Raw genomic sequence first — 45,637 nt, 5'->3', positions numbered from 1 at the left:
GGCGGGAGGCGGGCGGCTGAAGGTCAGGCGTCGGTCAGGTCACGCAGGACGTCGGGTTTGTTGGTGATGATGCCGTCCACCCCGTAGGAGATCATCCGGCGCATGTCGTCCGGGTCGTCTACCGTGTAGGTGAGGACCTCCATGCCGAGCCCGTGCACGCGCCGCACGTACGTCGCCGTGAGCGTCGTGTACGGCGGGTTGATCTGGTCGGCGAACCTGGCCAGTGAGGGCAGTTCCGCGGTCGCCGGCGTGCCGAGCAGCCCGATCGGCACGCCGGGCATGAGCCGGTGGAACTTCCGCATCGAATCCCAGTCGAACGACTGCACGACCAGCCGCCCCGGCGCCAGCCAGTGGGGGTTGCGCCGCAGTTCGGCGGCGATGCGGGCCTCGATGCCGGGGTACCGGTCGGGGGCCTTGACCTCCAGGAGGAGGCCCATGCCGGAGCCGCTCATCGTGCGCAGCGCCTCGCCGAGTGTGGGCACCGGCTCGCCCGCGTACTCGCCGGAGAGCCACGAGCCGGCGTCGAGTTCGCGGATCTGGGAGAGGGTGAGGTCGCCCACGTTCCACGGCGACAGGCCGGGGAAGACCTCCTCGGCGTCGGTGGTGCGGGTCAGGGTGGTGTCGTGCATGAGGACCAGCCGGTGGTCCTTGGTCTCCTGGACGTCCAGCTCGAACATGTCGGCCCGCTGGTCGTCCGCGAGCTCGAAGGCGACGATCGTGTTCTCGGGGGCGTACGCGGAGGCGCCCCGGTGGGCGACGTTGACGACCGGCCGGTCGGCATACGCGGAGGCGTTCCGGTGGGCCACGTCGATGGCCGGCCGGCCGCCGGCCGCGGTGGCGGTTCCGGTGAGCGCGGTCAGGGCGGCGAGGGTGGTCGCGATGATGAGGGCGAGTCGTCTGGACATGGGTCTCCTCTGCTGGGGAGAGGCCTACGACTCGACGGTCACAAGATCGCATGACTTGCAGTTGAGTGCAGAGTAGCCCCGCGGTGCCCTGGCGGTGAGCATCCGACACGCGGGCCTGCCGCAGGGTAGAAGTTCAGGACCCTTTAACCTGAAATGTGCACTATCGCGGGGCGTTGGCCGTTCTTCTGTCGGCTTGGTTCATGGCGCAGTTCGACTTCTTCGTGGTGAACGTGGCCGCCCCTTCCTTCGAACGTGACCTGCACGCCGGGCCAGCGGCCCTGGAGCTGATCGTGGCCGGCTACGCCTTCACGTACGCGGCCGGGATGATCACCGGCGGGCGGCTCGGCGACCGCTACGGCTACCGGCGCGTGTTCGTCTGGGGAGTGGCCGCGTTCACGGTGGCGTCGCTGCTGGCCGGGATCGCGCAGACCCCGGCCCAGCTCGTCGCCGCCCGCCTGCTGCAGGGGCTGGCGGGCGCCGCCATGGTGCCGCAGGTGCTGGCCACGATCTCCGCCGTCTATCCGCCGGGCGAGCGGGCACGCGCCATCGGCTGGTACGGCGCGACCGGCGGCCTCGGCTCGATCGCCGGCCAGGTGCTGGGCGGCCTGCTGCTGACGGCCGACGTGCTCGGGCTCGGCTGGCGGGCGGTCTTCCTCATCAACCTGCCCGTCGGCCTGGTCGTCGTGCCGCTGGCCTGGCGGCTGCTCCCCGAGGTGGAGACGGCACGTCGATCCCGGCTCGACGTGCCGGGCGCGGCCGGGCTGGCGGCCGGGGTGGCGTTGCTGCTGGTGCCGCTGGGCCTCGGCAACAGCCTGGGCTGGCCCCTCTGGACCTGGGCGTGCATGGTGGCGAGCGTCCCGGTGTTCGTGCTGACCTGGCGCTGGCTGCGGGCGATCGGGGCGCGCGGCGGGCAGCCGGTGCTCGACCTGGCGCTGCTCAGGGTCCACTCCTACCTGGCGGGCGTCGGGTCGATCGTCGCCTTCATGGCGTACTTCGCCTCGTTCATGTTCACGCTGACGCTGCTGCTCCAGACCGGGCTGGGGCTCACGGCGTTCCAGGCGGGCCTGGCATTCGCGCCGATGGGCGCGATGTTCACGCTCACCTCGTTGCTCGGGGTCCGGCTGGTCAGGAGGCGCGGGCTGATCGTCGTCATCGCGGGCGGCCTGGTGGTCGCGCTCGGGCTGGGGCTGCTCCTGGTGGCGGTCGGTCAGGGGCTGCCGTACGTCCTGGTCGCGCTCATGCTCGTCGGCGCCGGCAACGGCCTGGTGCTGCCGCAACTCATCGGGGCGGCGCTGGTCGAGGTCGAGCCGCATCAGGCCGGCATCGGGTCGGGCGTGCTGAGCACCGCCCAGCAGTTCGCGGGCGCGGGTGGCGTGGCCGTGATCGGCGCGGTCTTCTTCGCCGTCGCGGAGGGCGGGGGCCACGTCACGGCCATGCGCTGGTCGGCGGCCGTCGACCTGGCGCTCGTCCTGGTCGTGATCGCATCGGTGGCCTACAACCGGCGCCGCGCTATCCGGCGGGCTTGGAAAGAACGGTCCCGTACAGTTGCGACACCCTGAGCCTGATCACCAGCCGCCGGTCGTCGGCCATCTGGCGCAGGAAGGCGGTGGGGTCGCCGACGTGCTGCTGCATGGCCAGGAGTTCCAGGCCCACCTCGTCGCCCGGATCGGTGGTCACCGGCGACAGCTCGGCCTCGCCCTCGGCCACGGCGTAGGAGGCGAAGTCGTCGCTGGCCACGTAGAGGGCGCCGCGCGGGTCCTCGTGCAGCTGCCTGACCTTGAGCCGCTCGGCCATGGTGGAGATGCGCACGACGCGCTGCCGGGGGTCCCACGTGTACTGGACGGTGGACATGTGCGGGTGGCCGCTGCTCTTGTTGGTGGCCAGCGCCCCGAACCGCTGCCCGCTCAGCAGCTGGGACAGCTCGCCGTCACTCAGGGAGCGGGGTGGCGGGCCCGCCTCGGGCGCGTACTCCTGTGACATGCACCATCCTGTACGTACCGCGTGCACCGATATGAAGTGCACCGAAATAAAGAGATATGTCAGCCTATCCCCAGTTCCCTGCTGAAGGTCTGGGCATCCGAGATCACCCAGTACTCCGCGAACCTGCCGCCCTCGGCCCGCAGGATGTCGTGCCCGCTGAAGGCCACCCTGGTCCCCTCGGCCACGGTCGCGCCGGGGAGGCCGCCCCGGTAGGCGCCGGCGAACGTCCACCTGGCCGCCACCAGGTCGCCGTACGGGATCGGGCCGACGTCGAGCGTGACCTCGACGTCGGCGAAGGGGGCGTACCCCTGCTTGAGCACCTCGACCAGCTCGCCCGGCCCCGACACCTCCATGCCTGGCCAGTGGCCGGTGAAGCCGGGGGTGACCAGTTCGTGCGCGAGCTCGAAGTCGCCGTTCCACATCTCGAGCAGCCATCGCCTGTACAGGTCGGAGATCGTCATTCCGGGCCCCTACCCGCTCACCTGTAAGTTACGGGTCATGAAACTTGCGATCACCAGCGGATATGTCGTTCCGGTCGACGGCGACCCCATCGACGGCGGCACCGTGCTCATCGAGGACGGGAAGATCACCGCGGTCGGCCGGGACGTGGCCGTGCCGGAGGGGACTCCCGTCGTGGACGCGGGCGGCGGCTGGGTGCTGCCCGGCTTCGTCGAGGCCCATGGCCACCTCGGCGTGTACGAGGAGGCGGAGGGCTGGGCCGGTCAGGACACCAACGAGATGACCGACCCGAACGGCGCCCGCCTGCGTGCCCTCGACGCCATCAACCCCGCCGACCTGGGCTTCGCCGACGCGCTGTCGGGCGGCGTGACCACGGCGGTGATCAAGCCGGGCTCCGGCAACCCGATCGGCGGGCAGACGGTCGCCGTGAAGTGCTGGGGCAGGAGCGTGGACGAGATGCTGATCAGGGAGCCGGTGAGCGTCAAGAGCGCCCTCGGCGAGAACCCCAAGCGCGTCTACGGCGACCAGAAGAAGCTGCCCTCCACCCGGCAGGGCGTGGCCGCGGTGATCCGCGACGCGTTCATGAAGGCGCAGGACTACCGGGCCAGGCGGGCGGCCGCGGAGGCGGAGGGCAAGCCGTTCGACCGCGACGGCACGCTGGAGGTCCTCGTCCGCGTGCTGGACGGCGAGCTGCCGTGGTGCCAGCACACGCACCGGGCCGACGACATCGCCACGGCGCTCAGGCTGGCGGCGGAGTTCGGCTACCGGCTCGTGATCAATCACGGCACCGAAGGTCACCTGCTGGCCGACACCCTGGCCGCCAGGAACGTTCCGGTCATCATCGGCCCGCTGTTCACCAGCCGGTCGAAGGTCGAGCTGCGGCAGCGCTCGCTGCGCAATCCCGGCATCCTGGCACGGGCGGGCGTCGAGCTGGCCATCACCACGGACCACCCCGTCGTGCCCATCCACTTCCTCGTCCATCAGGCCACGCTCGCGGTCAAGGAGGGGATGGACCCGGCCGAGGCGCTGCGGTCGATCACCCTGAACCCGGCCAGGATCATGGGCCTCGACGACCGGGTGGGCTCCCTGCGCCCCGGGCTCGACGGCGACGTGGTCATCTGGTCCGGTGACCCGCTGGACGTCATGAGCCGGGCGCGGAGGGTGTTCATTTCCGGCCGGGAGGTGTATTCGTACACCGACGGCGAGCCCGTCGTGGCCGACCCCTATTACCGCGAATCAAGTGACCGTTAAGCGCCTGTAGATGCGTGGCCCGCATAGTGGGCGGACCGGACGGGAAGTGAGGCACCACGATGACAGCTCCGCCCCAGCGCGTCCTCTCCCAGCGCCCGAGCAAGGCCCTGCTGATCGGCCTGGTGGTCTCCGGCGTGCTGGCGCTGCTCGTGCTGGCGGTCATGCTGGTGTCCGGCGGTCCCGTCGGCTTCGGACTGGCCGCGCTGCTGGCCGTGGCGCCGCTGCCGGTGCTGCTCGCCGCGGTGCTCTCCCTCGACCGGCTGGAGCCCGAGCCCAAGCTCAGCCTCGCCTTCGCGTTCGCGTGGGGCGCCGGGCTGGCGATCGTGCTGGGCATCGCGCTGACGCTCGTGGGGCAACAGTTGTTCGTCCGGGCCGGGTTCGGCGCCGCGGTCGTCGACGACGTGGGCGCGGTCGTGCTCGCCCCGGTGATCGAGGAGGCGCTCAAGGGCTCGGCCCTGCTCCTGCTCCTGCGCAGGCGCAGGGAGATCGACGGCCTGACCGACGGCATCGTGTACGCCTCCATGGCCGGCCTCGGCTTCGCCGCCGTGGAGAACGTCGGCTACTACCTGCTGGCGTTCGCGGAACAGGGCGCCGGCGGTGCGGTGCAGTTGTTCGTCGTGCGGGGCCTGATCGACCCGCTCGGCCACCCGGTCTACACCTCCCTGATCGGTGTGGGGGTCGCGTACGCGCTCACCCGGCGCACCGCGGGAAGGTACGCCGCGATCCCGCTGGGTTACGTCGGCGCCGTCTTCCTGCACGGCCTCTGGAACGGCGCCGCCACCACGGGATCGCTGGCCTGGCTGGGCCTGGCCTACCTGGTGATCATGGTCGCGCTGGTCGCGCTGATCGCCGTGACCGTCGCCGAGCGCCGCCACCTCGTCGCCAAGATGGGCGCCTACCTGCCCGGCTACGCGCCGACCGGGCTGGTCACGGAGGCCGACGTCAGCATGCTCAGCACGCTGCCCGGCCGTAAGGAGGCGCGCAAGTGGGCCAGGAAGGTGGGGCTCGGCCGGGCCATGAGCGACTACCAGCAGGCGGCGACCGAGCTGACCATGCTGCACCTGCGGGCCGAGCGGCAGGGCGTCGATCCCGCCCGGTTCGCGGCCGAGCGCGATGCGTACCTGGCGGCGATGGCGCACGCCCGGCGCTGGTAGCGGTGGGGTGGTGTGGCCCGCGGGGTTCGGAACTCTGGCAGACACGCCAGCGTACGTGTCCGTCACTCCGGGTACGACACCTCATCCGGCAAGGCGAGGAAAGGACCGGAAATGATCCCTGGCTGCGGCAATTGCAACTGCAACGACGCGATGTACGAGGGTAAGCCGTCCCACTGGACAACGTTGCGCGTCGAGTAACAGCACCGCGCCGGGGTCGCCCGTATCCCGCCATGGCCGGCCCCGGCCCAGTGGCGCGGCCGCCCGGCTCGAGCCCCGGCCGCGCGGAGCTCATTCTGCGGGAAAGGTCACAGGCTGCTCAGCTCGATTCCCTGACAAAATTGGGGAAACCCCGAAGGGAGATCAGATGAGCTGGGCGGAGATCGGGTCAGAGGACGAGCTGCGCGAGCTCCTCGGCGAGGTGATGCCGAGGGCCGTGACCAAGGAGCGCGTACGCCTCCACCGGCGCGACCGCGACTGGCTGGCGGCCTCGCCGTTCTGCCTGATCGCCACATCGGACGACAAGGGCGCCTGTGACGTCTCGCCCAAGGGCGACCCCGCCGGTTTCGTCCATGTCATCGACGACACCACGATCGCCATCCCGGACCGCCCGGGGAATCGCCGGGCGGACGGATTCCTCAACGTCCTGAAAAATCCGCAGGTGGGGCTGATCTTCCTCATTCCCGGCCGCAACGAGACCCTGCGCATCAACGGCCGGGCCAGGCTCGTACGCGATGCCCCGTTCTTCGACGAGCTGATCGTCAAGGGCCACCGGCCGCACCTCGCGCTCGTGGTGGAGATCGAGCAGATCTTCTTCCACTGCGCCAAGTCGTTCCTGCGCTCCGCGCTGTGGAAGCCCGACACCTGGCACCCCGACGTGCTGCCCTCGCACGCCAGGCTGGTCAAGGAGGTGCAGGTGGTCGAGGAAAGTGTGGAAGAGCTGGAGACGTACTACGGCAAGGCCTACGCCGAGAAGTTGTACGGCTGACACCGGATGCCGCGGCCCTGCCCCGGGAGGCCGCTAGGCGGCGGAGGTGGGGCCGCCGGGGAAACGGATCACGTTTCTGCCGGTGTAGGCCCGCAGGTCGATCACCTTGGGGTCGGCGGGTGGCTTGCGGCGGTCTGCCTTGCGGATATAGCGGACCTTGTGCCTGGCGATGTGTGGCGGCACCACCACAAGCCTCGTCATCGTGAGCCCCCCGTGATGTCCTTGTTATCTCTGTATCTACAGAAACCCCCGTAAATTCGGCGTAAGGAGCAGGTCAGTAGGGAAGCGTGCGACCCGAAGGCGAGCGCAGATCCAGCCCCACGGCCGGCCGTGGGCGCCGCTTGGCGGATGACTTCATGATTTTCACGCGTTTCATGGTCTTCCCCCTTTCTCAACGCGTGTCCTGTCTCCTGCGACGATGCGCCGCGCCGCTTGACAACGGCATGCCGGGCGCTTGTCACCCGCCATGCGCGCCAACCTAACCGGGGCTCACTGATCGGCTCAATGCATTTCCGCACAGAGAATGAGTCTCAGGTGCCGGGTGTGAACCGCGCGGATATCGCCAACCGGCTCAGGCGTCGGTCATGGCCTGCGCCGGGACGAGGAGTGCGAGCTGCCTCTCGTTGTAGTGCTCGGCCGCCTGCTCCCACACCGCGTCCGGCACGGCCGTACGATCGGCCGGCCTGGTGGCCACTTCCACCGGCTCGAGCGCGGTGCGCTCTGCCGGGATGTGGGCGGTGACCTCGCGCCCGGCCGCCACCGGCCATGGACGCTCGTCGCTCTCGCCGGCCTTCTTCAGGTCGCGGCTGTGCATGTCCACACAGTACCCGCAGCCGTCGACCTGCCAAGCAAGCGTCTAACCCTTGCAGTTGCCCCAAGCCCTGCGTCCGCCCCAGGCTTCGACGCGATTGCCGGGGTCGCGGGTCCAGCCGGAGTACCGCACACACTTCCAGGCCCCGTCGATGTGGCCGGTCTCGGCGTAGTAGCGGTATTTCTGCACGTCCTCGCTCCGGCCGCCGCCCCGGACCTCGAGGTGGGCGCCGGTCACCGTGCGGGCGCCCTTGTACGCCGTCTTGATCGCGGCGACGCAGTTCTTACCGCTGCGCTTGCTATACATCAGGTACACGTGCCCGAACACCGCTCCCGCGCGGGTCCTCATCGCGCGGTGGCCGTCCTTGACCCGGTGGAAGCCGGGGCCGCAGACGCGCTCGGGGGTGTAGGCGGCCGATCCGGCGTACGCGGCGGAGGGGATGGCGGCGATTCCGGCGGCGGCCAGGGCGGTCGCGATGACCGTGCGGAGGAGCACGTGTGTCCCTTCGGCAGGCGGCAATAAGGACTTCGTCGATCTTTACTGTGATTTGACCAAAGTTTCAAGGGGTGCTGGTGGGATTGCCGCTGATCGCGGTCTGCGCGGTGTGGGGTGTGTTCTGGGGCTCGTGGTCGGCCCTGCTGCCCGCCGTCAAGCTTGAGCTGGGCCTGTCGGCGAGCGACCTGGGGCTGGCGCTGAGCGCCGTACCCGTGGGGGCGCTGCCCGCGATGGCGCTGGCCGGGAGGCTCGCGCGCGGGCGCGAGCGGGCGGCCCTGCTGGGGTTCACCGTGCTGTTCGCGCTGAGCGTGGCCGGCATCGGGCTGGCGGGCACGGCCTGGCAACTCGCGCTCGCGCTCCTGCTGGTCGGCGCGTCGAGCGGGGCGCTCGACATCGCGCTCAACCTGGCCACGGGGCGGGCCGAGCGCGAGAGCGGGCGCCGGCTCTTCCAGCCCGTGCACGCAGCCTTCCCCGTAGCGGTCATCGCCGCCGCGCCGGCCACCGGGCTGGCCCGCTCGCTCGGCCTGGGCGCCGGCACGGTGCTCGTGGCGATCGGGCTGATCGTGATCGCCGCGTCGTTGACGCTGCTCGCGCTGCCGATGGGGCGCGGCCTGCCGGCCACCTCCTCCCCGATCGACCGGCGCAGCCTCGTGGGGGCCGCGCTGCTGCTCGGAACGCTGGCCGCCTGCGTGCTGACCATCGAGAACGCGGTCGAGCAGTGGTCGGTCCTGCTGCTGGAGGAGCACCGCGGGGCGACCCCGCTGACGGCCAGCGCCGCGCCCGCGGTCTACATGGCGGCTTTGACGGTCGGGCGGCTCACCGTGCAGGCGCTGCCCAGGATGCCGCTCAGGACGCTGCACCTGGTGGCGGGGGTGGGTGGCGGCGCGGGCATCGCGCTGGCCGGCCTGGGCGGCAGCGTGCCGCTCTCCATGGCCGGGTTCGCCATGACCGGGCTGGCGCTCGGCCCGATGGTGCCCGCCCTGCTCAGCCGCGCCGCCGCCGACGACGCCGGCGGGACGCTGGTGTGGTCGGTGTCGACGATCTCGTACACCGGGTTCGTGGTCAGCCCGCTGCTGGTCGCCGGGCTCAGCGGCTGGCTCGGCCTGCCCGTCGCGCTGGCGGCTCTCGGGCTGCTCGGCCTGCCGCTGGTGGGCCGCTTCATGCTGCGCGGGCCGTGAAGGACGGCCGGAACACGGCCGCCGTCCGGGGACAGCGGGCTGTGAAGGACGGCCGGAATACGGCCGCTGTTTGGGGAAAGGGGACCCTCGAACTGCGGATTCAGTGCAAAGGGGATCACCATGGCTGTCTGCGAGACCTGCGGCAACGACTACGACATGGCGTTCGAGGTGCGCGCGCAGGGGGCCGTGCACACCTTCGACTGCTTCCAGTGCGCGATCGAGGCGATGGCGCCCATCTGCGAGCACTGCGGTACGAAGGTCATCGGGCATGGCGTCCAGTCAGGCGAACACTGGTACTGCTGCGCCCATTGCGCGCGCGAGGAGGGCACCAAGGGCCTCGTCGACCGCGTGACGGCCGGCGCGCCCACCTGACGGACCCGCGGCCGCGGGACGAGGTGAGGCGGCCGGCCGGCCGCGTCAGCGCATGAAACCGATGTCCTCGTAGCGGAGGTCGTAGAAGCCGCGCGCCCCCACGTTGGCCAGCGTCTCCCGGGTCGCGACGGTCTGCGGCCGCTGGTAGAGCGGCAGCACGGTCACCAGGTCCCAGATCAGCCGGTCAGCCTTGTTGGTCTCCTTGCGGGCCTGCACCGGGTCCAGGCTCTGGGCCGCCCGGCTCATGGCCTCGTCGACCGCCGCCGACCCGACGCGCCCGAAGTTCGCGTTCCAGGTCTTCCCGTCGGGCGCGTTCGCGTAGATGCCGTAGCTGCTCGAGACCGGGAACGGTGTGCCGATGTAGGCGAACGGCGTGATGTCGAAGTTCCCGGGGATCACGTACTTGCTGAAGAAGTCGTCGCTGGGCACGGCCTTGATGGTCAGTTTCACGCCGATCTGCGCCAGCATGCTCTGCGCCAGCTCGCCTTCCGACTTGCTGATCTGCACCCCCGACGGCACCACGAAGCGCAGGTCGAGGGGCTTGCCGTCCTTCTGCCTGACCGTGCCGCCCGCGCCCGCGAGTTTCCAGCCGGCCGCGTCCAGCAGCTTCTTGGCCCGTTCCGGGTTGTACGCGCCCAGACCGCCGGCGTTGTCCCGGTAGCCCTCCTGCGTGTTCATGAAGAAGTGGTTGTTCAGCAGCGCGATCGGCCAGTCCAGCCCCTGCAGGTCGGACCGGGCGATGGCCTGCCGGTCGATGCCGAGCTGCACGGCCAGCCGCACGTCGCGGTCCTTCAGCAGCTCGCTCGACCCGTTGAAGGTGAAGTGCCGGAAGTCGGGGCCGGCCGCCTGCCGCACCTGCGCGCCCCGGGCGGCCCTGGCGCGGGCGATATCGGGGGCGGACGGGCCCAGGTCGACGATGTCGAGCTCGCCGTTGCCGAACGCCCCGATCAGCGCGTCCTGCTCCGACGCCCGGTAGATGATCTTGTCGAGCTTGGCCCGGTCACCCCACCAGGCCTCGTCCCGCACCAGCGTGATCGTCTTGGCCGTCTGGTCGAACCCGCCGAACTTGAACGGACCCGCCGACACCGGGATCTTGTTCAGCCAGGCGTTGTTGAAGGACTCGGGCGTGCGGTTGGTGGCGGCGGGCAGCAGCGGCGAGAAGAGCGACTGCCAGTCGCCGAAGGGCCGGTCGAACGTCACCACCACCTCGAAGTCGTCCTTGCCCCGCGCCACCTGCCCGATGTCCTGATAGCCGGTGGACGAGGCGATGCGGAAGCCGGGGTCGCGCCCGTTCAGCGCCCGCCACTGCGCCCGGTAGTCGGCCCACGTGATCGGCCGCCCGTCGGACCACCTGGCCTTGGGGTTCAGCCTGTACGTGACCACCTGCTCCGGCCGCCGCTCGGTCACCCTCGCGTCGATCACGTAGTTGTCGTTCACCGTGATCTCGGCCTTCTCGTCGGACAGGAACGGCGAGGGCAGCAGCGCGTTGCTGACCACGGCGGCCATCGCCAGGTTGCCGTCGACGTGGTTCCTGTTCCACTGCGCGGGGAACTCGTTGATGCCCCACCGCAGCGTGCCGCCGTCCTTGACCTTGTCGCGCGGCTGCGGGTTGACGTCGTAGGCCTTCGGCGCACGGTCGTCCCCCGCCGTGCCGCCGCTGCCCGAGCCGCCCCCGCCGCCGCCGCAGGCCGCCAGCAGGAGCGAGCCCGTCACGGTGACGGCCACGACAAGACGTGATGCTTTCATCGAGCAATTACCTCCTGGTTATACGACGTCGCGCCGCTCGGCGTAGTGGCAGGCCGCGCCCTGGTCCGCGCCCAGCGGGCGTACCTCGGGCTCGACGTCCACGCAGAGCCTGCGCTCGTCCCCGGTGAGTTCCGCGCGGAACTTCGGGCATCTGGTGCGGAAGCGGCAGCCCGTCGGAGGGTCGGCCGGGCTGGGCAGGTCGCCTTCGAGCAGGATCCGGTCCCGCGCGCGCTCACGCACCGGATCGGGCAGCGGGATCGCCGACAGCAGGGCCTGCGTGTACGGGTGCATCGGAGCCCGGTAGACGGCGTCGACCTGCCCGATCTCGGCGATCCTGCCGAGGTACATCACGGCCACCCGGTCGGCGATGTGGCGCACCACGGCCAGGTCGTGCGCCACGAACAGGTAGGACAGTCCGAGCCTGTCCCTGAGCGAGCCGAGCAGGTTGATCACCCCGGCCTGGATCGACACGTCGAGGGCCGAGACCGGCTCGTCCAGCACCAGCAGCCGGGGCTCCAGCGCGAGCGCGCGGGCGATGGCGATGCGCTGCCGCTGCCCGCCGGAGAAGTCCTGCGGGTAGCGGGCGGCGTGCGAGGGGTCGAGGCCGACCAGCGAGAGCAACTCGGCGATCCGCCGTCCGGGACGCCGCTGCCCGTGGGTGTGCAGCGGCTCGGCCAGGATGTCGTGCACCGTCATGCGCGGGTCGAGCGAGGCCAGCGGATCCTGGAAGACGACCTGCATGTCGCGCCGGATCCCGGTGCGCCGCGCGGCGTCGAGCCGCGCGGTGTCGTGGCCGAGGACGGTGATGCTGCCCTGCTGCGGCGGCGCCAGTTCGAGGATCTGCGTCAACGTGGTGGTCTTGCCGCTGCCCGACTCGCCGACCAGCCCCAGCGTCTCGCCCTGGCGCAGGTCGAAGTCGACCCCGGCCACCGCGTGCACGGTGCCGATCCTGCGCCTGAACAGCGCCCCCTTGAACAGCGGATAGTCCTTGACCAGGCCGCGCACCTCCAGCACCGCGCGCGGCGGGCGCTCCCGCCGCGCGGAGCCGGAGACCTCGGGCGCGCCCGCGTCGTACGGGGCCACCTCCTTCCAGCGGATGCACGCGGCGCGGTGCCCCTCGCCCACCTCGAACAGCGGCGGCTCGCGCTCCTCGCACGCGTCGATGCGCATCGGGCAGCGCGGCGCGAACGGGCACCCGGGCGGCAGCGCGGCCGGCGACGGCGGGTTGCCCTCGATCGGCGTCAGCGGCCGCCGCCCGCCCTTGTCGGCACGCGGGATCGAGCCGAGCAGCCCCACCGTGTACGGCATCCGCGTCCGGTAGTAGACGTCGTCCACGCCGCCCACCTCGACAGGGCGGCCGGCGTACATGACCAGCACCCGGTCGGCGAAGCCGGCCACCACTCCGAGATCGTGGGTGATCATGATGATGGCGGCGCCGGTCTTCTGCTGCGCCTTCTTGAGCACCTCCAGCACCTGCGCCTGGACGGTCACGTCGAGCGCGGTGGTCGGCTCGTCGCAGATGATCACATCGGGGTCGTTGGCGATGGCCATCGCGATCATCACCCGCTGCCGCATCCCGCCGGAGAACTCGTGCGGGAAGGCCAGCGCCCGCTCCGAGGGGCGCGGGATGCCGACGAGGTCGAGCAACTGCACGGCCCTGACCAGGGCGGCCTCCTTGTCGACCCGCTGGTGCACGCGCACGGCCTCGGCGATCTGGTCGCCCACCCGGTAGACGGGCGTCAGCGCCGACAGCGGGTCCTGGAACACCATCGACATGGCCTTGCCGCGGCAGGAGGTCAGCTCCCGCGCGGATGCGCCGATCAGCTCCCTGCCGTGCAGGCGTACGGACCCGGTGACGCGCGCGCCCGGGGGCAGCAGCCCCATGACGGCCGCCGAGGTGACCGACTTGCCCGACCCCGATTCGCCGACGATGCCGAGGACCTCGCCACGGCGTACGGCACAGCTCACCTCGCGCACGGCGGGCACGCCGCCGAACGACACGCTGAGGTCGCGCACGTCGAGCACCGGGCTCATCGCGCCCTCTTCGACGAGGGGTCGAACGCGTCGCGCAGGGCATCGCCGACGAGGTTGACCGCGAGCACGGTGACCACCAGCAGCCCCGCGACGAACCAGAACGTCCACGGCGCGTAGACGGCCGTGCGCGAGCCGTCGGCGATGAGCGTCCCGAGCGACACGTCCGGCGGCTGGATGCCGAACCCGAAGTACGACAGCGAGGTCTCGGTGAGGATCGCGGTGCTGACGTTGAGCGTGGCGTCCACGATGAGCAGGGACGACAGGTTGGGGATCACGTGGCGGAAGATGATCCGCACAGGGGGCACGCCCATGTAGCGGGCGGCCTGGATGAACTCCCGCTCTTTCGTCGAGATCGTCATCCCCCGCACGACCTTCGAGGTCACCATCCACAGGAACAGCGCCAGCGTGATCACGAACAGCGGCCACTGACCCGACCCGAACAGCGGCGACATGATCGCCAGGACCAGGAACGCGGGCAGCACCAGCAGCAGGTCGCTCACCCAGGTCACCGTCCGGTCGGTCCACCCCAGGAAATAGCCCGCGAACGCCCCCGCCACGGCCGCCAGCGCCGTGGACACCAGCGCCGCGAGCAGCCCCACGACCAGCGACTTCTGCATGCCGCGCAGCGTCACCGCGAAGACGTCGGCGCCCGTCTGGAGCGTTCCGAACCAGTGACCGGGCGACGGCGGCTGCAGGAACGCGGTGAAGTCCTTGTCGAGGTAGCTCCAGGGGCTGACCAGCGGACCCGCGAAGGCCAGCAGGAACATCAGCGCGAGCACCGCGAACCCGAGCCGCCCCTGCCCCGAGCGGAAGAACCGCCCGGCGATCAGGCGCGTCCTGGACGGCGCGCCCGCCATGACGCCGTCGCGGAGTTCCTCGGCCAGCTCCTCCTCGGAGAGCGTCATCGTGCCCGCACCCTCGGATCGAGCGCGGCGTGCAGCAGGTCGGCGGCCAGCGAGGCGCACAACACGGCGATGGCCGCCAGGAGGGAGATGGCGGCGACGGTGTTGACGTCGTTGCGGAAGATCGAGTTGATCAGCTGCTCGCCCAGGCCGTGCCAGCCGAAGATCTTCTCGGTGAACGTGGCCCCCGTCAGCAGCGTCCCGAACGTGAACGCGAAGTAGGTCGCCACGGGGATCAGCGCGGTCCGCAGCGCGTGGCGGATGAGCGCCTTGCCCCTGCTCAGCCCCTTGGCCATGGCGGTGCGTACGTAGTCGGCGCCCAGCACGTCGAGCATCATGTTGCGCTGGTAGCGGCTGAAGACGGCGATGAGCCCCACCGACAGCGAGACGGTCGGCAGGACCAGGTGTTGCAGCCGGTCGAGCGCGTGCCCCCAGAACCCGGTGTCGAGGCCGTCGCTGTGCTCGCCGCTGACGAGGAACACCTGGCGGCCGAAGACGTGCTCGTTGGCCCACGTGGCCGCCAGGATCAGCATGTTGGCCAGCACCACCACCGGTACGGCGAGCACCACGAACGACAGGCCGGTCGAGAGGCGGTCGAACCATCCGTACTGCCGGGCGGCGGCCAGCGCGCCGGCCAGCACGCCGAGCAGGCTCCCGCACACCAGCCCCAGCACGACCAGCCGGAAGGTCACGCCCACGCGGCGCCTGAGGTCGTCGTTGACCGGCGTGCCTCCGACGGACCTGCCGAAGTCGCCGTGCAGCACGCCCGCCGCCCAGGTGGCGTAGCGCTGCAGCAGGGGAGTCCTGTCGTTGAGGTTGAGCGCGGTCAGCTGGGCGTCGACCACGGCGGCCGGCGGCTTCGGCGTGCGGTCGGCGTAGTTGGAGCGGGGGTCGAGGGCCGTGGCCGCCAGAAGGTAGGCGAGACTGGCGGCCACCACGACGAGCACGGCGTAGTTGAGCAACCTGCGGGCCAGGAACCCCGCCATCGCTCCCCCTTCGACGCCGAGCCACCCATCGTGCTCATCTTGCTACACAGGGTGAGCGTCGTGGTGGATTACCGGCCGGAAAGTTCGTCCACGGCGGTGCGGACGTCCTCGCTCGTGATCGTCGTCAGGTCGGCGGAGCTGGCCGAGCCGCCACGCGAGGCGTGCGCGGCCAGCCGGACGTCGCGGCGCATGGCGGCGCGCTCGAACAGCGACCTGGCGAAGCGGCCGTTGCCGAGCCCGTCGATGAGCCGCTCCTCGCACACCCAGGCGAACACCTCGTCGAGCCGGCGCAGCGCCTCCTCGTCGAACGAGTCGCCGGACCGCTCCGCGAGCAGCACCGCGATCTCGGACAGCTCGGTGGGGGAGTAGCTGGGGAAGGCCACCCGCTGGTTGAACCGGCTGGCCAGGCCGGGGTTGGTGGCCAGGAAGGTGTCCATCTCGCGCTGGTAGCCGGCCAGCACGATCACGAGCCGGTCGCGGTCGTCCTCGGCGCGCTTGAGCAGGGTCTGCACCGCCTCGGCGCCGAACGCGTCGCCGCCCTGGTAGCCGGGGTTGACCAGGCTGTAGGCCTCGTCGATGAAGAGCACCCCGCCCAGTGCCCGGTCGACCAGCTCGTTGGTCTTGATGGCGGTGGCGCCGAGGTGCTGGCCGACCAGGTCGGCCCGATGCGCCTCGACGACGTCGGGCCTGGCCAGCAGGCCGAGCGCGGCGAACACCCGGCCCAGCACCCTGGCGACCGTGGTCTTGCCGGTGCCGGGCGGGCCGGCGAACACGAAGTGCCGCATCTGCGGCGGGGTGGGCAGCCCGCGCTCCTGCCGCATCCTGGCCACCTGGAGCTGGGCGGCGATGGCGTGCACCTGCCGTTTGACCGGCTCCAGGCCGGCCATCCTGTCGAGGTCGGCCAGCGCCTCCTCCAGCGTGGGCGTGGCCACGTAGCCGCGGAAGCGCGCGGTCAGCTCCTCGAACGCCTTGGTGACGTCGGGCGTCGTGGTGGTGACGAGGTCGTGCGTGGTCGGCGTGCCGCCCGCGCCCACCACGCGCACGTCGCGGGCCTGCGCGGCGGCCTCCACCAGGCTGCGCGCGAACCTGGCGTTGCCCAGCTCGTCGACCAGGCCGCGCCGGTGCACGTCGTCGAAGAGGCCGAGCAGCACCCGCTTGGTGTCGTCGCCCATCGTGTCGCCCCTGCGCTTCTGCAGCAGCTCGGTGACCTCGACGAGCTCGGCGGGGGAGTAGCCGGGGAAGCGCACACGCGTGGCGAACCTGCTGGCCAGGCCGGGGTTGCTGGACAGGAACGAGCCCATCTCCTGCTCGTAGCCGGCCAGGATGATGATCAGCCGGTCGCGGTCGTCCTCCGCCCGCTTGAGCAGGGTCTGCACCGCCTCCGCGCCGAACCTGTCGGGCTGCCCGTCGGAGGAGTTGACCAGCCCGTACGCCTCGTCGATGAACAGCACGCCGCCCAGCGCACGGTCGACCAGCTCGTTGGTCTTGATCGCGGTGGCGCCCAGGAACTCGCCCACCAGGTCGGCCCGCTGCGCCTCGACGACGTAGGGGGTCTCCAGCAGGCCGAACGCGTAGAAGATCTTGGCCAGCGCGCGGGCCACGCTGGTCTTGCCGGTGCCGGGCGGGCCGACGAAGACGAAGTGCCTGGTGGGCCGGTCGGTCGTGTAGCCGGCCTCGGCCCGCAGCCTGGACGCCTCGATGGAGGCGGCGATCGAGCGCACCTGCTCCTTGACCGGCGCCAGGCCGACCATGCTCTCCAGCTCGCCGAGCGCCTCTTCTACGGAGATCTGCGGCGGGGCGGCGGATCTGTCCTGTGGCGACTCCGGCCTGCCCTCGCGCACCCTGACCCGGACCTGCTGCTCCTCGGCCGCCGCGCGTTCGGCCTTGGTCCTGCGGGCCAGCACGAAGCGGTGGATCAGCACCGCGAGGGCGGTGGCGTACGCGGCCCAGACGGAGACGTTCTCGGCGGCGAAGGAGAGCGGTACGGCGAGCAGGCCGGCGGGGGCGAGCGCCACCAGCGTGGTCACCCACGGCGTCACCCAGCGGATCAGATGGGCGCCGGCCGCCACGGGCAGCGCGAGCCCGACCATGAGGTGCACCGAGCCCGAGCCGGGCGGGAACAGCCCGGAGAAGAGGGGCAGCGCCAGCACCACCCAGCCCGCGACCACCAGGGCGGTGGCGGCGGCGCGTGGGAAGCGCATGGTCAGCGCGACGAACGCGAGCGCCAGGAGGACGAGCGGGAAGGTCCGCAGCAGATCCCATCCGAGTGCGGCGCCCACGCCCATGGCGGCGACCAGCACGACCACATAGAGCACCCGGCGCGCGGCGGGGGGAATCTGGTAGTAACGCTGCCGCACCTTCTCGAACAGATCCCGCGCCGCGGCCCGCCCCGCCGCCTGGGCCCTGTCGGACTCACGCATCACGCCTCCCCGGTCCGCCCCCGGTTATACCGCACCGGACGGGCGATTGGGCGGTCCTGACACGCTAGGTGGAGGTCACGAAAGCGGCGATGTGGCGGCCGAGTTCGGGGCCCGCGTCCTCCTGGAGGAAGTGGCCGGCGCCCTCGATCACGGGATGCCGCAGGCCGGAGGTGCCGGAGATCGATTTGAGCAGAATGGGCGCCATGCCGCCGGTGATCGGATCGCCGTCCGAGAACGCCACCAGGAACGGCCGGTCGAGGGTGGTGAGAACCTGCCAGGCAGCGCGGTTGGCGGGCGCGGCGGGGTCGTCGGGCGTGATCGGCACGAGACCGGGCATGGCCCGCGGCCCCGTTTTGTACGCCTCGCCGGGGAACGGCGCGTCGTAGGCCGCGCGGACGTCCTCGGCCAGCCGCGTCCTGCAGCCCGACTGCACGAGCCGGGGGACGTCCAGGACCGGGGCTTTGAGCACGGTGGCCTTGAACTGGTGCCACACCTCGGGCAGGGGAATGTCACCCGTCGGCAAGCCCGTGTTGGCGGCCACGATCCTGGCGACGCGGTCGGGGTGCTCGGCGGCGACGCGCAGTCCGATCAGCCCGCCCCAGTCCTGGCCGACGACGGTGACGCCGCTCAGGCCGAGCGCGTCGAACAGCAGGGCGCGGGTCCACTCCACGTGCCTGGCGTACGTGTGGGCGGCGAGGTCGGCCGGCTTGTCGGAGCGGCCGAACCCGACGAGGTCGACGGCGATCGCGCGCAGCCCGGCCGCGGCCAGCTCGCGCATGACGTGCCGGTAGAGGAACGACCAGGTCGGCTCGCCGTGCAGCAGCACGACGGGCTCGCCGTCGGCGGGGCCCGCCTCGACGTAGGCCATGCGCAGGCCGTCCGGCACGTCGGCGTAGCGGGGTTCGTAGGGGAAGCCGGGCAGGCCGGCGAAGCGCTCTTCAGGCGTGCGCAGGACGTCCATAGAACATTATTCTACGCCGGATCGCCGGGCCGCGCCCTGTCCCGTCGGCGTTCCGCCGGCGCCGGGGCGCGCTCAGGTCCGGCGTCGCTGGTGGCGGCCGGGGAACTCGCCCAGAGACACCTGCTTGGGCGTGATGCGAAGGACGTCCGAGTCGGCCTGGGCGATGCCGCGCACCTCCACCCAGAAGCGCCGCTGCAACGGGTCCGTGGCGAACACCGCCACCCTGGGGTCGGCCTCGATGGCGTCCCAGGCCTCCGTCTCCGCGATCAGCCGCAGCTCGCCCGACGAGGTGACGGACGCCACCGCGCCCGCGACCCGGGGGCCGAGGGAGTCGGCGTACGACAGGACGATGCTGCGGGCGTACGAGAAGGTCTGGCGCACCTCCGGGCCGAGCGGGACGGACGGCTCGGCGCCCATGGGCAGGTCGCACATGAGAAGGGAGGCCCGCCACGGGCCGGCGCCGCCGCGCCACCACGCGCCCGCCGCGCGGGCCAGGAACACGGCCATCGCCACGCCCAGGCTGCCGAGCCCGGCCCGCCACGCCCAGGCCGACCCGAGCAGCCCGCCCGCCGCGCTCGCCACGGCGGACAGCACGACGAGGCCCGTCGCGGCGAGCAGCCACCAGTCCCCGCGGTGCCGGGCGCGCAGGTATCCGCGCACCATCGGGTACGGCACCGCGACCGCCGCCAGGGCCGCCCTCGGCTCCACGGCGAGGGCCCCGCCGAGCAGCGGAACGAGCACCGACCAGGTCCTGCCCAGCAGGATCCAGAGCGTCACGCCGGTGTTCCGCCTGGCGGTGCGCTCGCTGTCCTGGACCCGCGCCGACTCGGCCAGCGCCCGCAGCGGGCGGCCCCGCCACGCCTCGGTCAGGGCGCGCACGGTGGCCAGCGCCGGCCAGCCCAGCACCGCGATGCCCGCCAGACCGGCCCAGACGGGGTCGAACGCGGCCGGCAGCGCCGGCACGGCCGCCAGCAGCAGCCAGGCGGCGAACGCCGCGACCGACACCGCGGCCGACACGAGGTGCGCGCCGAGCCAGGGATCCCGGCGCAGCATCGGCCGCACGTACCGCCACAGACCCACCCGCCTGGCCTGCCTGGCCGTGAGCGGTACCAGCAGGGCCAGCACCGCGAAACCGCCGAGCTCGGCCTGCGCGCCCCAGCCGGACAGCAGCGCGGCCGCGGCGATCGCGACCGTGGCGACGGCGACCAGCAGGCGCGCCTGGCGGGACCAGACCTCCAGGGCGCGCCTCGCCCTGCCGGTGTCGCGCGGGTTCACCGGCCATGCGGGGTCGTGGTGCGGGCGGGGGCGGTCCCAGCGCAACAATGACAGGCCGAGGTTCACGCGGGCCTGCGGATGGCCGGGCTCGGAGGCGAGCGCGGCGCGGTAGGACCGCTCGGCGGCGGCGTGATCGCCGCGCAGCAGGGCCAGGTCACCCAGCAGGACCCTGGGGCCGGCCTCCTCGGGCGCGAACTTCGCTGCCAGCGTGGCGTGCCCGACCGCGTCGCTCCAGCGGCCGGGCACGCGGCGCAGGATCGAGGCCAGGCGCAGGCGGGCCGGCCAGGAGCCGCGGGCCAGCTCGACGGCCCGCTCCGCGGCGGGCACGGCGTCGGCGTCGCGGCCCAGCCGCTCGTGGGCGAGGCTGATGAGCCGGTACGCCCACTCGGCGGACGGGTCAAGGTCGGCCGCCCTGCGGGCGGCGTCGAGCGCGGACTCGGGGCGGCCGGCGTCCAGCCTGGCCAGGGCCTCGGCACACCACTCGCGGGAGGACCGGTCGGGAAGATCGCCTTCTCTGCCATGTTGATCGGTCCCCACGGTCCCATGATCGCTTCGCGAATGATCGTTGGATAGATACCGACATATGGCTGTATCTCTCTAGAGAGGTTCGTGTGTGACCCTGGATCAGGCGATACCGCTATGACAAGTGCCTGACATGGCCTAAGCTGCCACGCAAGCCGGAGCGGATGAGCCGGGCGCGAGGCCTCGGGAGGAGCGAGTGCCGAGCCGAGGTCCCCGCGCCGACCCGAGAGCACGTGCGGGCCCTGGACACGGATCGGCCTGCAAGGAGGCCCATGACCGTCACACAGGCCGCACCTTTCGTACGGACTGCGGATCGGGAGCACCGGGACCACCGCTGGTCCATCCTCGTGCTCCTGTGCCTGAGCCTGCTGCTGATCACCGTCGACGCCACGGTCCTGCACATCGCGGTGCCCGCGCTCACGGCCGCGCTCGAACCCTCCGCCGTGCAGCTGCTGTGGATCATCGACATCTACTCGCTGGTGGTCGCCCCCCTGCTGATCATGTTCGGCACGCTGGGCGACAAGTACGGGCGCAAACGCATGGTCCTGTGCGGCTTCGTGCTGTTCGGCCTGGCCTCGGCGGGCGCGGCGTTCGCCCCGACCCCGCTGACCCTCATCCTGGCCAGGGCGCTGCTCGGCGTCGGCGGCGCCATGATCATGCCGGCCACGTTGTCGCTGATCCGTCAGGTGTTCACCGACCGGCGCGAGCGGGCCATCGCGCTGGGCGTCTGGAGCGCGGTCGCCGCCGCGGGCGCGGCCCTCGGGCCGCTCGTCGGCGGCGTGCTCGTCGGCGTCTGGTGGGGCGCGGTCTTCCTGATCAACGTGCCGATCCTGCTGGTGCTGCTGCCCGCCGCCGTCCGGCTGCTGCCGGAGTCGCGCGAGCGCAAGGACCGGCCATGGGACGCGATGAGCGCCGTGCTCTCCGTGCTGGGGATCCTGGCGCTGGCGTTCGGGCTGAAGGAGGCGGGCTCGGGCAGCCTGATGCCGCTGTGGGCGTCCGTGCTGGTGTTCCTGGCCGGGCTCGGGCTGCTGGCCGCCTTCGTCCGGCGGCAGACGCGGCTGCCCACGCCGCTGCTGGAGATCGGGTTGTTCCGCCGGCGCGAGTTCGCCACCGGGGTCGCGGGCGTGCTGCTCGGCGTGTTCGCGCTGGTCGGGCTCCAGCTCATGCTCGCCCAATACCTTCAGCTCGTCCTCGGCGACAGCCCCCTGCGCGCCGCCGTCCGGATGTTGCCGCTGGTCATCTCCGCCATCTCCGGCGGGCTCGCCGCCGCCCACATCCTGCCGAGGATCGGCATGCGGGCCACCATGAGCGGCGGTCTCGGCCTCGTCGCGCTGGCGCTGACGCCCACGCTGGGCTGGGGTGTCGAAGGCCACCCCGTGATGCTGGCGATCTGTTTCGTCGGCATCGGCTTCGGGGTGCAGGTGGCGCTGCTGGCCGCCTCCGACACGATCATGTCGTCGGCGACCGAGTCGCAGGCGGGTGGGGCCGCGGCCATCGAGGAGACCGCCTACGAACTGGGGGCCGGGCTGGGCGTGGCCGTGCTCGGGACGATCACCGCGATCGTCTACGCCCCCGGGTTGCCCGCCGTGCCAGGGGTGTCCGCGGGCGGCATGGACAAGGCCCGGCAGTCGCTCGCCTCGGCCGCGCACGTCGCGGACGAGGTCGGCGGCCGCGCCGGTGGCGCGCTGCTCGACGCCGCCCGGTGGGCCTTCGTCAACGCCCTGCACACGACCGTGGTCGTGAGCGTCGTTCTGCTGAGCCTGACCGCCGTCGCGGTGGCTACGTTGCTCAGCCGTGATTGAGGTGTGCCATGTCCCGATTAGGGCAGACAACTACCGTGAAACAGGCCCTAAGCGATCTTGCCGCTTTAGTCGCCCGCATCGGCGTGGGCGGTATCTTCTTCGCCAACGGCTGGACCAAGCTGGAGGACGGGCTGAAGATCACCGGGGAGAAGTTCCTGGAACAGGGCGCCCCCGCCCCCGGCGCCTGGGCCCCGATCACGATGCTGGCCGAGCTCATCGGCGGCGCGTTGCTGATCGCCGGGCTGGCGGTCTCCGTCACCGGGCTGATCCTCTTCGCCGAGGCGCTCGCCGTCTTCCTGGTCGCGCCGCCGCTCAACCCCATCAGCCTCAACGAGCTGATCCTCCTCGGCGCGGCGTCCCTGCTGCTGGCCGTGGTGGGGGCGGGCCGGGCCTCGGTGGACCACATGGTGGTGATCCGGCGGCGGGAGTCGGAGGCGGCGGACGAGTTCGCCGCCGACCGGGAGGCGGACAACGTCATCGCCTCCCTGCGCGAGCCCGACACACCCTCCAAGGCCGACAAGCCGGACAATCGGGAAAAGCCAGCCAAGACGGGTAAATCCGAAGCCGCGCCCGAGACGCCGGCCACGGAGGACACGGCGCCGCACCCGCGTCCGCGCTCCGGGGAGCAGAAGAGCGGAGAGGACCCCGCGCCGGCGCCGGGCGACACGCTGGTGGCCGGCCGCAAGAAACCCCCGGCCCGCAACCGCCGCACCACCACCCCCGACTGACCCGGCTCGGCCCTGCGGGGGCGGACCGGCCGCCGCCGCGCGGGCGGCGGGCGGTCAGGCGGGGGCGACCGGGGAGGAGACGAGAGCGGCGCAGGCCTCGGTGGCCATGACGGCGCTCAGCTGCGCCGACAGGGGCACCTTGCCGTCCGCCGCGCGCGTCCACACCGGCCCGGCCAGGATCGTGCCGTCGCGGGCGCACGACCGCCACAGCCGCTCGGTGCTGGCCAGCATGAAGTCCCGCAGGTCCGGCACGTCCGCCGCGTCCACCAGGAGGCGGGCGTACCGGTAGAAGACGCCCTTGAAGAGCCCTTCGTCACCGCCGCCGCCCTCGTCGGCGAAGACCCCGCCGGTGGTCAGCTCCGCGAGGGCCGTACGCGCCGTCCTGGAGGCCCGCCGCAGATAGTCGTCATCCCCGAGAGCGCCGGCCAGTTCCACGCAGGCCCCGATGTACAGACCCTGGTTGTACGTGAAACGCCACTGCTCGTCGATGACGTGGTCCTGCTGCCGGTTGATCCCGTCGTGGACGAACCCGTCGGCCCGCACCAGCACGCGCTCGAGCCACTCCATCGCCCGCCGCCCCCAGGCCAGCTGCGCGGGGTCTCCCGTGTGCCGGTGCAGGCGGGCGGAGAGCACCACGAAAGGGCCGTTGGCAGGGGTGTTCTTGTAGTACGGCTGGGGGACCCGCCAGGCGATCCCGCCGCCCTCGTGCTCGTTCCAGCCGTTCTCCAGCACGTGCCGCCAGATCGCGGCCGCCTCCGCGCGCAGCTCGTCGTCGCCGCGGGCGTCGGCCAGCCGCAGGATCGCCAGGCCGAACCAGAGCATGTCGTCGAAGTAGTCGTTGAACAGCGACCCGTCGTTGCGGGCGAGGATGTTGGCGTGGATCTCCCCGGCCCGGTCCAGCCACGACGGGTCCGAGGTCCGCTCGTACGCGTCGATCCGCGCGTCCATGGCGTGCGCCAGCCACCAGTAGTTGAAGACGTCGTTGTCGCCGGGCCCCAGCGGGTGCCAGTTGTCGTACAGCTGGCGGCCGGGGGCGGCGAAATAGTGATCCAGGCTGCGCTGCGCCACGTCGGCGCGGTCGTTCCAGAGCGTGCGAGGATCGGGCTCGGGCAACACCAGGCGTTCTCCGTTCGTCATTGCGTGGTCCGTGGTCCGTGGGGCGTGGCCGTGGTCCGGGGCCGCTCCTAGCGCGGCTCGTGCTGGTCGTGGGCCTCGACGATCGTGAAGGGGACGATGGACCGCGAGGGGACGGGTTCGCCGCGCGTCTGGGCGAGCAGCAGGTCGACCGCGCGCCTGCCCATCTCGCGCTGGTCCTGGCGCACGTGCAGGAAGGCGGGCCCGGCGACGGGGTCGCCGGCGGAGTCGAAGCAGGCGATGAGGGGCCTGTCCCGGCCGGGCGGGGCCTCCACGGCACGGTCCATCACGCGCGCCAGGTTGTACTCGCAGACCACGAACGCGGTGACCTCAGGCTCGCGCTTCTGGAAGGCGCGGACCCGCTCCACGTCGGCCCGCACGTTCTCAGCGCTGAAGGCGCCGGGCAGGGTGCTGGACAGGCCGGTCAGCAGGTGCTGGTGGCCGAGCGGCAGGCCGCGCCCCGCCAGGGCGGTGCGGAAGCCCTCCAGCCGCTCCTCGATGCTCGAGGTGTTCTCCGGCGGGGGCGAGACGAACGCGATGTGCCGGTGCCCCAGGTCGAGCAGGCGGTCGGTGAGGGTGCGGCCGGCCGCCACGTTGTCGGTGTGCACGGCGCAGGCCTGGATGCCCGCCAGGTAGCGGTCGACCAGCACCAGCGGGTAGCCGGCGAGGATGGTCCGCAGCAGGCGGGCGTTGTAGTACTCGCCGTGGACGGGGAAGACGATCAGGCCGTCGACGAGGCCGCCGTCCACCATGGACGCGATCGCGCGCTCCTCCTCCGCCTGGTCGCCGCGGGTGCGTTTGATCACGAGGGCGATTCCGTGCTCGGCGCAGCGCTCCTCCACGGCGGCGAGCAGTTCGAGACCGTACGCCTCCGACGCGTCGGGATAGATCATCGCGATCGCTCCAGGAGCCCGCTCGCCCTGTGCCGCGCGCTCGGCCGCGGCTCCCGGGGCGGGGATCGCGAGCTGGTCGAGGTCGGGCAGCTCATCGGCGACGAACGAACCCTTGCCGCGGATCCGCTCCACGACGCCCGCCTGCCGCAGGAGCTCCAGGGCGCGTTTCGAGGTGATACGGCTGACCTCGAACTGCTCGGCCAGCTCCATCTCGGAGGAGACGCGGTCCCCCGGGACCAGGGCGCCCCGCCTGATCTCGTCCAGCACGTACTCGATGATCCGCTCGTAGAGCAGCGGGCCTCTTGCGACCACTCTTCCCCTTAGGCAACGAAGTTGGTATGTAAGCGAAAGCTAGGTATATACCATCTTACTCGCCTGTCTTCCTGGTTCCTGTTGCGAAGATATTTCGTCCTGGTATCTCCAGCATATTGACTTATATCAACATGCTTTCTACCTTTCCCACAAGTGACATCTCCGGGAAGTCCCGAAGGAGACCGCGTGACCAGGACGCTCGCCACAGGGCCGGACATCCGCGGGCCCGCCGCCGGCCCGGCTCCCCACCGACGGCCCCCCGAACGTTCGGCACTGGGCCGCCACCAGGCACGCGCCGGGATGTTGTTCACCGCGCCGGCGATGGTGCTGTTCCTCGTCTTCACCGTGCTGCCCGTGGCCGGCGCCTTCGGCCTCAGCTTCACCGCGTACGACGTGCTCACGCCTCCGTCCTGGGCCGGGCTGGCCAACTACGGCCGCCTCCTGGAGGACGACACGTTCCTCACCACGCTGAAGAACATCCTCTACTACTGCGCGATGTTCGTGCCCGCCATGATCGCCATCTCGCTGGTGCTGGCGCTGGCGCTCAGCCGGCGGCTCCCCGGCATGGCGATCTTCCGCACCGTCTACTTCATCCCGGTCGTCACCTCGCCCGTCGCCGCCGCGACCGTGTGGGCGTGGATGCTGAACAGCCACTACGGCCCCGTCAACGAGATCCTCGGCTATTTCGGCATACCCGGCCCCGCCTGGGTGGGCGACGGCAGCACGGCCATGGTGTCCATCGTGATCGTCACGCTGTGGCAGGGGGTGGGCTCGAACATGCTCATCTACCTGGCCGGCCTGCAGAACGTCCCCGCCCACCTGTACGAGGCCGCCGCCCTGGACGGGGCGGGTCGCTGGCGGTCGTTCCTGCACATCACCTGGCCCTCGCTGCGCACGACGACGTTCTTCGTCACGACCCTGTCGCTGATCGGCGCGTTCCAGCTCTTCGACCAGGCGTACGTGATGACCAAAGGCGGTCCGGGCAACACGACGCTGACGCCCGTCTACCAGATCTACGAGACCGGCTTCAACCGGCTGCAGATGGGCTACGCCTCGGCCCAGGCCTTCACCCTCTTCATCATCATCGTCGCCGTCACGGTGATCAACATGCGGGTCAACCGCGACCAGGTGCCGGAGTGATGCCCATGAAGACCAGCATGACCACCGGCATGACCACCGGCATGACCACCGGCACGGCCACCGGCACGACCGCCAGGACGATCCGCCTCGTGCTCGGCCGCACCGCCTTCTACGGCGTCCTGAGCGTGGTGGGGTTGTTCATGCTGCTGCCGTTCCTGTGGTCGCTGAGCACGTCGCTCAAGCCGGACGAGGACATCATCGCGCTGCCCATCAGGTGGCTGCCCGGCTCGATCACCTTCGAGCACTACTGGTCGGCGTTCACCACCGTCCCGTTCGCCCGGCACTTCGCCAACTCCATGCTGCTGGCCGTGGCGGGCGTGGCGACCAACGTGCTGCTCGGCGCGCTGGCGGGCTACGCCTTCGCCCGGCTGGCGTTCCGGGGCAACCGGCTGCTGTTCCGGCTGCTGCTGGCGTCGATGATGGTGCCGCCCGTCGTGACGCTGGTGCCGTCGTTCGTCATCGTCAGGAGCATGCCGCTGGTGGGCGGCAACGACATCGCCGGCCAGGGCGGGGCCGGGCTGCTCAACACGTACTGGGCGGTCATCCTGCCCGGGGCGGTCGGGGCGTTCGCGGTGTTCATGATGCGGCAGTTCTTCCTGGCGCTGCCCAAGGACCTGGGCGAGGCCGCCCGCGTCGACGGGTGCCGCGAGTTCCGCATCTTCTGGAGCATCTACCTGCCGCTGTGCCGTCCCGCGCTGGCCACGCTGTCGGTGTTCACGTTCGTCGCCGGCTGGAACGGCTTCCTGTGGCCGCTGATCGTGCTCAACGACCCCGACATGATGACGATCCAGATGAGCCTGGCCGCCTTCTCCTTCAACCAGAAGACCGACTACGGGCCGCTCATGGCCGGATCCATCGTCGCCATGGTGCCCACGCTCCTGCTGTTCGCCTTCGGACAGCGCTACCTCACCCGCGGCCTGGCCTTCACCGGCACGGGCTCGAAGTGACCCCCTGTGATCTCCGAGAAAGGAACGAGCCGCCGATGCGCTGGACTCTGCCCGGGCGGCTGGCCGTCACCACCGTCGCCCTCCTGACCGTGATCTCCACCGGCTGCGCGCCGTCCGACGACTCCTCCGGCTCCGGCGGGGTGGTCGAGCTGACCTTCTGGGGCGACTGGTCGGGCGAGGGCGAACAGCAGTTCAGAACGATGACCGACGCCTTCAACAAGACCCACCCCGGCATCCGGGTCGAGTACGTCGTGCAGGAGGACATGCTCACCAAGTTCCTCACCGCATCCACCTCCGGCCAGGCGCCCGACGTCATGTTCTGGGACCGCTGGCGCACGGCCACGTACGCGCCCAAGAACGTGCTGGAGCCGCTCGACGAGCGGATGAAGAAGGACGGCGTCGAGCGCGAGCGGTTCTACGGCGAGGCGGTGCGCGAGCTGACCCACGACGGCAAGGTGTACGGCCTGCCGCTGACCGTCGACGCGCGGGCCCTGTTCTACAACAAGGCCCACCTGAAGGAGGCCGGGGTGGAGCCGCCGCGCACCTGGGCCGAACTGGAGCAGGCGGCGATCAAGCTGACCAAGCGGGAGGGCGGCAAGCTCGTCCGCGCCGGGCTGTCGATGGACGACGCGGGCCTGTTCAGCATGTACCTGCGCCAGGCCGGCGGCCAGATGGTCACCGACGACTGCTCCCGCACGACCTTCAACAGCCCGCAGGGCGCGCAGACGCTCGACCTGTGGAGCCGCATGATCAAGGGCGGCGTCTACCAGACCGGGTTCGAGACCGGCCTGGGCGAGGGCACCGACGCGTTCGCCACCGGCAAGGTGTCCATGATCTTCACGGGCCCGTGGAACATCACCACCTACCGCAAGTACGGCAAGGACCTCGACTTCGGCATCGTGCCGCCGCCGGCGGGGCCGCAGGGTGACAGGGCCAGCCTCATGGGCGGGTTCGGCCTGGTGATCCCGCGCGCCGCCAAGCAGAAGGACGCGGCCTGGGAGTTCGTCAAGTGGTGGACGGCCGAGAAGGACAACGCGCTGAAGTGGGCCAGGACCAGCCTGAACATCCCCGGCAACGTGGCGGCCGCGAAGGACCCCTTCTTCACCGACGACCCGTTCTGGAAGCCGATCCTCGACACGCTCGAGTACGCCAAGGTCCGGCCGGCCTGCGCCGGCTACCCGCCGATGGAGGACGACGCCCTCATCCCCAACCTGCAGTTGTTCCTCGGGGGCAAGGCCACCGCGCAGCAGGCCCTGGCCAAGGCCCAGGAGCAGGGTGACCGCGTCCTGACCCAGAACAACCTCGACTGAGAACCCCTGAGGAGACCATCATGAGAGCGCGCATCGCGGCGGCCTGCGTCGCGTTATTCGCCCTGCTGCAGGCAGGCCCGGCCGTCCAGCCGGCGCACGCCACCGTCCCCGGGGACGCCGACGCCGCCATGTCGGCCTTCGTCGACGCCTTCTGGGACCCGGAGAAGAAGTACTTCTACACCAACAGCGACCACCGCGTCCACGAGCACGCCCACGGGCCGGAAGGCGGGCTCTACACCGACTTCTGGTGGGAGGCGCAGCTGTGGGAGCTGGTGATGGACGCCTACGAGCGCACCCGCAGCCCGGAATACCGCCGGATGCTCGACGACGTGTACGCCGGCTTCGTCGCCTACTACCCGGACTTCGAGAACGACTTCAACGACGATCTCGGGTGGTGGGCGCTGGCGAGCGCGCGGGCGTACGAGCTGACCGGGGATGACACGTACCTGGACCGGTCGAAGCAGTTGTTCGACCGGATCTGGGCCGAGCGCGACGACACCCACGGCGGCGGCATCTGGTGGCGCAGGGACGTGCGCGACCAGAAGAACGTCGCCACCAACGCCCCCGCGGCGATCACCGCCACCAAGCTGCACGCCGCGACGGGCGAGGCCTCCTACCTGTCGCGGGCGCGGAGCCTGTTCGCCTGGGTCAAGGAGAACCTGCAGGAGGACGGGCACGTCTACGACCACTTCGAAGCCGACGGCACGCTCGTCAAGTGGGACTTCACCTACAATTTCGGCACCTACATCGGTGCCGCCGCCGCGCTCTACGAGGCGACGGGCACGGCCTCCTACCTCGCCGACGCCCGTGCCGCCGCCGACTGGGCCACCGCCAACCTCACCAACGGCGGCACCCTGCTGCACGAGGGCGTCAACGACGGCGGCGGCTTCAAGGCGCTGCTGGTCCGCCATCTCAACGTGCTGGTCACCCGGCACGGCCAGACGAAGTATCTGCCGTTCCTGCAGCGCAACGCCACCCAGGCGTGGCAGCACCGGCGCCCTTCCGACGACCTGATGGGCCCCGACTGGTCCGCGCCCGCGCCCGGCACGTTCCTGCAGAGCCTGACCGCGGCGGCCCCCGTCAGCATGCTCCAGATCGTCGAGCCCGACGGCAACGGCGGGCTCCAGCCGGAGAACGGCGTCTACGAGGCCGAGAACGCGCGGTCCGAGGGCATCGGAGGGGAGAGCAGCCAGCCGGGCTTCACCGGCAGGGGCTATCTCGCCGGCTGGAACGCCGCGGACCAGGCGCTGACCATCCACGTGAACGTCGGCCGCGCCGGGCCCCACCAGCTGCGCTTCCGCTACGCCGCCGGCGCGGGCGACGCCGGGCGCCGCGTCCTGGTGAACGGCGCCCAGGCCACGGACCTGCGGTTCCCCGCCACAGACGGCTGGGGCCAGTGGGGCACCGCCGTGCTCGACGGGGTCAGGCTGGCGCTCGGGCACAACACGATCCGGTTGGAGCTGGGCGGCGGCAACTACCTCAACCTCGACGCGGTGACCGTACGCCACCAGGACACGTGAGACGCACTCATGTTTGGGTCTTGCCGGGCCCGTGACGGCGGCGGATGCTGGGGTGGCCCCCGAACCCCCAGCCTGGCGAGGTGTGATGTCCCCCCGCTCAGCCCTCGCAGCAGTCGCCGTGCTGCTCCTCGTAACCGGCACGCTGACGATCCCGCGGATCGGCCCCGCCACGGCGGCGGCCGAGGTCCGCGGGTTCGTCGACGCCCACAGCCACCTGTTCTCCTACGAGGCGTTCGGCGGCCTGCTGATGTGCGGGCGGCCGTTCCACGCGCAGGGCGTCGAGAAGGCCCTGACCGACTGCGCCGACCACCACCCCAACGGAGAGCTGGCCTGGTACGAGAACTTCACCCGGACCGGCTCGCCCGTGGGCACCCACGACCCGGTGGGCTGGCCGACGTTTCACGACTGGCCGGCCCACGACTCCCTGACCCACCAGCAGGCGTACTACACGTGGGTGGAACGCGCCTGGCGGGGCGGGTTGCGCGTCATGGTCAACCACCTGGTCGCCAACCGGCAGCTCTGCGCGATCTACCCGCTGAAGCGGTACGCCTGCGACGAGATGGCCTCGATCAGGCGGCAGGCCGAGCGGGCCCGCGAGCTGCAGGACCACATCGACGCCGAGCACGGAGGCCCCGGGCAGGGCTGGTTCCGCATCGTGCGCGACCCGGCCGAGGCCAGGCAGGTCGTCGAGGCCGGCAAGCTCGCCGTCGTCCTGGGCATCGAGACCTCCGAGCCGTTCGGCTGCCGCACGCTGCTCGGCATCCCGCGCTGCACCAGGGCGCAGATCGACCGGGGGCTCGACGAGGTGCACGCGCTCGGCGTGCGCAGCATGTTCGTCTGCCACAAGTACGACAACGCGCTGTGCGGCGTGCGCTTCGACTCCGGCACCCAGGGCGCGATCGTCAACCTGGGCAACCTGCTCAGCGGCGGCTCGTTCTGGCAGGCCCGCACCTGCACCGGCCCGGCGCACGACAACCCGATCGACCCGGGCGGCGTCCTGCCCGACCCGATCGCCGGCCTGCTCCCGCCCGGCGTCTCGCTCCCGCTCTATCCGCCGGCGCCGCACTGCAACACGAGGGGCCTGACCGCGCTCGGCGAGCACATGGTCCAGGGCATGATCGAACGCGGCATGCTGGTCGAGATCGACCACATGAGCGTGAAGGCCGCGGAACGCACGCTCGACCTGCTCGAAGCCGCCCGGTACCCGGGCGTCATCTCCTCCCACAGCTGGACCGACCCGCACTTCTTCGAGCGCGTCTACGCGCTCGGCGGCATGATCACCCAGTACGGGCACGACGCCGAGCACTTCGTCGCCGAGTGGGCCCGCACCGAGCCGCTCCGGCAGGAGCACCAGATCTCCGGCTACGGCTACGGCCTGGACGTCAACGGGATGGGGCAGCTGCCCGGGCCGAGGGCCGGCAACGCCGGCAACCCCGTGACGTACCCGTTCACCACCTTCGACGGCTCCGAGCGCCTTGACCGGCTGAGCACCGGCGAGCGGGTCTGGGACGTCAACACCGACGGGGTCGCCAACTACGGCCTGGTGCCCGACTGGATCGAGGACATGCGGATCATCGCCGGCGACGAGATCGTGCGGGACATGGCGGCGGGCGCCGAAGCGTACCTGCGGATGTGGGAGGCCGCCGAGAGCTCCCCGAGCTCCCCGACCTCGCCCTGAAATATCAGTACAGAGAACCGCGGGGTGGAGACCGGCTTCACCCCCTGACCCCGGCTCACATCCCCGCCGTGAGCCGGGCCACCACCCGCATCTTGTTCATCGCGTCCAGCGCCGCCACCTTGTACGACTCGGCCAGCGTCGGATAGTTGAACACCGCGTTGACCAGGTAGTCGACCGTGCCGCCGCAGCCCATGACCGTCTGCCCGATGTGCACCAGCTCCGTCGCCCCCGTGCCGAACACGTGCACGCCGAGCAGCCGCCGGTCCTCCGGCGACACGAGCAGCTTGAGCATGCCGTACGAGTCGCCGATGATCTGGCCCCTGGCCAGCTCGCGGTAGCGGGAGATGCCCACCTCGAACGGCACCTTGTCGCGCGTCAGCTCGTCCTCCGACTTCCCGACGAAACTGATCTCGGGGATGGTGTAGATGCCGATGGGCGGCAGGTCGTCCATGTCGCCGACCGGCTCGCCGCACGCGTGCTGGGCGGCCAGCCGGCCCTGCTCCATGGACGTGGCCGCGAGCGCGGGGAAGCCGATCACGTCGCCGACCGCGTAGATGTGCGGCACCTCCGTGGCGTAGTCGGCGTCCACGGAGATCCGGCCCCGGTCGTCGGCGGTCAGGCCCGCGGCCTCCAGGCACAGCTCGGCCGTCTTGCCCTGGCGGCCCGCGGAGTACATGACGCAGTCGGCCGGGATCTTCTTGCCGCTCTCCAGCAGGGTCAGCGCGCCGCCTGGGCGGCGTTCGACGGCCGCGACGTTCTCCCCGAACCTGAAGGTGACCGCCAGGTCGCGCAGATGGTATTTCAGCGCCTCCACGATCTCCAGGTCGCAGAACTCCAGCATGCGGTCGCGCCGCTCGATCACCGTCACCTTCGTGCCGAGCGCGGCGAACATGGAGGCGTACTCGATGCCGATCACCCCGGCGCCCACCACGACTAGCGTCTCCGGCACCCGGTCGAGGTGCAGGATGGCATCGGAGTCGATGACCGTCCTGTCGTCGAACTCGACGCTCGCCGGCCGCGCGGGCGACGTGCCCGTGGCGATCACGATCTTCTCGGCGGTGACCTTCGTCTCCTTGCCCTCCTCGTGGACGACGCCGATCGTGTGCGCGTCCAGGAACCGGCCCGTGCCCTGCAGCACCGCCACCTTGTTACGGGCGAGCTGGCTGCGGATGACCTGGATCTCCCTGCCGATCACGTGCTGCGTGCGCATGCCGAGGTCGGCTACGGTGATCTCCTCCTTGACGCGGTAGCTGGCGCCGTACAACTCCCGCTGGTTGAGGCCCGTGAGATAGAGCACGGCCTCGCGCAGGGTCTTCGACGGGATCGTGCCGGTGTTGATGCACACGCCGCCGATCATGTGCCGCTTCTCGACTATCGCTACGTTCTTGCCTAGTTTCGCCGCTGCGATCGCGGCCTTCTGCCCACCCGGCCCGGAACCCAGTACCACCACATCGAAATCCGCCACACCGACCAGTCTGGGGGTGGCACGGCGACGGGAAAAGCCCTTCCTGGAAGACTCCGTCGTATGATGCGCGCATTCAGCCAGGTGGACGTCTTCACCGCCGTCCCCTATCGCGGCAACCCGCTGGCCGTGGTGCTCGACGGCGAAGGTCTGAGCACCGAGGAGATGCAGCGGTTCGCCGCGTGGACCAACCTGTCGGAGACCACGTTCCTGCTGCCGCCGGCCACGCCGGAGGCCGACTACCGGGTGCGGATCTTCACCCCGGTCACCGAGCTGCCCTTCGCCGGGCACCCGACTCTGGGCACCTGCCACGCCTGGCTCGAGGCCGGCGGAGCGCCACGCGATGGCGGCGAGATCACGCAGGAGTGCGGGGCCGGGCTCATCCGGTTGCGCAGGACGGACGCCGGGCTCGCGTTCCAGGCGCCGCCGCTGCTGCGCTCGGGACCCGTGGAGGACGAGCTCGTCGAGCGGATCGCCGAGGGCCTGCGGATCTCCCGGGACGACATGGTCGACGTCGAGTGGGCCGACAACGGCCCCGGCTGGGTGGCAGTGCTGCTCGCCGACGCCGACGCGGTGCTCGCGCTCCGACCCGGCCCCGTCCCGCACGACGTGGGCGTGGTGGGACCGTACCCTGAGGGCTCGCCGTGCGCCTTCGAGGTGCGGGCCTTCACCCCGGCCCAGGGCACCACCGTCGAGGATCCCGTGACGGGCAGCCTGAACGCGTCGCTGGCACAGTGGCTGCTGCGGACCGGCCGGGCCACGGCGCCGTACGTGGCGAGCCAGGGCACCGCGCTCGGGCGTGCGGGACGGGTGCACGTTTCCACCGGCGAGCAGGGAGAGGTCTGGGTGGGCGGCTCCGTCGTCACCTGCGTCAGCGGGCGGGTCGTCCTGTGAACCTGACCTCGTCACCCGGCCTCAGCTGGGCGGCCACGGCGAGGTCCGCGGCCGTCACGACGGCGATCACCGGGTAGCCGCCCGTCGGCGGATGGTCGGCGAGGAAGACGATCGGCTGCCCGCTCGGAGGCACCTGCACGGCCCCGGCCACCATGCCCTCGCTCGGCAGCTCGCCCTCCTTGGCCCGCACCAGCTCGGGCCCGCTCAGGCGCACGCCGACCCGGTTGCTGTCCTGGCTCACCACGTACGGGCCCGCGCACAGCGCGTCCTGCGCGCCCGGCGCGAACCAGTCGTCGCGCGGCCCCGGCAGGACGCGCAGCACGGCGGGCCGGGGCCCGGGCAGGGGCGCGAGGTCGGCGACGATGTCAGTCACGGCGTCTGCCACGGCGTCGGCCACGGCGTCGGCCGAGGTGTCACCCCGCGGCGGGCCGACCGGCAGCAGCGCTCCCGCCCGCAGCGGCTCGGGGCCGAGCCCCGACAGCGAGTCGGTCGATCGGCTGCCGAGCACCGGTGCCACCGTGATCCCTCCGCGCACGGCCAGATAGGTGCGCAAGCCCCAGGCGGGCGTCCCCAGACGCAGCTCCGCCCCCGCCGGCACCCAGAACGGCACCCCCATGCCGGCCCGCGCGGCCGCCCAGCCGACGGTCTCGTGCGGACCCGTGCCTTCCCCGCCGGGGGCGACCGTCACGGCCACCGGGGCGCCGGCCAGCGCCGCCCACCCTCCGTCGTGGAAGCGCAACCAGGCCCCGCCGAACGTCAGCTCGATCCCCGCCAGCCCCTCCGCGTTGCCCACGAGCCGGTTGGCCAGCCGCAGGCTCGGCGCGTCGGCCGCCCCCGAACGGGGCACGCCGAGGTGGGCGTAACCGGGCCGCCCGAGATCCTGCACGGTCGCGTACGGACCGGGCGCCAGCACCTCGATCATCACGTGCCCGTGGCCTCACTCCGTCCGGCGGGCTCGGTCGCCATCTGCCACCCTCTTCCTCGGTACCCCTGGTCGCTGCGCTCCCGCCGCCCCTGTCAGGACGGCGGGGCTCCCTCGCGGACGAACCGCACGCGCATGCCCGGCCTGAACAGCGACGGAGGGTCGGCCGTGACGTCCCACACCCGCACGGACGTGCGGCCGAGCAGCCGCCACCCGCCGGGCGAGGCGGTCGGATAGACCGCGGAGTAGGGGCCCGCGATCGCCACGGACCCGGCCGGCACCGACGTGCGCGGCGTGTCCAGCCTGGGCGACTCCAGCACCGGATCGAGCCCGGTGAGGTAGGCGAACCCGGGGGCGAACCCCAGCCACCCCACGACCAGCTCGCGCCCGGAATGCCGGGCGACCACCTCGTCGGCGGAGATGCCGGCCAGCTCCGCCACCGAATCGAGATCCGCGCCGTCATAGACCACCGGAATCGTCACGACGGGCCCCTCGGCCGCCCCGGCGCCGTCCTTGCCCCGCTCCTCGGCGACGACCGCCGCCAGCCGGTCGCGCAACCACGTCTGATCCACCCCGGGCGCCACCACGAGCACGGTCGCGGGCCCCGGCACGATCTCCGCCACCCCGGCGGGCCGGTCCGCCCGCAGCGCTGCGTCCAGCCGGTGGGACAGCTCGAGCGAGCCCGTCTCCACGAGCAGCCCGTGCTCCCCGGCCCTGCGGATCACGTGAACGCCTGCAGGACGACCCCGGCCGCCAGCAGCGCGTCGCGGACCCCCTGCGCCAGCAGGACCGCGTCAGGCGTGTCCCCGTGGACGCAGATGGAACGGGCGGTCAGCGGGACGGAACTCCCGTCGGAGGCCGTCACGGAGCCCTCCACGGCCATCTGGCGGGCCCGGGCCGCCACCGCGGCGACGTCGTGGATGACCGCGCCCGGCTCCCTGCGCGGGACCAGCATCCCCGCCGGGGTGTAGGCGCGGTCGGCGAACGCCTCGTTCACCGTCGGAACGCCGGCGGCCGCCGCCGCCTCGTGCACGACCGAGCCGGGCAGCGTGAGCACCGGCAGCGAGGGATCGTAGTCGGCCACCGCGTCGATCACCGCTGCCGCCTGCACCTCGTCGCGGCAGATCCGGTTGTAGAGGGCGCCGTGGGGCTTGACGTAGGACACCCGGCCGCCCATCGCCCTGGCGATGCCGTCGACGGCCGCGAGCTGGTAGAGCACTTCGGCGCAGAGCTCCTCCGGCTCGAGCTCCATCTCCCTGCGCCCGAAATGCGCCAGGTCGCGGTAGGACACCTGAGCGCCGATCGCCACGCCGCGGTCGACGGCCGCCGCGCACGTGCGCCGGATCGTCACCGGGTCGCCGGCGTGGAAACCGCAGGCCACGTTGGCGCTCGTGACGATGTCGAGCAGCGCCGTGTCGTCGCCGAGCCGCCAGATGCCGTAGCCCTCGCCGAGATCCGCGTTGAGGTCGATCACCATGGCACCATCATGGCGCTTCATGGCCTGCGCGGTGCGACGAACAAGGTCTGAGTGGCCGTCCCCACCTCGCCATTCTCGTCATACAGGGTCGAACGGGTCAGCCCGCGCCCGGCCGGGCCGAGCACGGTCGCCGCCTCCATGCAGATCCACTCCGTTTCGGGCGACCGGAACAAGGAGATCGTCAGGTCCACGTTCACGAAGAGATGCGTGGCGAAGTCGACGGCGAGGCTGACGCCGTTGCCGCTGTCGGCGAACACCGCCAGGCGCTCCAGCGGGGTGATCTCCTCGCCCTCGACCAGCGGCATGCCGAGCCTGCCCCAGACCGTGGCCGGGCCGGGGGTCAAAGGGCTGCCGGTGACGAAACGCCAGTCGAGCGCCCTGCCGTACCCGATGCCCGAGCCCAGCCACGAGCGCGCGTGCTCCTCGGAACGGGGCGGGACCGGCGCGGGCGGGTCCTGAGCCGGGGTGGCGGATGTGCCGGCCTCGCGGATGCGCCAGGCACTCGCCCTGGCGAACTCGCGGCCGCCGGAGTGGACGCTCGCCGACAGGCACTGCACGCGCTTGCCGTCACGGGCGACGTCGGTCTCGACCCGCAACTCGGCCACGGGCACGGGCGCGAACACGTCGACCACCAGCCTGGACAACTGCAGGCCGGGCCGTGGCGCCGTGCGGGCAAGCTCGTGCACGAGCAGGGCGGTGACGGGGCCCATGTGCTGCGAGCCGGGGTCCCACGGGCCCTGGGTGTGCTCCGACGCGCGGTAGCGGCCTTCGCCGACGCGGCTGTACATCGCCATAGAACGAAATTCTATGGCGCGCTAGATCTCGTCGGGAATGTCGGCGATGTCGTCGAGAGCCGCCGCGAGCTCTTCCGGGTCGCCGCCTATCCGCTCGGCGATCTCGATCAGCACGTGGAGCACGTCGTGGCGGTCGTGCCCGAGGTCGAGCAGGCGCTGCGCGGCCTCCCACAACTGCGGAGGGTCGCCCTCCCACAGCCGCGTGGCGATCTCCTCGTGCCAGGCCAGGTGCTCCTGATCGATCGCGCCGCCGTGGTCGATCTCGAGCAGCGTGCGGCGGTCGGCCTCGTCGGCGGGATTGAGGTGGTCGAGGTCGACGCCGTTGTGCGTGCCCTGCAGGAAGGGGAAGGCGAAGACCCGCCTGGCCAGCGCCGACAGGTCGCCGTCCGGCAGCAGGCGCTCCAGCAGCGGCCGGTCGAGGCCGAACGAGGTCGGATCCCGGTAGGCCTCGGGGAACTTGCCGATGGCCTCCCACACCGCGTCGAGCGTGGCCTTCAGCCCCTGCTCGGGCAGGCCCGTGCGGTGGGCGGCGAAGCGCACCCACGCCGCCAGCACGTGCGGCATCGCCTCCTGCTCCGCCACGCTCAGCATCACCTTGCGCGGCAGCCAGTCGAGCAGGAACGTCTCGCACTTGGTGGGGCTGACCCGCAGCGGCCGGTTGAAGTCCTGCTCGCAGCCGTAGTCGATGATGTGGTCGGCGCAGCGGGAGGCGGCCGAGGGGTCGGACAGGTGCTCGGCCGCGTCGGAGGCCAGGAACTCCGCCGCCAGCATGGCCCGCCGCTCCCTGCTGTAGGGCGCCTCGATGTGCAGGGGCGCCGGCCGCTTGCGCCCGGGCGGCAGCGCCTTCAGCCTGGCCCTGGCGAACGCGTGGTAGGCGCTGTAGCTGTCGCTCACCGGCGGCGGGGTCTTGGGCTCCTTCGTGGCCTTCATCGCCGACTCCAGCAGCGCCCTGGCCTGCTCCGGCTGGATCTCCTCGAACAGCAGCATCGGGTTGCCCGCCGCCTCGGCCCTGGCCTGCTCGAGCAGCTTGTCGACCTGGGAGGAGACCCAGGCGTCGCGGGTCATGCCGCTCATGTTGTAGTCGACGACCATGACGAGCGCGTGGCGGTCGGCCGGGGGCTCGCCGTCGTTCCACCGGTAGGAGAACGTGCAGATCACCGTGTCCTGGTCGCCGTAGGCGTCGCGGGAGACGTAGCAGCCGGCCGGTTTCACCGCGCCCACCCGGTCGGCCCAGCCCGGCCTGGCCACCCCCGACTCCATCATCGCGAGCGCCGCGCCCTCGGCCTTGGCGCCCTGGCGTGCCGTGCCGAGGTAGGCCAGGCACATCAGGAGGGTCAGCGAGGCCGGCGTGCCGGCCTTGGCCGCGTAGTCGACCAGCCCCTCACCGAGCACCTGCTCCACGTCGCCGCCGCGGACCCGCCGGCCCCACCAGGCCCCGATCATGTCGGAGACCATCAGCTCCGCGTCCAGGGGAGTGCGTACGGCGAGCAGCTCTCGAGCCGCCTGCACCATCTCCTTGAACACGTCGTCGGGCGGAGTGCTCTCCCGGGGATCTCGTCGGTGTCGGCGCACACCCTCACTCTCTCGTATTCCAGGCGCGAACGGTGCGGAGAACACGGCCCGGTGACCCCGATGTTATCGGAGGGTCATGCCGGTGACCCGCGTCCCGCGCCCTGCGGGAACACGCCGCAGGACGCTTGCGACGTCACGTCAACGGGAGCTCCGCGGCGGAGGCGCGGAGTTCACGATCGCGAGCAGGTGCTCGCGGGCGATGCGTTCCACGATCTCCGGGGTCGCGGTGACGCCCAGATGCTGCGCACACGCGCACACGTCGGCCACGCAGCGGTCGATCGTGTCCACGGGTACGGTCAGGAACTCTTCGGCCAGCCTGAGACTGACCGGTTCGCGCAGGAACCGTGTGGCCAGAGCGAGCATAGGAGTGAGATTCCTCTGGAGACCTAAGGGCAAACCCCTAGGAACGTCTGCAGGGCGACTTGCGCTCTCATTCCACCCTTTCTCGGACGGGTGTCAAGCCTCCACGACGCCTGTGTTCACTTCACCCGGTGCCCTTTCATGCGAAGCTGTCTCCATGCGCATCCAGCTCGCCCAGCGGAGCGAGGCAGACGAGCTCCTCGGCCGCAGCCCGCTCGCCCTGCTCGTCGGCATGCTGCTCGACCAGCAGATCCCCATGGAGTGGGCGTTCACGGGGCCTCACACCATCTCTCAGCGGCTGGGTCACGACCTCACCGCCGAGGAGCTCGCCTCCTACGAGCCGGAGGAGTTCGCCGCGCTGCTGGCCCAGCCGCCGGCCGTGCACCGCTATCCCAAGGCGATGGCGGGCCGCATCCAGCAGCTCGCGGCCTACCTGGTGGAACACTACGACGGCAGGCCCGAGCGGATCTGGGCCGAGGCCACCGACGGCAAGGACCTGTTCAAACGACTGAACGCCCTTCCGGGATACGGCAAGCAGAAGGCCCAGATTTTCTTGGCATTGCTGGGGAAGCAGCTGGAGGTCCAGCCGTCAGGCTGGCGAGAGGCAGCCGGACTCTACGGCGAGGAGGGTGCACACAGATCGGTCGCCGACGTGGTCGACGCCGACAGTCTGGGCCGGGTGCGCGCCGCCAAGCAAGAGGCCAAGCGCGCGGCCAAGGCCCGATAGCCGTGGCGGGCAAGCGTCCCGGCAATCGGGCGCGGTAACCTGATCTTGCTGCGCAAAGTGGAGCGACTTTGACAGGATGCGTAGACCCTAGAGGCGACCGGGCACCGGCGGGGGCTTCCGTCCGCGCGTGCCCATCGCCGATGATGTACTGCAGGATCCGGTCGCCCGGAGCTGCGCTACGCCGATACACGATTATGGAGATGTGCCGCGTGGGAGACCCTGGCACGCGACGGAGGTGCCGACCATGAGCGCCGAGACCTCCGTTCCCCGTCCCCGGGAGTCGGATGTGGACATCTCAGACTCCGCCCTCTTCAAGGGCATGCTGTCGGAGGCAGAGTTCGCCTTCGCGTTCTTCGACGCCGACGGCCGCGTCCAGCGGGTCAACGACGTCTTCAGCGACGTCGTCGGCGTGCCCGCGGAGCGCATGGCGGGCCGGCAGCCCGTCGAGGTGCTGGCCGCCGACCTGAGCCAGATCATCACGCATGCCGTGCAGGCCGTCATCGAGAGCGACGCGCCGGTCACCGAGGGCCGCGTGCGCGTGCGGTCGGCGGAGGGCGACACCCGGCACTGGTCGCTGTCGTTCTCGCCGGTCCACGACGACGCCGGCGAGCTGCGGGCGATCGCGCTGATCGGGCTCGACGTGACCGAGAGCCGCCAGACCGAGGAGGCGCTGCGCCGCAGCGAGGAGCGCTACCGCTCGCTGGTCGAGGCGCAGTCGCAGCTGGTGTGGATCACCTCGCCCACGGGCGCGGTCGTCGAGGACGCGCCGCAGTGGCGCGCCATCACCGGCCAGGGCCTGGAGGAATACCTCGCCAACGGCTGGCTGGACGTCGTGCATCCGGAGGAGAGCCAGCAGACCGAGGAGGCCTGGAGGGAGGCGCTGCGCGGGCGCACCATGTTCGAGTGGAACTACCGCGTGCGCACCCGTGCCAGCGGCTACCGCCACTTCGAGGTGCGGGCCGTGCCGATCATCCGCCACGGCCGGGTCGTCGAGTGGGTCGGCGCCAACACCGACGTGACCCCGCAGCGCGAGGCCGAGGAGATGCGCGGCAGGCTGACCGACCAGCTCGGCGCCGCCGCCCTGCGCACCGCCCGGCTGCAGGGCGCCACCGCCATGCTCGCCGAGGCGCTGACCGTCGAGCAGGTTGTCCAGGTCATCATCGACGTGGGCCGCACCGCCCTGGCCGCCGACCGCTCGGCGGTGGCGCTGCTCGACACCGACAGGGCCGCGCTCAAGCTGATCAACGGCGAGGGCATCCCCGAGGCGTCCGGCCCCTCCGGCGAGGAGATCCCGCTGTCCAGCTCCAGCGTGATGACCATGGCGGTCAACAGCCGCAGGCCGGTCTTCGCCGAGTCTCCCGAGTCGCTGAAGGCCCAGCTGCTGGAGGCGGGCGGCGACGAGGAAGTCCTGGGCAACTACCTCGCCCACAGCGACGAGCGCGCCTGGGTGGGGCTGCCGCTGCTGGCCGCCGGACGGGCTTTGGGAGCGCTCCGATTCTCCTTCACCCGGCCCCAGAAGATCTCCCAGGAGGACGGCGTCTTCCTGGAGGCGCTGGCCGGCCAGTGCGCCCTGGCGGTCGAGCGGGCCACGCTGTTCGAGCGCGAGCACCGCACCGCCGAGACGCTGCAGCGCAGCCTGCTGCCCGACCGCCTGCCGGTGGTCAAGGGCCTCGTGCTGGCTCAGCGCTTCCGCTCGGGCAGCCGCCACGTCCAGGTCGGCGGCGACTGGTACGACGCGTTCGTCCTGCAGGACGGGCGTGTCGCGGCGGTCGTGGGCGACGTCATGGGCAAGGGCGTCAAGGCCGCCGCCGGCATGGGCCGCATCCGCAACGCCATGCGGGCCCTGGCGCTGACCAACCCGCCGCCCGCGGCCGTGCTCACCGGGCTCGACCGGGTCTTCGAGGCCACGGAAGAGGAAGAGCAGGTCACGACCCTGGCCTACATGGTCGTCGAGCCCGTCACCGGTGAGGGCACGCTGGCCATGGCCGGGCATCCGCCGCCCGTGCTGGTTTCGCCCCAGGGCACGGCGATCCTGTGCGACGCAGAGCCCGGCACTCCGCTAGGCTGGCCGACCAGCCGTAGGCAGTTCCGGTTCGTGGTGCCGCCCGGCCATACCGCCGTGCTCTACTCCGACGGGCTCGTGGAGAACAGGAAGCGCGGGCTGGATGCCGGTCTCGCAGAGATTTGCAGTGTTGTGACCGAAGCGCCGCCTGAGGTCGTGAGTAGTCCTCACATGTTGCTGGACTTCCTGGTTGACCGGATGTTGTCTGGATATGAACAAGATGATGACGTTACCGCGCTAGCAATTCACGTGCCGCCAGCCACGAAGAGTGACTGAATGAAACAGTCATAACGGTTGCTTTCGGGTATCGGTGCCCCGCTTACGTACGCACTACTGTCTTGGTCGGCCTAGGGTGGAGGTCAACCGCCGGGAGGTGGCCGTATGGAGTGCGGGGTCGTGCCACAATGCTGTGCAGGTCCGTCGCGGTCCGCACGGCCTCACCGATCTCCGAGAGAGGCAACAGCCCCCCAGCGGGCATCTGGGTCCATTGTCGCCACGCGTTCGTTCGAGAGGTGTTCGTGTCGCCTGCAAGTTCGACTCGCTCGAAGCCACAAGAGCTGAACGAGCCCGTCATTCAGCGACTGCTCGAGCGTGGGCGCTCGCAGGGTTTCCTCGAGTCTGAGGATGTCCGTCAGGCCTTCGAGGAGGCGGACATCCCCATGTCGCACGCCGCCGCGTTCTTGCGGAACCTCAGCAAAGAGGGCGTGACCGTGGTGGTGACCGCCGCGGATTCGGCTGCGCCGAAGAAGTCTCGTGGTCCAGCAAAGCGCCGCACCGCCGCCCCCGTCAAGACCAAGACGGCGGCGGCCGCCAAAGAGCAGCAGCCCGAGACCGTGACCGCGGTCGTGGGCACCGCTGAAGTCGAGCCGGCCGCCAAGAAGGCGGCCCCTGCCAAGAAGGCCGCTCCGGCGGCGAAGAAGGCCGCGGCCGCCGCCGCCGCCAAGAAGGCCGAGCCGAAGGACGCTGGGCCTGCCGAGACCAAGCCGAAGGCACCCGAGGCCCCGCGGGCCGACGGAGACGACGAGGACATCGAGCTCGACGGCGACGTAGAGCTGGAAGACCTCGAAGACATCGAAGTCGACGACGAGGAGATCGTCGCCGAGGGCGACTCCGACGCGGAGGGTGACTCCGACACCGACGACGAAGCCGAGGAGCCCAAGGCCGCCGAGGTCACGGTGGAGAAGACCGAGGAAGAAGTCCTCATCCTCTCCGACGACGACGATGACGCCCCGGTGGCGCAGGTCGCCGCCGCCGGTGCCACCGCCGACCCGGTGAAGGACTACCTCAAGCAGATCGGCAAGGTCCCCCTGCTCAACGCCGAGCAGGAGGTCGAGCTGGCCAAGCGCATCGAGGCGGGCCTGTTCGCCGAGGAGCAGCTCGGCGGCGGCGAGGCCGAAGGGCTCCCCGTCGATGTCAAAGCCGAGCTGGAGTGGATCGCCGAAGACGGCCGCCGCGCGAAGAACCACCTGCTGGAGGCCAACCTCCGGCTCGTGGTCTCGCTGGCCAAGCGCTACACCGGCCGCGGCATGCTGTTCCTCGACCTGATCCAGGAAGGCAACCTGGGCCTGATCAGGGCTGTCGAGAAGTTCGACTATACCAAGGGCTACAAGTTCTCCACCTACGCCACGTGGTGGATCCGGCAGGCGATCACGCGTGCCATGGCCGACCAGGCGCGGACCATCCGCATCCCGGTCCACATGGTCGAAGTGATCAACAAGCTGGCCCGCGTCCAGCGGCAGATGCTGCAGGACCTCGGCCGCGAGCCCACGCCGGAAGAGCTGGCCCGCGAGCTCGACATGACGCCCGAGAAGGTCGTCGAGGTCCAGAAATACGGCCGCGAGCCCATCTCCCTCCACACCCCGCTGGGTGAGGAGGGCGACAGCGAATTCGGTGACCTCATCGAAGACTCCGAGGCCATCGTCCCGGCCGACGCCGTCAGCTTCACGCTGCTCCAGGAGCAGCTGCACTCCGTTCTCGACACGTTGTCGGAGCGGGAGGCGGGCGTCGTCTCGATGCGCTTCGGGCTCACCGACGGCCAGCCGAAGACGCTCGACGAGATCGGCAAGGTTTACGGGGTCACCCGTGAGCGCATCCGCCAGATCGAGTCGAAGACCATGTCCAAGCTGCGCCACCCGTCCCGCTCCCAGGTCCTGCGCGACTACCTGGACTGATCGACCGCATCACCCCGCCGCCCCGCCCGGACCCGTCCGAGCGGGGCGGCGGCGTCGTATCCGGCGGTGGGTTCGCGAGACGTGTGCGTTCGGGGGGTCGGCTAGGAGACGTGCACGTCGAGCGTCCATGACCGGCCGGCGCGCGTGGGCGCCGCCGCTTCGACGCGGTAACCCAGCGCGTCGAGCACCTTGACCAGCTCATCGGGGCTCGTGGGCGTGCTGTCCTGCTGCAGGAGGGCTCGGGCGATCTCGCCTCGGGTGGCCTTGGCCATGTGGCTGACCACCTTGCCGTCCCTGAACACCCGGACCGTCACCGAACGCTCCCCGGGCTGCCACGCGCTCGCGTAAGTGGCCGAGCGGAGATCCACCACCAGCCCCGGGATGCCGTCCAGCACCTTCGAGACCTGCGGCCGCCAGAACGCGCCCAGCCCGCCGAGCGGCGGCAGATTGACGCCCATCGACAGGCGGTAGGGCGGGATCCGGTCTGTGATCCGCACCACACCCCAGAGGCCAGAGAAGATCAGCAGCGACTGCTCAGCGCGGCTCCAGGCCTCGCCGTCCAAGGTGCGCAGCCCGAGATTGTCGTAGAGCACGCCCGTGTAGAGGTCGGCGGCGGGCAGCGTGGGAGCCGTCTTCAGCGCGACGTTCCTGGCCAGCTCGCCCGCCAGACCCGGCGTCAGACCGAGCACGTCGATGGCGTCACGGCGCTTGGACGCCCGCACGAGCGCGGTCATCACCCGCTTGCGAAACCTGTCCAGGGCAGGGAACGACAGCCCGCCCACGGGCGGGCCGCTGCCTTCCGCCGCCTTCCCCTCCGACGGCGGCAACAGAATCATCACCGTCACAGCCTAGGGGTGGTTCCTTCGTCCTTTACGGCAGGCCAGGTGGGCCCCAGCCGCCGACCGGGGCTGGGCCCCGTCCAGGGAGACGCTCACCTGGTGGAGACGGCTGAGCGCCGCAACGGCGCCTCCCGGGCCGTCCGCTTCGCCGAATCGGTGACCATCGTCCCCCCGCGACGCCGCCCCGAATTCCGTTCGCCGTGGGTTCCTGCCCCGTTCCCGTCCCCTGTTCGTGCTGGGGCGTTTCCCCCTGCGGATGCTCGTCAGGCGTGGGACGGCCGATCATTGTGGATGGCGCATGTCATGGGCGTCGTGAGGCGGCGGCATGTCGTGGGTGTTCTGTGTCGTGAGGCGGCCGGATGTTCCGTGAGGCCTTGATCTTGGCGGCGCCGTGGGGCCATGGCTTCGGTGGGGCCATGGTCACGGCGGGGCCGGGGAGCGGTGGTCTCGGCGGGGC

At 71.2% G+C, this 45,637-nt stretch carries 40 protein-coding genes; 17 read left to right on the top strand and 23 right to left on the bottom strand.

Annotated features, from left to right (window positions below):
* Positions 1-23: 23 nt before the first annotated feature.
* Positions 24-905: a glycerophosphodiester phosphodiesterase gene (locus tag E1292_RS23415; protein ID WP_132597365.1), complete on the bottom strand. Its 882-nt coding sequence runs from the start codon at positions 903-905 to the stop codon at positions 24-26.
* A gap of 200 nt (positions 906-1,105) precedes the next feature.
* Here E1292_RS23415 and E1292_RS23410 point away from each other — a divergent pair, with 200 nt between their 5' ends.
* Positions 1,106-2,464, top strand: a complete 1,359-nt coding sequence (locus tag E1292_RS23410) for an MFS transporter (RefSeq protein ID WP_132597364.1) — start codon at positions 1,106-1,108, stop codon at positions 2,462-2,464.
* On the opposite strand, the gene E1292_RS23405 is transcribed toward E1292_RS23410, so the two are convergent.
* Positions 2,415-2,885 carry a TIGR03618 family F420-dependent PPOX class oxidoreductase gene (locus E1292_RS23405; protein WP_132597363.1) on the bottom strand — a complete coding sequence of 157 codons (471 nt, stop codon included), beginning with the start codon at positions 2,883-2,885 and terminating at the stop codon, positions 2,415-2,417. The two genes, E1292_RS23410 and E1292_RS23405, sit on opposite strands and share 50 nt — an antisense overlap.
* Before the next feature lie 59 nt (positions 2,886-2,944).
* Complete coding sequence (locus E1292_RS23400) at positions 2,945-3,346, bottom strand: ester cyclase (protein ID WP_132597362.1); 402 nt, start codon at positions 3,344-3,346, stop codon at positions 2,945-2,947.
* A 37-nt stretch (positions 3,347-3,383) separates the two neighbouring features.
* Between E1292_RS23400 and E1292_RS23395 the strand changes: the two genes are divergently transcribed.
* The 3 genes from E1292_RS23395 to E1292_RS23385 all read left to right on the top strand — a co-directional run bounded on the left by E1292_RS23395 (position 3,384) and on the right by E1292_RS23385 (position 6,734).
* Entirely contained in the window at positions 3,384-4,595 is a 1,212-nt protein-coding gene (locus E1292_RS23395) for an amidohydrolase (RefSeq protein WP_132597361.1), read from the top strand.
* A 59-nt stretch (positions 4,596-4,654) separates the two neighbouring features.
* Positions 4,655-5,749, top strand: a complete 1,095-nt coding sequence (locus E1292_RS23390; RefSeq protein ID WP_132597360.1) for a PrsW family intramembrane metalloprotease — start codon at positions 4,655-4,657, stop codon at positions 5,747-5,749.
* 364 nt (positions 5,750-6,113) lie between these two features.
* Positions 6,114-6,734: a pyridoxamine 5'-phosphate oxidase family protein gene (locus tag E1292_RS23385; protein WP_132597359.1), complete on the top strand. Its 621-nt coding sequence runs from the start codon at positions 6,114-6,116 to the stop codon at positions 6,732-6,734.
* Between the two features lie 33 nt (positions 6,735-6,767).
* Here E1292_RS23385 and E1292_RS51305 read toward each other — a convergent pair whose 3' ends face one another.
* The 3 genes from E1292_RS51305 to E1292_RS23375 form a co-directional block, all read right to left on the bottom strand.
* Positions 6,768-6,935 (bottom strand): hypothetical protein, encoded by a 168-nt coding sequence (locus tag E1292_RS51305; RefSeq protein ID WP_165974695.1) that lies wholly within the window; start codon positions 6,933-6,935, stop codon positions 6,768-6,770.
* Positions 6,936-7,305: 370 nt separating this feature from the next.
* Complete coding sequence (locus tag E1292_RS23380; RefSeq protein WP_132597358.1) at positions 7,306-7,548, bottom strand: carboxymuconolactone decarboxylase family protein; 243 nt, start codon at positions 7,546-7,548, stop codon at positions 7,306-7,308.
* A 42-nt stretch (positions 7,549-7,590) separates the two neighbouring features.
* Positions 7,591-8,040, bottom strand: a complete 450-nt coding sequence (locus E1292_RS23375) for a hypothetical protein (protein WP_132597357.1) — start codon at positions 8,038-8,040, stop codon at positions 7,591-7,593.
* 77 nt (positions 8,041-8,117) lie between these two features.
* Here E1292_RS23375 and E1292_RS23370 point away from each other — a divergent pair, with 77 nt between their 5' ends.
* Both E1292_RS23370 and E1292_RS23365 read left to right on the top strand, forming a co-directional pair.
* Entirely contained in the window at positions 8,118-9,218 is a 1,101-nt protein-coding gene (locus E1292_RS23370; protein WP_165974699.1) for an MFS transporter, read from the top strand.
* Positions 9,219-9,338: 120 nt separating this feature from the next.
* Positions 9,339-9,590: a metallothionein gene (locus E1292_RS23365; RefSeq protein WP_132516502.1), complete on the top strand. Its 252-nt coding sequence runs from the start codon at positions 9,339-9,341 to the stop codon at positions 9,588-9,590.
* Positions 9,591-9,635: 45 nt separating this feature from the next.
* Here E1292_RS23365 and E1292_RS23360 read toward each other — a convergent pair whose 3' ends face one another.
* The 7 genes from E1292_RS23360 to E1292_RS23330 all read right to left on the bottom strand — a co-directional run bounded on the left by E1292_RS23360 (position 9,636) and on the right by E1292_RS23330 (position 20,451).
* Positions 9,636-11,336 carry an ABC transporter family substrate-binding protein gene (locus E1292_RS23360; protein ID WP_165974698.1) on the bottom strand — a complete coding sequence of 567 codons (1,701 nt, stop codon included), beginning with the start codon at positions 11,334-11,336 and terminating at the stop codon, positions 9,636-9,638.
* Between the two features lie 18 nt (positions 11,337-11,354).
* Positions 11,355-13,370 carry a dipeptide ABC transporter ATP-binding protein gene (locus tag E1292_RS23355; protein WP_132597355.1) on the bottom strand — a complete coding sequence of 672 codons (2,016 nt, stop codon included), beginning with the start codon at positions 13,368-13,370 and terminating at the stop codon, positions 11,355-11,357.
* The gene (locus tag E1292_RS23350) at positions 13,367-14,275 is read right to left on the bottom strand and encodes an ABC transporter permease (RefSeq protein ID WP_132597354.1); all 909 of its coding nucleotides are present in this window, start codon (positions 14,273-14,275) and stop codon (positions 13,367-13,369) included. Before E1292_RS23350 ends, E1292_RS23355 begins: the two co-directional genes overlap by 4 nt.
* Positions 14,272-15,258: an ABC transporter permease gene (locus E1292_RS23345; protein ID WP_132597353.1), complete on the bottom strand. Its 987-nt coding sequence runs from the start codon at positions 15,256-15,258 to the stop codon at positions 14,272-14,274. The genes E1292_RS23350 and E1292_RS23345 overlap by 4 nt, the downstream gene beginning before the upstream one ends.
* A 68-nt stretch (positions 15,259-15,326) precedes the next feature.
* Positions 15,327-17,678, bottom strand: a complete 2,352-nt coding sequence (locus tag E1292_RS23340; protein ID WP_132597352.1) for an AAA family ATPase — start codon at positions 17,676-17,678, stop codon at positions 15,327-15,329.
* A gap of 64 nt (positions 17,679-17,742) precedes the next feature.
* Positions 17,743-18,639: a haloalkane dehalogenase gene (locus E1292_RS23335; protein WP_132597351.1), complete on the bottom strand. Its 897-nt coding sequence runs from the start codon at positions 18,637-18,639 to the stop codon at positions 17,743-17,745.
* Positions 18,640-18,711: 72 nt separating this feature from the next.
* Complete coding sequence (locus E1292_RS23330) at positions 18,712-20,451, bottom strand: tetratricopeptide repeat protein (protein WP_132597350.1); 1,740 nt, start codon at positions 20,449-20,451, stop codon at positions 18,712-18,714.
* A 257-nt stretch (positions 20,452-20,708) separates the two neighbouring features.
* Between E1292_RS23330 and E1292_RS23325 the strand changes: the two genes are divergently transcribed.
* A complete protein-coding gene (locus tag E1292_RS23325; protein ID WP_132597349.1) occupies positions 20,709-22,238 on the top strand; it encodes an MFS transporter in 1,530 nt (509 codons plus the stop codon).
* Between the two features lie 8 nt (positions 22,239-22,246).
* The gene (locus E1292_RS23320) at positions 22,247-22,966 is read left to right on the top strand and encodes a DoxX family protein (RefSeq protein WP_132597348.1); all 720 of its coding nucleotides are present in this window, start codon (positions 22,247-22,249) and stop codon (positions 22,964-22,966) included.
* A gap of 54 nt (positions 22,967-23,020) precedes the next feature.
* On the opposite strand, the gene E1292_RS23315 is transcribed toward E1292_RS23320, so the two are convergent.
* Positions 23,021-24,103, bottom strand: a complete 1,083-nt coding sequence (locus E1292_RS23315) for a glycoside hydrolase family 76 protein (protein WP_132597347.1) — start codon at positions 24,101-24,103, stop codon at positions 23,021-23,023.
* 47 nt (positions 24,104-24,150) lie between these two features.
* Entirely contained in the window at positions 24,151-25,305 is a 1,155-nt protein-coding gene (locus E1292_RS23310; protein ID WP_132597346.1) for a GntR family transcriptional regulator, read from the bottom strand.
* A 186-nt stretch (positions 25,306-25,491) separates the two neighbouring features.
* Here E1292_RS23310 and E1292_RS23305 point away from each other — a divergent pair, with 186 nt between their 5' ends.
* The 5 genes from E1292_RS23305 to E1292_RS23285 all read left to right on the top strand — a co-directional run bounded on the left by E1292_RS23305 (position 25,492) and on the right by E1292_RS23285 (position 31,900).
* Complete coding sequence (locus E1292_RS23305) at positions 25,492-26,445, top strand: carbohydrate ABC transporter permease (RefSeq protein ID WP_220447018.1); 954 nt, start codon at positions 25,492-25,494, stop codon at positions 26,443-26,445.
* A 5-nt stretch (positions 26,446-26,450) separates the two neighbouring features.
* Positions 26,451-27,392, top strand: coding sequence for a carbohydrate ABC transporter permease (locus E1292_RS23300; protein WP_220447017.1), 942 nt, complete (start codon positions 26,451-26,453; stop codon positions 27,390-27,392).
* A 35-nt stretch (positions 27,393-27,427) separates the two neighbouring features.
* A complete protein-coding gene (locus E1292_RS23295) occupies positions 27,428-28,702 on the top strand; it encodes an ABC transporter substrate-binding protein (RefSeq protein WP_132597345.1) in 1,275 nt (424 codons plus the stop codon).
* A gap of 20 nt (positions 28,703-28,722) precedes the next feature.
* Positions 28,723-30,222: a glycoside hydrolase family 76 protein gene (locus E1292_RS23290; protein ID WP_132597344.1), complete on the top strand. Its 1,500-nt coding sequence runs from the start codon at positions 28,723-28,725 to the stop codon at positions 30,220-30,222.
* Positions 30,223-30,340: 118 nt separating this feature from the next.
* Positions 30,341-31,900: a membrane dipeptidase gene (locus E1292_RS23285; protein WP_246090281.1), complete on the top strand. Its 1,560-nt coding sequence runs from the start codon at positions 30,341-30,343 to the stop codon at positions 31,898-31,900.
* A 55-nt stretch (positions 31,901-31,955) separates the two neighbouring features.
* Here E1292_RS23285 and sthA read toward each other — a convergent pair whose 3' ends face one another.
* A complete protein-coding gene (gene sthA, locus E1292_RS23280; protein ID WP_132597342.1) occupies positions 31,956-33,365 on the bottom strand; it encodes a Si-specific NAD(P)(+) transhydrogenase in 1,410 nt (469 codons plus the stop codon).
* A gap of 60 nt (positions 33,366-33,425) precedes the next feature.
* Here sthA and E1292_RS23275 point away from each other — a divergent pair, with 60 nt between their 5' ends.
* The gene (locus E1292_RS23275; protein WP_132597341.1) at positions 33,426-34,256 is read left to right on the top strand and encodes a PhzF family phenazine biosynthesis protein; all 831 of its coding nucleotides are present in this window, start codon (positions 33,426-33,428) and stop codon (positions 34,254-34,256) included.
* Here E1292_RS23275 and E1292_RS23270 read toward each other — a convergent pair.
* From E1292_RS23270 to E1292_RS23245, 6 genes are all read right to left on the bottom strand, one after another.
* Complete coding sequence (locus E1292_RS23270) at positions 34,234-35,178, bottom strand: 5-oxoprolinase subunit C family protein (RefSeq protein WP_132597368.1); 945 nt, start codon at positions 35,176-35,178, stop codon at positions 34,234-34,236. The two genes, E1292_RS23275 and E1292_RS23270, sit on opposite strands and share 23 nt — an antisense overlap.
* 95 nt (positions 35,179-35,273) lie before the next feature.
* Complete coding sequence (locus tag E1292_RS23265) at positions 35,274-35,903, bottom strand: 5-oxoprolinase subunit B family protein (protein ID WP_132597340.1); 630 nt, start codon at positions 35,901-35,903, stop codon at positions 35,274-35,276.
* Positions 35,900-36,655 carry a LamB/YcsF family protein gene (locus E1292_RS23260; protein WP_132597339.1) on the bottom strand — a complete coding sequence of 252 codons (756 nt, stop codon included), beginning with the start codon at positions 36,653-36,655 and terminating at the stop codon, positions 35,900-35,902. The genes E1292_RS23265 and E1292_RS23260 overlap by 4 nt, the downstream gene beginning before the upstream one ends.
* 17 nt (positions 36,656-36,672) lie before the next feature.
* Complete coding sequence (locus tag E1292_RS23255) at positions 36,673-37,449, bottom strand: thioesterase family protein (protein WP_132597338.1); 777 nt, start codon at positions 37,447-37,449, stop codon at positions 36,673-36,675.
* Positions 37,450-37,470: 21 nt separating this feature from the next.
* On the bottom strand, positions 37,471-38,961 hold the full coding sequence (locus tag E1292_RS23250) for a hypothetical protein (protein ID WP_246090282.1): 1,491 nt from the start codon (positions 38,959-38,961) through the stop codon (positions 37,471-37,473).
* Between the two features lie 198 nt (positions 38,962-39,159).
* Complete coding sequence (locus E1292_RS23245; protein WP_132597337.1) at positions 39,160-39,384, bottom strand: hypothetical protein; 225 nt, start codon at positions 39,382-39,384, stop codon at positions 39,160-39,162.
* 154 nt (positions 39,385-39,538) lie between these two features.
* Between E1292_RS23245 and E1292_RS23240 the strand changes: the two genes are divergently transcribed.
* The 3 genes from E1292_RS23240 to E1292_RS23230 all read left to right on the top strand — a co-directional run bounded on the left by E1292_RS23240 (position 39,539) and on the right by E1292_RS23230 (position 44,341).
* Positions 39,539-40,108, top strand: a complete 570-nt coding sequence (locus E1292_RS23240; protein WP_132597336.1) for an HhH-GPD-type base excision DNA repair protein — start codon at positions 39,539-39,541, stop codon at positions 40,106-40,108.
* A gap of 244 nt (positions 40,109-40,352) precedes the next feature.
* Positions 40,353-42,446 (top strand): SpoIIE family protein phosphatase, encoded by a 2,094-nt coding sequence (locus tag E1292_RS23235; RefSeq protein ID WP_132597335.1) that lies wholly within the window; start codon positions 40,353-40,355, stop codon positions 42,444-42,446.
* Positions 42,447-42,688: 242 nt separating this feature from the next.
* Entirely contained in the window at positions 42,689-44,341 is a 1,653-nt protein-coding gene (locus E1292_RS23230; RefSeq protein ID WP_132597334.1) for an RNA polymerase sigma factor, read from the top strand.
* Positions 44,342-44,442: 101 nt separating this feature from the next.
* Here the strand turns inward: E1292_RS23230 and E1292_RS23225 are convergent, their stop codons facing one another.
* A complete protein-coding gene (locus E1292_RS23225; RefSeq protein WP_165974696.1) occupies positions 44,443-45,180 on the bottom strand; it encodes a YaaA family protein in 738 nt (245 codons plus the stop codon).
* Between the last annotated feature and the right edge of the window lie 457 nt (positions 45,181-45,637).

Origin of the sequence: Nonomuraea deserti, assembly GCF_004348685.1 — a bacterium.
GTDB classification, from domain to species: domain Bacteria; phylum Actinomycetota; class Actinomycetes; order Streptosporangiales; family Streptosporangiaceae; genus Nonomuraea; species Nonomuraea deserti.
Note: the sequence above shows the minus strand (reverse complement) of the source record. Positions and strands in the feature narration are given on the sequence as shown.

Coding starts and splice junctions, on each gene's coding strand:
- E1292_RS23410 (WP_132597364.1), top strand. CDS start 1,106: ATGGCGCAGTTCGACTTCTTCGTGGTGAACGTGGCCGCCCCTTCCTTC.
- E1292_RS23325 (WP_132597349.1), top strand. CDS start 20,709: ATGACCGTCACACAGGCCGCACCTTTCGTACGGACTGCGGATCGGGAG.
- E1292_RS23240 (WP_132597336.1), top strand. CDS start 39,539: ATGCGCATCCAGCTCGCCCAGCGGAGCGAGGCAGACGAGCTCCTCGGC.
- E1292_RS23300 (WP_220447017.1), top strand. CDS start 26,451: ATGAAGACCAGCATGACCACCGGCATGACCACCGGCATGACCACCGGC.
- E1292_RS23385 (WP_132597359.1), top strand. CDS start 6,114: ATGAGCTGGGCGGAGATCGGGTCAGAGGACGAGCTGCGCGAGCTCCTC.
- E1292_RS23260 (WP_132597339.1), bottom strand. CDS start 36,655: ATGGTGATCGACCTCAACGCGGATCTCGGCGAGGGCTACGGCATCTGG.
- E1292_RS23270 (WP_132597368.1), bottom strand. CDS start 35,178: ATGATCGAGGTGCTGGCGCCCGGTCCGTACGCGACCGTGCAGGATCTC.
- E1292_RS23405 (WP_132597363.1), bottom strand. CDS start 2,885: ATGTCACAGGAGTACGCGCCCGAGGCGGGCCCGCCACCCCGCTCCCTG.
- E1292_RS23235 (WP_132597335.1), top strand. CDS start 40,353: ATGAGCGCCGAGACCTCCGTTCCCCGTCCCCGGGAGTCGGATGTGGAC.
- E1292_RS23350 (WP_132597354.1), bottom strand. CDS start 14,275: ATGACGCTCTCCGAGGAGGAGCTGGCCGAGGAACTCCGCGACGGCGTC.
- E1292_RS23365 (WP_132516502.1), top strand. CDS start 9,339: ATGGCTGTCTGCGAGACCTGCGGCAACGACTACGACATGGCGTTCGAG.
- E1292_RS23275 (WP_132597341.1), top strand. CDS start 33,426: ATGATGCGCGCATTCAGCCAGGTGGACGTCTTCACCGCCGTCCCCTAT.
- E1292_RS23380 (WP_132597358.1), bottom strand. CDS start 7,548: ATGCACAGCCGCGACCTGAAGAAGGCCGGCGAGAGCGACGAGCGTCCA.
- E1292_RS23315 (WP_132597347.1), bottom strand. CDS start 24,103: ATGACGAACGGAGAACGCCTGGTGTTGCCCGAGCCCGATCCTCGCACG.
- E1292_RS23400 (WP_132597362.1), bottom strand. CDS start 3,346: ATGACGATCTCCGACCTGTACAGGCGATGGCTGCTCGAGATGTGGAAC.
- E1292_RS23255 (WP_132597338.1), bottom strand. CDS start 37,449: ATGGCGATGTACAGCCGCGTCGGCGAAGGCCGCTACCGCGCGTCGGAG.
- E1292_RS23355 (WP_132597355.1), bottom strand. CDS start 13,370: ATGAGCCCGGTGCTCGACGTGCGCGACCTCAGCGTGTCGTTCGGCGGC.
- E1292_RS51305 (WP_165974695.1), bottom strand. CDS start 6,935: ATGACGAGGCTTGTGGTGGTGCCGCCACACATCGCCAGGCACAAGGTC.
- E1292_RS23320 (WP_132597348.1), top strand. CDS start 22,247: ATGTCCCGATTAGGGCAGACAACTACCGTGAAACAGGCCCTAAGCGAT.
- E1292_RS23340 (WP_132597352.1), bottom strand. CDS start 17,678: ATGCGTGAGTCCGACAGGGCCCAGGCGGCGGGGCGGGCCGCGGCGCGG.
- E1292_RS23390 (WP_132597360.1), top strand. CDS start 4,655: ATGACAGCTCCGCCCCAGCGCGTCCTCTCCCAGCGCCCGAGCAAGGCC.
- E1292_RS23395 (WP_132597361.1), top strand. CDS start 3,384: ATGAAACTTGCGATCACCAGCGGATATGTCGTTCCGGTCGACGGCGAC.
- E1292_RS23250 (WP_246090282.1), bottom strand. CDS start 38,961: ATGGTGCAGGCGGCTCGAGAGCTGCTCGCCGTACGCACTCCCCTGGAC.
- E1292_RS23290 (WP_132597344.1), top strand. CDS start 28,723: ATGAGAGCGCGCATCGCGGCGGCCTGCGTCGCGTTATTCGCCCTGCTG.
- E1292_RS23295 (WP_132597345.1), top strand. CDS start 27,428: ATGCGCTGGACTCTGCCCGGGCGGCTGGCCGTCACCACCGTCGCCCTC.
- E1292_RS23335 (WP_132597351.1), bottom strand. CDS start 18,639: ATGGACGTCCTGCGCACGCCTGAAGAGCGCTTCGCCGGCCTGCCCGGC.
- E1292_RS23360 (WP_165974698.1), bottom strand. CDS start 11,336: ATGAAAGCATCACGTCTTGTCGTGGCCGTCACCGTGACGGGCTCGCTC.
- E1292_RS23415 (WP_132597365.1), bottom strand. CDS start 905: ATGTCCAGACGACTCGCCCTCATCATCGCGACCACCCTCGCCGCCCTG.
- E1292_RS23345 (WP_132597353.1), bottom strand. CDS start 15,258: ATGGCGGGGTTCCTGGCCCGCAGGTTGCTCAACTACGCCGTGCTCGTC.
- E1292_RS23245 (WP_132597337.1), bottom strand. CDS start 39,384: ATGCTCGCTCTGGCCACACGGTTCCTGCGCGAACCGGTCAGTCTCAGG.